The organism is Agrobacterium larrymoorei, assembly GCF_013322225.1.
Classification (GTDB): Bacteria; Pseudomonadota; Alphaproteobacteria; order Rhizobiales; family Rhizobiaceae; genus Agrobacterium; species Agrobacterium larrymoorei_A.
The window spans coordinates 227789-285340 of record NZ_JAAMFB010000019.1 but is presented as its reverse complement, the minus strand read 5'-3'; the positions used below and the strand labels follow the sequence as shown (position 1 = coordinate 285340).

55 protein-coding genes (2 of these 55 only partly in view) are annotated in these 57552 nt (G+C 55.3%); 33 read left to right on the top strand and 22 right to left on the bottom strand.

Features of this window, described 5'->3' with window-relative positions:
- A protein-coding gene (hslV, locus tag G6L28_RS12965) for an ATP-dependent protease subunit HslV (protein WP_174064227.1) crosses the window boundary here: on the bottom strand, positions 1-132 show its start. It extends 393 nt beyond the left edge of the window; 132 of the gene's 525 nt are visible here — the first part of the coding sequence; its start codon is at positions 130-132; the stop codon falls past the left edge of the window.
- Positions 133-353: 221 nt separating this feature from the next.
- On the opposite strand from hslV, the gene hisB reads away from it, so the two are divergent.
- The 7 genes from hisB (at position 354) to coaA (ending at position 5006) form a co-directional block, all read left to right on the top strand.
- Positions 354-950 carry an imidazoleglycerol-phosphate dehydratase HisB gene (hisB, locus tag G6L28_RS12960; RefSeq protein ID WP_027673446.1) on the top strand — a complete coding sequence of 199 codons (597 nt, stop codon included), beginning with the start codon at positions 354-356 and terminating at the stop codon, positions 948-950.
- A gap of 72 nt (positions 951-1022) precedes the next feature.
- Positions 1023-1511 carry a DUF2628 domain-containing protein gene (locus tag G6L28_RS12955; protein ID WP_174064226.1) on the top strand — a complete coding sequence of 163 codons (489 nt, stop codon included), beginning with the start codon at positions 1023-1025 and terminating at the stop codon, positions 1509-1511.
- 1 nt (position 1512) lies between these two features.
- Entirely contained in the window at positions 1513-2163 is a 651-nt protein-coding gene (gene hisH, locus G6L28_RS12950) for an imidazole glycerol phosphate synthase subunit HisH (protein WP_174064225.1), read from the top strand.
- A 1-nt stretch (position 2164) separates the two neighbouring features.
- Entirely contained in the window at positions 2165-2899 is a 735-nt protein-coding gene (hisA, locus tag G6L28_RS12945; RefSeq protein WP_174064224.1) for a 1-(5-phosphoribosyl)-5-[(5-phosphoribosylamino)methylideneamino]imidazole-4-carboxamide isomerase, read from the top strand.
- Positions 2896-3672, top strand: a complete 777-nt coding sequence (gene hisF, locus G6L28_RS12940; RefSeq protein ID WP_174064223.1) for an imidazole glycerol phosphate synthase subunit HisF — start codon at positions 2896-2898, stop codon at positions 3670-3672. Before hisA ends, hisF begins: the two co-directional genes overlap by 4 nt.
- Positions 3673-3684: 12 nt before the next feature.
- Positions 3685-4008, top strand: a complete 324-nt coding sequence (locus G6L28_RS12935; protein ID WP_174064222.1) for a phosphoribosyl-ATP diphosphatase — start codon at positions 3685-3687, stop codon at positions 4006-4008.
- A gap of 5 nt (positions 4009-4013) precedes the next feature.
- The gene (gene coaA, locus G6L28_RS12930) at positions 4014-5006 is read left to right on the top strand and encodes a type I pantothenate kinase (RefSeq protein ID WP_174064253.1); all 993 of its coding nucleotides are present in this window, start codon (positions 4014-4016) and stop codon (positions 5004-5006) included.
- A gap of 32 nt (positions 5007-5038) precedes the next feature.
- Here coaA and arfB read toward each other — a convergent pair whose 3' ends face one another.
- Positions 5039-5473, bottom strand: a complete 435-nt coding sequence (arfB, locus tag G6L28_RS12925; protein WP_174064221.1) for an alternative ribosome rescue aminoacyl-tRNA hydrolase ArfB — start codon at positions 5471-5473, stop codon at positions 5039-5041.
- A 112-nt stretch (positions 5474-5585) separates the two neighbouring features.
- Positions 5586-7196, bottom strand: coding sequence for a phosphoenolpyruvate carboxykinase (locus tag G6L28_RS12920; protein WP_174064220.1), 1611 nt, complete (start codon positions 7194-7196; stop codon positions 5586-5588).
- A gap of 339 nt (positions 7197-7535) precedes the next feature.
- Between G6L28_RS12920 and chvI the strand changes: the two genes are divergently transcribed.
- The 12 genes from chvI (at position 7536) to trxA (ending at position 25076) form a co-directional block, all read left to right on the top strand.
- Entirely contained in the window at positions 7536-8261 is a 726-nt protein-coding gene (gene chvI, locus G6L28_RS12915; RefSeq protein WP_202033612.1) for a two-component system response regulator ChvI, read from the top strand.
- A gap of 46 nt (positions 8262-8307) precedes the next feature.
- On the top strand, positions 8308-10095 hold the full coding sequence (locus G6L28_RS12910; RefSeq protein WP_425292674.1) for a stimulus-sensing domain-containing protein: 1788 nt from the start codon (positions 8308-8310) through the stop codon (positions 10093-10095).
- Complete coding sequence (locus G6L28_RS12905; RefSeq protein ID WP_174064217.1) at positions 10085-10549, top strand: HPr kinase/phosphorylase; 465 nt, start codon at positions 10085-10087, stop codon at positions 10547-10549. The genes G6L28_RS12910 and G6L28_RS12905 overlap by 11 nt, the downstream gene beginning before the upstream one ends.
- Positions 10550-10674: 125 nt before the next feature.
- Positions 10675-11076, top strand: coding sequence for a PTS sugar transporter subunit IIA (locus G6L28_RS12900; protein WP_174064216.1), 402 nt, complete (start codon positions 10675-10677; stop codon positions 11074-11076).
- A gap of 15 nt (positions 11077-11091) precedes the next feature.
- Entirely contained in the window at positions 11092-11367 is a 276-nt protein-coding gene (locus G6L28_RS12895) for an HPr family phosphocarrier protein (protein ID WP_174064215.1), read from the top strand.
- Positions 11368-11493: 126 nt separating this feature from the next.
- A complete protein-coding gene (gene ahcY / locus G6L28_RS12890; RefSeq protein ID WP_174064214.1) occupies positions 11494-12894 on the top strand; it encodes an adenosylhomocysteinase in 1401 nt (466 codons plus the stop codon).
- A 288-nt stretch (positions 12895-13182) separates the two neighbouring features.
- Positions 13183-15684, top strand: a complete 2502-nt coding sequence (locus G6L28_RS12885) for a PAS domain-containing sensor histidine kinase (RefSeq protein ID WP_234902554.1) — start codon at positions 13183-13185, stop codon at positions 15682-15684.
- The gene (tsaE, locus tag G6L28_RS12880) at positions 15681-17195 is read left to right on the top strand and encodes a tRNA (adenosine(37)-N6)-threonylcarbamoyltransferase complex ATPase subunit type 1 TsaE (protein ID WP_174064212.1); all 1515 of its coding nucleotides are present in this window, start codon (positions 15681-15683) and stop codon (positions 17193-17195) included. The genes G6L28_RS12885 and tsaE overlap by 4 nt, the downstream gene beginning before the upstream one ends.
- A 10-nt stretch (positions 17196-17205) precedes the next feature.
- On the top strand, positions 17206-17925 hold the full coding sequence (locus tag G6L28_RS12875) for a nucleotidyltransferase family protein (protein ID WP_174064211.1): 720 nt from the start codon (positions 17206-17208) through the stop codon (positions 17923-17925).
- On the top strand, positions 17897-21124 hold the full coding sequence (gene addB / locus G6L28_RS12870) for a double-strand break repair protein AddB (protein WP_174064210.1): 3228 nt from the start codon (positions 17897-17899) through the stop codon (positions 21122-21124). The genes G6L28_RS12875 and addB overlap by 29 nt, the downstream gene beginning before the upstream one ends.
- 4 nt (positions 21125-21128) lie before the next feature.
- Positions 21129-24680 (top strand): double-strand break repair helicase AddA, encoded by a 3552-nt coding sequence (gene addA / locus G6L28_RS12865; protein ID WP_425292676.1) that lies wholly within the window; start codon positions 21129-21131, stop codon positions 24678-24680.
- A gap of 75 nt (positions 24681-24755) precedes the next feature.
- Positions 24756-25076 carry a thioredoxin gene (gene trxA / locus G6L28_RS12860; protein WP_137393178.1) on the top strand — a complete coding sequence of 107 codons (321 nt, stop codon included), beginning with the start codon at positions 24756-24758 and terminating at the stop codon, positions 25074-25076.
- Positions 25077-25158: 82 nt separating this feature from the next.
- Here trxA and G6L28_RS12855 read toward each other — a convergent pair whose 3' ends face one another.
- The 8 genes from G6L28_RS12855 to G6L28_RS12820 form a co-directional block, all read right to left on the bottom strand.
- Complete coding sequence (locus G6L28_RS12855) at positions 25159-26511, bottom strand: bifunctional folylpolyglutamate synthase/dihydrofolate synthase (RefSeq protein WP_174064209.1); 1353 nt, start codon at positions 26509-26511, stop codon at positions 25159-25161.
- Between the two features lie 30 nt (positions 26512-26541).
- Positions 26542-27438, bottom strand: coding sequence for an acetyl-CoA carboxylase, carboxyltransferase subunit beta (accD, locus tag G6L28_RS12850; protein ID WP_174064208.1), 897 nt, complete (start codon positions 27436-27438; stop codon positions 26542-26544).
- A gap of 35 nt (positions 27439-27473) precedes the next feature.
- Complete coding sequence (gene trpA, locus G6L28_RS12845; protein ID WP_174064207.1) at positions 27474-28313, bottom strand: tryptophan synthase subunit alpha; 840 nt, start codon at positions 28311-28313, stop codon at positions 27474-27476.
- Between the two features lie 4 nt (positions 28314-28317).
- The gene (trpB, locus tag G6L28_RS12840; RefSeq protein WP_174064206.1) at positions 28318-29538 is read right to left on the bottom strand and encodes a tryptophan synthase subunit beta; all 1221 of its coding nucleotides are present in this window, start codon (positions 29536-29538) and stop codon (positions 28318-28320) included.
- 2 nt (positions 29539-29540) lie between these two features.
- The gene (locus G6L28_RS12835) at positions 29541-30197 is read right to left on the bottom strand and encodes a phosphoribosylanthranilate isomerase (RefSeq protein WP_174064205.1); all 657 of its coding nucleotides are present in this window, start codon (positions 30195-30197) and stop codon (positions 29541-29543) included.
- Positions 30198-30338: 141 nt separating this feature from the next.
- Positions 30339-31106, bottom strand: coding sequence for a M48 family metallopeptidase (locus tag G6L28_RS12830; protein WP_174064204.1), 768 nt, complete (start codon positions 31104-31106; stop codon positions 30339-30341).
- Between the two features lie 42 nt (positions 31107-31148).
- Positions 31149-32384 (bottom strand): polyhydroxyalkanoate depolymerase, encoded by a 1236-nt coding sequence (locus tag G6L28_RS12825; RefSeq protein ID WP_174064203.1) that lies wholly within the window; start codon positions 32382-32384, stop codon positions 31149-31151.
- Between the two features lie 123 nt (positions 32385-32507).
- Positions 32508-33350: a fumarylacetoacetate hydrolase family protein gene (locus G6L28_RS12820; RefSeq protein ID WP_174064202.1), complete on the bottom strand. Its 843-nt coding sequence runs from the start codon at positions 33348-33350 to the stop codon at positions 32508-32510.
- Between the two features lie 133 nt (positions 33351-33483).
- Here G6L28_RS12820 and G6L28_RS12815 point away from each other — a divergent pair, with 133 nt between their 5' ends.
- Positions 33484-34083, top strand: a complete 600-nt coding sequence (locus G6L28_RS12815; protein ID WP_174064201.1) for a nitroreductase family protein — start codon at positions 33484-33486, stop codon at positions 34081-34083.
- A gap of 110 nt (positions 34084-34193) precedes the next feature.
- Here G6L28_RS12815 and gyrB read toward each other — a convergent pair whose 3' ends face one another.
- From gyrB to G6L28_RS12790, 5 genes are all read right to left on the bottom strand, one after another.
- Entirely contained in the window at positions 34194-36629 is a 2436-nt protein-coding gene (gene gyrB / locus G6L28_RS12810; protein ID WP_174064200.1) for a DNA topoisomerase (ATP-hydrolyzing) subunit B, read from the bottom strand.
- 159 nt (positions 36630-36788) lie between these two features.
- Entirely contained in the window at positions 36789-37154 is a 366-nt protein-coding gene (locus tag G6L28_RS12805; RefSeq protein ID WP_174064199.1) for a helix-turn-helix domain-containing protein, read from the bottom strand.
- Positions 37151-37735: a Smr/MutS family protein gene (locus G6L28_RS12800; RefSeq protein ID WP_174064198.1), complete on the bottom strand. Its 585-nt coding sequence runs from the start codon at positions 37733-37735 to the stop codon at positions 37151-37153. Before G6L28_RS12800 ends, G6L28_RS12805 begins: the two co-directional genes overlap by 4 nt.
- Positions 37735-38850, bottom strand: a complete 1116-nt coding sequence (gene mltA / locus G6L28_RS12795) for a murein transglycosylase A (protein WP_174064197.1) — start codon at positions 38848-38850, stop codon at positions 37735-37737. Before mltA ends, G6L28_RS12800 begins: the two co-directional genes overlap by 1 nt.
- Complete coding sequence (locus tag G6L28_RS12790) at positions 38847-39542, bottom strand: Tim44/TimA family putative adaptor protein (RefSeq protein ID WP_174064196.1); 696 nt, start codon at positions 39540-39542, stop codon at positions 38847-38849. Before G6L28_RS12790 ends, mltA begins: the two co-directional genes overlap by 4 nt.
- 141 nt (positions 39543-39683) lie before the next feature.
- Between G6L28_RS12790 and G6L28_RS12785 the strand changes: the two genes are divergently transcribed.
- Entirely contained in the window at positions 39684-40193 is a 510-nt protein-coding gene (locus G6L28_RS12785; protein WP_174064251.1) for an FxsA family protein, read from the top strand.
- 88 nt (positions 40194-40281) lie between these two features.
- Positions 40282-40764 carry a protein-export chaperone SecB gene (secB, locus tag G6L28_RS12780; RefSeq protein ID WP_174064195.1) on the top strand — a complete coding sequence of 161 codons (483 nt, stop codon included), beginning with the start codon at positions 40282-40284 and terminating at the stop codon, positions 40762-40764.
- A 68-nt stretch (positions 40765-40832) separates the two neighbouring features.
- On the opposite strand, the gene dnaQ is transcribed toward secB, so the two are convergent.
- From dnaQ to G6L28_RS12755, 5 genes are read right to left on the bottom strand one after another with little or no spacing between them, the layout of a single operon-like run.
- Positions 40833-41531, bottom strand: coding sequence for a DNA polymerase III subunit epsilon (gene dnaQ, locus G6L28_RS12775; protein WP_174064194.1), 699 nt, complete (start codon positions 41529-41531; stop codon positions 40833-40835).
- On the bottom strand, positions 41524-42132 hold the full coding sequence (gene coaE, locus G6L28_RS12770) for a dephospho-CoA kinase (RefSeq protein WP_174064193.1): 609 nt from the start codon (positions 42130-42132) through the stop codon (positions 41524-41526). The genes dnaQ and coaE overlap by 8 nt, the downstream gene beginning before the upstream one ends.
- Entirely contained in the window at positions 42129-42992 is an 864-nt protein-coding gene (locus G6L28_RS12765; protein ID WP_174064192.1) for a shikimate dehydrogenase, read from the bottom strand. Before G6L28_RS12765 ends, coaE begins: the two co-directional genes overlap by 4 nt.
- Positions 42985-43584 (bottom strand): Maf-like protein, encoded by a 600-nt coding sequence (locus G6L28_RS12760; RefSeq protein ID WP_174064191.1) that lies wholly within the window; start codon positions 43582-43584, stop codon positions 42985-42987. The genes G6L28_RS12765 and G6L28_RS12760 overlap by 8 nt, the downstream gene beginning before the upstream one ends.
- Positions 43585-43614: 30 nt before the next feature.
- Positions 43615-44436 (bottom strand): pyruvate, phosphate dikinase/phosphoenolpyruvate synthase regulator, encoded by an 822-nt coding sequence (locus G6L28_RS12755; protein ID WP_174064190.1) that lies wholly within the window; start codon positions 44434-44436, stop codon positions 43615-43617.
- A 409-nt stretch (positions 44437-44845) separates the two neighbouring features.
- Here G6L28_RS12755 and hemE point away from each other — a divergent pair, with 409 nt between their 5' ends.
- The 8 genes from hemE to G6L28_RS12715 all read left to right on the top strand — a co-directional run bounded on the left by hemE (position 44846) and on the right by G6L28_RS12715 (position 53642).
- The gene (hemE, locus tag G6L28_RS12750) at positions 44846-45880 is read left to right on the top strand and encodes a uroporphyrinogen decarboxylase (protein WP_174064189.1); all 1035 of its coding nucleotides are present in this window, start codon (positions 44846-44848) and stop codon (positions 45878-45880) included.
- On the top strand, positions 45877-46422 hold the full coding sequence (gene hemJ / locus G6L28_RS12745; RefSeq protein WP_174064188.1) for a protoporphyrinogen oxidase HemJ: 546 nt from the start codon (positions 45877-45879) through the stop codon (positions 46420-46422). The genes hemE and hemJ overlap by 4 nt, the downstream gene beginning before the upstream one ends.
- A 186-nt stretch (positions 46423-46608) precedes the next feature.
- The gene (gene rho / locus G6L28_RS12740) at positions 46609-47874 is read left to right on the top strand and encodes a transcription termination factor Rho (protein ID WP_027673490.1); all 1266 of its coding nucleotides are present in this window, start codon (positions 46609-46611) and stop codon (positions 47872-47874) included.
- Positions 47875-48039: 165 nt separating this feature from the next.
- Positions 48040-49356: a tRNA uridine-5-carboxymethylaminomethyl(34) synthesis GTPase MnmE gene (gene mnmE / locus G6L28_RS12735; protein ID WP_174064187.1), complete on the top strand. Its 1317-nt coding sequence runs from the start codon at positions 48040-48042 to the stop codon at positions 49354-49356.
- 43 nt (positions 49357-49399) lie between these two features.
- A complete protein-coding gene (gene mnmG, locus G6L28_RS12730; protein WP_174064186.1) occupies positions 49400-51280 on the top strand; it encodes a tRNA uridine-5-carboxymethylaminomethyl(34) synthesis enzyme MnmG in 1881 nt (626 codons plus the stop codon).
- Between the two features lie 11 nt (positions 51281-51291).
- Positions 51292-51912, top strand: a complete 621-nt coding sequence (rsmG, locus tag G6L28_RS12725; RefSeq protein ID WP_174064185.1) for a 16S rRNA (guanine(527)-N(7))-methyltransferase RsmG — start codon at positions 51292-51294, stop codon at positions 51910-51912.
- Positions 51913-51927: 15 nt separating this feature from the next.
- Positions 51928-52722: a ParA family protein gene (locus G6L28_RS12720; RefSeq protein ID WP_174064184.1), complete on the top strand. Its 795-nt coding sequence runs from the start codon at positions 51928-51930 to the stop codon at positions 52720-52722.
- Between the two features lie 35 nt (positions 52723-52757).
- A complete protein-coding gene (locus G6L28_RS12715; RefSeq protein ID WP_174064183.1) occupies positions 52758-53642 on the top strand; it encodes a ParB/RepB/Spo0J family partition protein in 885 nt (294 codons plus the stop codon).
- A 196-nt stretch (positions 53643-53838) separates the two neighbouring features.
- Here the strand turns inward: G6L28_RS12715 and G6L28_RS12710 are convergent, their stop codons facing one another.
- Positions 53839-54039 (bottom strand): DUF1674 domain-containing protein, encoded by a 201-nt coding sequence (locus G6L28_RS12710; RefSeq protein WP_174064182.1) that lies wholly within the window; start codon positions 54037-54039, stop codon positions 53839-53841.
- Positions 54040-54157: 118 nt separating this feature from the next.
- On the opposite strand from G6L28_RS12710, the gene htpX reads away from it, so the two are divergent.
- The 3 genes from htpX to G6L28_RS12695 all read left to right on the top strand — a co-directional run.
- Entirely contained in the window at positions 54158-55117 is a 960-nt protein-coding gene (htpX, locus tag G6L28_RS12705; protein ID WP_174064181.1) for a zinc metalloprotease HtpX, read from the top strand.
- Entirely contained in the window at positions 55108-56505 is a 1398-nt protein-coding gene (locus tag G6L28_RS12700; RefSeq protein WP_174064250.1) for an RsmB/NOP family class I SAM-dependent RNA methyltransferase, read from the top strand. Before htpX ends, G6L28_RS12700 begins: the two co-directional genes overlap by 10 nt.
- Before the next feature lie 137 nt (positions 56506-56642).
- Positions 56643-57552 carry the 5' portion of a heparinase II/III family protein gene (locus tag G6L28_RS12695; protein WP_425292673.1) on the top strand. The gene runs 794 nt beyond the window's last position, so 910 of the gene's 1704 nt are visible here — the first part of the coding sequence; it begins with the start codon at positions 56643-56645; its stop codon lies beyond the right edge, outside the window.

The window sequence follows — 57552 nt, the reverse complement described above, 5'->3', positions numbered from 1 at the left end:
GATCACCTCGCCTTTGCCGATGCGGCGAACCTTGCGGGCATTGCCCTTCATCACGGTCTGGCCGAGGCTGACCTGTCCGTCGCCAGCCACGACGACCTTTCCGCCCTTACGCACAGTAATAATGGTTGTCATCAAACACCTGTCTGCCCTGTCGGGCCTTCCATATGATTGTCTTGCGAGCCTCAAGTGCTGCTCTCTTCGCAATCTATGTAAGTCCGGTTTTGGCGATTGCAATCTCATCGGCCCGACGCCACCACGGGTCACATTCAAGACGATGGCAAGGTGATGGAATGACTGGATATTTGTAAGGGGTGCTGATAAGGAACGGCGATATTTTCCAAGGAGCAGCCGCAATGGCAGAGCGCACAGCCGAGATTTCCCGCAAGACCAACGAGACCTCCGTCTCGGTGCGCGTGAATATCGACGGAACGGGTACGGCAAAGATCTCGACGGGTGTCGGTTTCTTCGACCATATGCTGGACCAGCTGAGCCGCCATTCCCTCATCGACATGGAGATCGATGTGAAGGGCGACCTTCATATCGATGATCACCACACCGTCGAGGACACCGGCATTGCCATCGGCCAGGCCATCGCCAAGGCTCTTGGCGACCGCAAGGGCATTACCCGTTACGCCTCGCTCGATCTTGCCATGGACGAGACGATGACGAAGGCTGCCGTCGATATCTCCGGTCGTCCGTTCCTCGTCTGGAACGTCAATTTCTCCGCGCCAAAGATCGGCACCTTCGATACCGAACTGGTGCGTGAATTCTTTCAGGCGCTGGCGCAGAATGCAGGCATTACCCTGCATATTCTCAACCATTATGGCGCGAACAACCATCATATCGCCGAGACATGCTTCAAGGCGGTTGCCCGCGTGCTGCGCAGCGCCACCGAAATCGACCCCCGGCAGGCAGGCCGCATTCCTTCGACGAAGGGCATGCTGGCCTGATCTGGATGCAATAGTTGGAGCAAGGGGGATGTTAAATCTCCTGCCCTGCTCCTGATGTCGTCAGGAACGCCAATGATATCTTATCTGGTTTTTGAAGCACCGGGCGGCCCTGACAGGGATCACCGCACCACGCGGTTCATTCCGGACAGGTTTTCCTGCCTGGCGCTGTTTTTTCCCTGGCTCTGGTTCGCAATCCATCGAGTCTGGTGGGTAGCAATCGCAATCGTCGTTCTGCAGGTCGCTGCCGGGCAGGTGTCCCGGCTGGAAGGCTTTGGCGTTACGGGTTTGCTCATGGCAGTCGCGATTGGACTGATAGCCGGATTCGAAGGGCGCAATATTTTGCAGAAAAGCCTGACGGCCAAAGGCTGGACCTTGAAGGACGTGGTCGTCGCGCCCAGCTTATCGGCAGCGGAAGAGATGTATTTCTCCAACCTCTCGACAAGCGAACAGCCGAATACTCTGGTCCCTCAGCCCGAGTGGAAGACGCGGGCCACCACGGGTGGTTTCATGACGAACGATCCGGCTGGCTCGTTCCAATTCGATTTGAATGGAAGGCGCTGACATGCGTGTGGCAATTATCGACTATGGCTCCGGCAACCTGCGCTCCGCCACCAAGGCGTTCGAGCGTGCGGCACGTGAAGCCGGTATCGATGCGACGATCGATTTAACCGACAAGCCCGAGCGCGTTGCCTCCGCAGACCGCATCGTTCTGCCGGGTGTCGGCGCTTATGCCGATTGCCGCGCCGGTCTCAGCGCCGTCGATGGCATGCATGAGGCGCTGCTGGATGTGGTGGAAAATAGGGCTCATCCTTTCCTCGGCATCTGCGTCGGCATGCAGCTGATGTCGTCGCGCGGGCTTGAAAAGACCACTAGCGAAGGCCTCGGCTGGATCGAAGGCGATGTCGTTGAGATGACGCCTTCCGACCCTGCCCTCAAAATTCCGCAGATCGGCTGGAATACGCTGGAGCTGCGCCACCCTCACCCGCTCTTCGATGGCATCAAGACCGGTGCCGACGGCCTGCACGCCTATTTCGTCCATTCCTATCATCTGGCGGCAAAGCACGCTCAAGACGTCATCGCCACCACCAGTTATGGCGGCGCGATGACGGCTTTCGTCGGTCGCGACAACAAGGCTGGCGCTCAGTTCCACCCGGAAAAGAGCCAGACGCTCGGCCTCGCCCTCATTTCGAATTTCCTGCGCTGGAAGCCCTGACATGATTCTTTTTCCCGCAATCGACCTCAAAGAGGGCCAGTGCGTTCGCCTGAAACTTGGCGATATGGACCAGCCCACCGTCTACAACACCGATCCCGGCGCGCAGGCCAAAGCCTTTGAAGATCAGGGTTTCGAGTGGCTGCATGTGGTGGATCTGAACGGTGCCTTCGCAGGCCAGACGGTCAATGGCGACGCAGTCGGTGCCATTTTGAAATCCACCAAGAACCCGGTGCAATTGGGTGGCGGCATTCGCACGCTGGATCACATCGAAGCGTGGCTGAGCCGTGGTCTTGCCCGCGTTATTCTCGGCACCGTTGCCGTGCGTGATCCGGTTCTGGTTCTGGAAGCGTGCAAGCGCTTCCCCGGACAGGTCGCCGTCGGCATCGATGCCAAGGGTGGCAAGGTTGCGGTGGAAGGCTGGGCGGAGGCGTCCGAACTCGGCGTTATCGAGTTGGCCAAGCGCTTCGAAGGTGCAGGCGTTGCCGCGATCATCTACACGGATATCGACCGCGACGGCATTCTGGCCGGTATCAACTGGTCGTCCACGCTCGAGCTTGCCGAAGCGGTTTCGATCCCCGTCATCGCCTCCGGTGGCCTTGCCTCCATTGATGACATCAAGCGCATGCTGGAACCGGATGCGGCCAAGCTGGAAGGCGCGATTTCCGGTCGCGCGCTCTATGATGGCCGGATCGATCCGGCTGAGGCACTGGCACTGATCAAGGGAGCGCGCGCATGACGCTGAAAGCCCGAATCATCCCTTGCCTTGATGTGAAAGACGGTCGCGTCGTCAAGGGCGTGAATTTCGTTGACCTGATCGATGCAGGCGATCCCGTTGAGGCGGCCAAAGCCTATGACGCTGCCGGTGCCGATGAGCTTTGCTTTCTCGATATCACCGCGTCTTCCGACAATCGTGACACGATTTTCGATGTGGTTGCCCGCACAGCTGATCACTGCTTCATGCCGGTGACGGTTGGTGGTGGCGTGCGTGCCGTTTCCGATATCCGTAAGCTGCTGCTTTGTGGTGCCGACAAGGTTTCGATCAATTCGGCAGCTGTGAAAGACCCGGATTTCGTGGCGCAGGCTGCTGACAAGTTCGGCAACCAGTGCATCGTCGTTTCCATCGATGCAAAGAAGGTGTCCGGTGCGGGCGAAGCGGATCGCTGGGAAATCTTCACCCATGGCGGTCGTCAGTCCACTGGCATCGATGCGGTGGAATTCGCCGTGAAGATGGTCGAGCGTGGGGCGGGCGAACTGCTCATCACCTCGATGGATCGGGATGGCACCAAGAGCGGTTACGATATCGCCCTGACCCGCACCATCGCCGATCAGGTTCGCGTTCCCGTCATCGCCTCCGGCGGTGTCGGCACGCTGGATGATCTGGTGGCGGGCGTGAAGGACGGTCATGCGACAGCCGTTCTTGCCGCCTCCATCTTCCACTTCGGCACCTATTCCATCGGCGAAGCCAAGGCCTATATGGCCGGTCACGGCATTCCCATGCGGCTCGATTAAAGGATAAAGACCATGAGCGGGTTTTCCCTTTCCGATCTCGAACGCATCGTCGCCGAACGCGCCAGCGCCTCGCCTGACAACTCCTGGACTGCCAAGCTTTTTGCCGCGGGCCAAAGCAAGGCAGCCAAGAAGCTTGGCGAAGAGGCCGTTGAAACCGTCATCGCGGCTGTTACCAATGACCGCAAAAACCTGACCGATGAGGCGGCGGACCTGCTGTACCATCTCCTCGTGGTTCTCAAGATCGCCGACATTCCCCTGACCGAGGTTTTTGCCGAACTGGAGCGCCGCACGGGCCAGTCAGGAATTCAGGAAAAAGCATCAAGGCCCCAGACATGACGACAATGGCACGCACGGGGGGACAAGGCATGCCAAGTACGCTCGATCATTTCCGGCCAGATGAATATTCGCCCTACCACTTCTTTAGTTCTGAGGAATGGTCGAAGTTTCGCGCCGATACGCCGCTGACACTCTCATCCGACGAGGTCAAACGCCTTCGTTCGCTGGACGACCCAATCGATCTCGATGAGGTCCGGCGGATTTATCTCTCACTCTCACGCCTGCTCTCCTCCCACGTGGAAGCCTCACAGCTGTTGTTCAACCAGCGCAACCGCTTCCTCAACATGGCAGACGTGAACAAGACTCCCTTCGTCATCGGCATTGCCGGTTCGGTCGCCGTCGGGAAATCCACCACGGCGCGTATTCTGAAAGAGCTTCTGGCGCGCTGGCCCTCGAGCCCCAAGGTCGATCTCATCACCACGGACGGTTTTCTCTACCCGAACGATGTTCTGCGGCGCGAGAACCTGATGGATCGCAAGGGCTTTCCCGAAAGCTACGATATCGGTGCCTTGCTACGCTTCCTCTCCGCCATCAAGGCCGGACAGCCGGATGTTCAGGCGCCGCGTTACTCGCACCTCGTTTATGACGTGCTACCGAGCGAATTCACCACCATCGACAGGCCCGATATTCTAATCTTCGAAGGCATCAATGTACTTCAGGCGCGTAATCTGCCAGCCGGGGGGCGGATCGTGCCAATCGTGTCGGATTTCTTTGACTTCTCCATCTATATCGATGCTGACGAGAAGATCATTCACAACTGGTATGTGAACCGCTTCATGAACCTGCGGAACACTGCGTTCCGCGACCCCTCCTCCTACTTCAATCGTTATGCGTCGATTTCAGAAGCGGCTGCGCTGGCTATTGCAGAAGGACTTTGGGAAAACATCAACCTGAAGAACCTGCGTGAAAACATCGTGCCGACAAGGCCACGCGCGGACCTCATTCTCCGCAAGGGCGAAAACCATCTGATCGACATGGTGGCGCTGAGAAAGCTGTAGGCGTTACGTGGGCTTGTCTGAGCCCAAGATGGCTAATCGGAACCGGGCTTGCCGCGCATCTTCTTGATGTCGGAGCGACCGGATTTTGCTTTAAGCCGCCTCTCAACCGAACCCTTCGTCGGCTTCGTCGCTTTACGCGGCGGCGGTGGTGGCTCGGCTGCTTTCAGGATCAGCTCTTTCAGTCTCTCCCGCGCGTCTTCGCGGTTTCGCTCCTGCGTGCGAAACTGATTGGCCTCGATCATCAGAACACCCTCTTTCGAGACGCGCCTGCCGCCGAGTTTGATAAGATTGGTCTTGATGCGATCCGATAGGGCTGGAGAGTCCATCACGCTGAAGAACAGCTGCACCGCCGTCGAAACCTTGTTGACATTCTGCCCACCCGGCCCGCCAGCCAGCACGAATTGCTCCGTCAGTTCCCATCCGGCAATCGTAATTCTGCTGCTGATATAAAGAGGGGCGCTGGCCATGTCGTTCTCCGGCAGGCGTGATGCCACATCATGCGCCAAATGAAAACCGCCCCTTCAAATGAAAAACCCGGCACGAAGCCGGGTTTCACGTAAATCCAATATTGGAGTTCTCTTATTCGGCAGCGGCCAGCAGGCCTGGGGCCGCATCGCGCACGGTGCTGTCGACATGATCTTCGAACTTGGTGAAGTTCGTAACGAACATGGAAACCAGCTTTTTCGCCTGCGCGTCGTAGGCTGCGCCATCGGCCCAGGTCGAACGCGGGTCGAGGATGCTGTTGTCGATACCGTCAAGTGATGTCGGAACCGCGAAACCGAAGTTGGCATCGGTGCGGAAATCGGCATTCTTGAGTTCGCCGGTCAGAGCCGCTGTCAGCAAAGCGCGGGTCGCCTTGATCGGCATGCGCTTGCCGATGCCGTATGCACCGCCCGTCCAGCCGGTGTTGACCAGCCAGCAATCGACATTGTGCTTGGCGATCAGGTCCCGCAGCAAATTGCCGTATTCCGTGGGGTGGCGCGGCATGAAGGGTGCGCCGAAGCAGGTGGAGAAGGTTGCTTCCGGCTCGGTCACGCCCTTTTCGGTGCCGGCAACCTTTGCCGTGTAACCGGAGAGGAAGTGGTACATGGCCTGTTCAGGCGTCAGACGGGCGATCGGAGGCAGGACGCCGAAAGCATCAGCCGTCAGCATGATGATGGTCTTCGGATGACCGGCAATGCCGGTTTCCGATGCATTCGGAATGAAGTGCAGTGGATAGGCGCTGCGCGTATTTTCCGTCAGCGAGTTGTCGTTGAAATCCGGCACGCGATTTTCATCGAGAACGACGTTTTCCAGAACCGTGCCGAAACGACGGGTCGCGGCATAAATCTCAGGCTCAGCTTCCGCCGAAAGCTTGATTGCCTTCGCGTAGCAGCCGCCTTCGAAGTTGAAGATACCGTCTTCGCCCCAGCCATGCTCGTCATCGCCGATCAGCGTGCGGGCAGGATCCGCCGAAAGCGTGGTCTTGCCAGTGCCGGAGAGGCCGAAGAAGACAGCCGCATCGCCAGCCGGGCCAACATTGGCCGAGCAGTGCATCGGCATCACGCCCTTGGCAGGCAGCAGGTAGTTCAGAACGGTGAAGACGGACTTCTTGTTTTCACCGGCGTAAGATGTGCCGCCGATCAGGACGAGACCCTTGGTCAGGTCGCAGGCAATCACGGTTTCCGTACGGCAGCCGTGGCGGGCCGGATCGGCCTTGAAGCTTGGCAGATTGATGATCGTCAGCTTCTGGCTGAAGTTGGTAAGCGTCTCGCGCGCCGGGCGGATCAGAAGGTTGCGAATGAACAGGCCGTGCCAGGCAAGCTCAGTCACAACACGGGTCGGAAGAGCGTTCTCTTCGTCCGCGCCGCCGATCAAATCCTGAACGTACAGCGTCTTGCCGGCTGCGTGCGCCAGCATGTCCTTGTGCAGGATTTCGAAATGCTCGGGCGAAAGCGGCTTGTTATTGTCCCACCAGATCTTGTCTTCGGTGTTGCCATCGCGAACGACGAACTTGTCCTTGGGCGAACGGCCCGTGTGCTGGCCAGTGACTGCGCGAAGTGCACCATCCACCGTCACATCTGCTTCGCCGTTGCGGATCGCTGCTTCGTACAACTCAGCCTCGATGAGGTTGTAATGCACAAAAGCTGCCTCGCCCAGACCGAGTTCAGACACTCCATTTTCAGGATTGTGTACTCCGAGTTCCTTCATGGCGCGCTCCCTTTTCTAAAGACAAAGCCGTTGAAATTTTCAAGGAAGCTAAGCGGTCGTTTAAAAAATAGCAAGGCGCAAAACTAAATAATTCAATAATTTCAATATATTAATCGATTTAAAAGATTTTATTCCATTTTAAATCGGTTTAGTTCCCCTTGGCGCACATGGTTCCGCTCCACGCGGAGAAAATACTCCCAAAGTCCATGTGCGAATTGCCACTTGGCCTTTGCCACAATTTGTTCCAGCTTTATACTCATGAGAAAGGCTCACGGCGCACGACCTTGGCTGGGGTGGATGTCGGGAGTAAAAAATATAATGACGATGGAGACCAATTTCATGCAGACAATTGCGCTAGTGGACGATGACCGAAATATTTTGACTTCGGTATCGATCGCGCTCGAAGCGGAAGGCTACAAGGTCGAAACGTACACCGATGGAGCTTCCGCGCTCGATGGATTGATCGCGCGCCCGCCACAGCTTGCGATCTTCGATATCAAGATGCCCCGAATGGACGGGATGGAACTGCTGCGCCGTCTTCGCCAGAAATCGGATCTTCCCGTGATCTTTCTCACCTCCAAGGATGAGGAAATCGACGAACTGTTCGGCCTTAAGATGGGCGCGGACGACTTCATAACAAAGCCTTTTTCCCAAAGACTGCTGGTCGAACGCGTGAAAGCCATCCTTCGCCGTGCCAGCAGCCGCGATGCAGCCGTTCCAGGTGCAAGCCCTCTGAAACCTTCTGCGGATCAGCAGGCGCGCACGCTCGAACGCGGTCAGTTGGCCATGGATCAGGAGCGTCATACCTGCACATGGAAGGGCGAGCCGGTAACTCTGACGGTCACGGAATTCCTCATCCTGCACTCGCTTGCTCAGCGTCCGGGTGTCGTCAAAAGCCGTGATGCGCTGATGGATGCCGCTTACGATGAGCAGGTCTACGTGGACGACCGCACTATCGACAGCCACATCAAACGTCTTCGCAAAAAGTTCAAACTGGTCGATAATGACTTCGACATGATTGAAACGCTCTATGGTGTGGGTTATCGCTTCCGCGAAGCGGCGTAAGCCAAATCAGTGACGCCGCAAAACGTGGCGCTGAGGAACGCAATTGTTGAACAAGGCGCAGGATAGCGTATCGGATACTTCCGATGCCGACGAACGTGAAAGCGGGCGGCGGCACCGGATTCATCCCTTGACGATCATCCGGCGCATCTTCGGTAATGCGGTGTTTTCCAGTCTCACGCGGCGCATCCTGTTCTTCAACGTGGCGGCCACCGTCGTTCTCGTGGGCGGTATTCTCTACCTCAACCAGTTCCGCGAAGGCCTGATCGACGCTCGAGTCGAGAGTCTGCTTACCCAGGGCGAAATCATCGCCGGTGCGATCTCTGCCTCGGCGTCGGTTGATACCAACTCGATCACCATCAACCCGGAAAAGCTGCTTGAACTTCAGGCCGGGCAAAGCATCACCCCTCTGCCGAACGATGAGGACCTGAGCTTTCCGATCAATCCAGAGCGGGTGGCTCCGGTTCTAAGACGCTTGATTTCGCCTACACGCACCCGCGCCCGCTTGTTCGATGCCGATGCGAATATGCTGCTGGACTCACGCCACCTCTATTCGCGCGGTCAGGTGCTCCGGTACGACCTGCCACCTGTCACGCCTGAAACGCAGACATGGGGCGAATGGGTCGCGAGCGTGTTCAACCGCATGCTGCAACCCAGCAGCCTCCCACTTTATAAAGAGACACCAGGGGGCGATGGCTCCATCTATCCCGAGGTGATGAACGCGCTGACCGGCGTGCGGGGCGCAGTCGTGCGTGTGACTGAAAAGGGCGAGCTGATCGTCTCCGTTGCCGTGCCGGTGCAACGTTTCCGCGCTGTGCTTGGCGTTCTTCTTCTTTCAACGCAGGCAGGTGATATCGACAAGATCGTTCACGCCGAACGCCTTGCCATCATGCGCGTGTTCGGCATCGCGACACTCGTCAATATCGTGCTATCGCTGCTCCTGTCCTCCACCATCGCGACACCTTTGCGTCGCCTCTCGGCCGCGGCCATACGTGTCCGTCGGGGTGCGAAAGCGCGAGAGGAAATCCCTGATTTTTCCGCCCGCCAGGACGAGATCGGCAACCTTTCAATCGCATTGCGCGAGATGACCAACGCGCTTTATGACCGCATCGATGCCATCGAGAGCTTCGCAGCGGATGTAAGCCATGAACTCAAGAACCCGCTGACCTCACTGCGTAGCGCCGTCGAGACACTACCTCGAGCAAAAACAGAGGAATCCAAGCAGCGTCTGACGGAGATCATTTTCCACGATGTGCGCCGTCTTGATCGTTTGATTAGTGATATTTCGGATGCGTCGCGTCTGGATGCGGAACTTGCCCGCGCAGATTCTTCACCGGTAGACCTCGAAATGCTCCTTAGCGGTCTCGTCGAGATTTCCCGCCAGATCGGTGCGAAGAAGAAAAGCGTTACGATCGACTATGTTGCTGACCAAAAGCCCGGCGCCAAGACCAGCTATGTCGTGACAGGTCACGATCTTCGCCTTGGCCAGATTGTGACCAATCTCATCGAAAACGCTCGTTCTTTCGTATCGCAGGACGGTGGACGCATCTTCGTTCATCTTCTGCGTCAGAAAGATCGCTGCCTCGTTCGTGTCGAAGACAACGGTCCAGGCATTCAGGCTGAAGACATCGACCGTATTTTCGAACGCTTCTACACAGACCGCCCGGCCAGCGAAGGCTTTGGCCAGAACTCTGGCCTTGGTCTGTCGATCAGCCGACAGATCGCGGAAGCCCATGGTGGAACGCTTAGGGCAGAAAACCTAATCGACAAGTATGGCGTGATTTCCGGTGCCCGGTTCACCCTATCGCTTCCGGCAGCACACGCGCATGAGCGCTGATCGCGTCAACTTCCACGGCACAGCGATCATCATTGGCGAAACGGGTCTTTTGTTCGTTGGCCCTTCCGGTAGCGGCAAGAGCGAACTCGCTTTCAGCTTTCTAACGGAAGGTGAACGTTGCGGTCTACGATCGGCCCTCATTGCCGACGACCAGGTTTTCATTTCACTGCTTGATGAAAAAATCCTTGCTGAGAGACCAGATTCTATTTCAGGGATGATCGAGCTTAGAGGAAGCGGCATCGTGTCCATGAAAAGTGTTCCATCGGCTATTCTTCATTATGCGATTACGCCAACACTTCATGCGAGCAGCCCGCGTCTCCCACCGGATGAGGAATGGCTGGAGCTACCGTTTGGCCAGAGACTGCCATTGATAAGAATCCCGCTTTCCAGCATCACACCCTATGGAAAATTTGCTGCACTTGCGAAAAATCTCTTTCGAGCAAAGGAAATGTGAACGAAATTACGGCATTTTGGGGCTTGCGCTTCGTCTTTTCCTCATCAAGATGCGACCCCACCGATAGACAGGATTGCGGCGTTGCGATAGTCGGCAATCATTATGCGTGTGCAAGGGAGCATTTCATGATCGGACTGGTGCTTGTCACCCATGGCAAGCTGGCTGAGGAGTTTAAACATGCGGTAGAGCATGTTGTCGGCCCCCAGAAATTGATCGAGACGGTTTGTATCGGTCCCGAAGATGACATGGATCAGCGCCGACAGGACATTCTCGACGCCGTAACGCGTGCCAATGACGGAAACGGCGTGATTATTCTGACCGATATGTTCGGTGGAACGCCATCCAATTTGGCAATCTCCGTCATGAGTTCCGGCAGCGTAGAAGTTATCGCTGGCGTTAATCTACCGATGCTGATCAAACTTGCGGGCATCCGCACCGAAGATAACATGGAGAAGGCCTTGCAGGAGGCCTCGGATGCTGGCAGGAAATATATCAACGTCGCCAGCCGCGTTCTTAGCGGCAAATAAAAAGAAGACCATCCGATGTCGCCTCTTTCGCGGGAACTGCTGATCGTCAACAAACGCGGCCTCCATGCCCGTGCCTCCGCAAAATTCGTGCAAATGGTTGAAGGCTTCGATGCCTCTATCTCCGTCTCCAAAGATGGCATGACCGTCGGTGGCACCTCTATCATGGGGCTGATGATGCTGGCGGCAAGTCCCGGCTGCACCGTTCTGGTGGAGGCGAGCGGCAATCAGGCTGAAGAAGCATTGTCCGCGTTGGAAGCGCTCGTTGCGGACCGCTTCGGCGAAGAACATTAATAACGATCATATAAAGACATAAAGACTTCTTTATATCATTATTGCCAGATTGCCCTCATCCTGCTAAACCGCAACCTGAATTTTCAGGCAGCGGTGCGCCCTGCCTTATCAAAGCAGGAGCTATTTATGAGCGTTGAGAAAGACTACGTCGTCGCCGACATCAACCTTGCTGCCTATGGCCGCAAGGAACTCGACATCGCCGAAACTGAAATGCCGGGCCTTATGTCCTGCCGCTCCGAATTCGGCACAAGCAAGCCGCTCAAGGGTGCACGCATCTCCGGTTCGCTTCATATGACGATCCAGACCGCTGTTCTGATCGAAACCCTCAAAGAACTCGGCGCCGACATTCGCTGGGCATCTTGCAACATCTTCTCTACGCAGGACCACGCCGCTGCCGCTATCGCTGCGGCCGGTATCCCTGTCTTCGCGGTTAAGGGTGAGAGCCTGACGGAATATTGGGAATATACCGACAAGATCTTTCAGTGGACCGACGGCGGCGTCTCCAACATGATCCTCGACGATGGCGGCGATGCGACCATGTACATCCTGCTTGGCGCACGCGCTGAAGCCGGTGAAGACGTTCTCTCCAACCCCGGCTCGGAAGAAGAAGAAATCCTCGTCGCGCAGATCAAGAAGCGCCTTGCTGCTTCCCCCGGCTGGTTCACAAAGCAGCGCGATGCCATCAAGGGCGTTACCGAAGAAACCACCACAGGCGTTCATCGCCTCTACGACCTCAGCAAGAAGGGTCTTCTCCCCTTCCCGGCCATCAACGTCAACGACAGCGTCACCAAGTCGAAGTTCGACAACAAATATGGCTGCAAGGAATCGCTGGTCGACGGTATCCGTCGCGCCACCGACGTGATGATGGCTGGCAAGGTTGCCGTCGTCTGCGGTTATGGCGATGTGGGCAAGGGTTCTGCAGCTTCGCTTCAGGGTGCTGGCGCACGCGTCAAGGTTACCGAAATCGACCCGATCTGCGCGCTTCAGGCTGCCATGGATGGTTTTGAAGTCGTTCGTCTGGAAGATGTCGTCGCGTCCGCCGACATCTTCATCACCACCACCGGCAATAAAGACGTCATCCGCATCGAGCATATGCGCGAGATGAAGGACATGGCGATCGTCGGCAACATCGGCCATTTCGATAACGAAATTCAGGTCGCTGCGCTGAAGAACCTCAAGTGGACCAACATCAAGCCACAGGTCGACATGATCGAGTTTGCCAAGGGCAACCGCATGATCCTGTTGTCTGAAGGCCGCCTGCTCAACCTCGGCAACGCCACCGGTCACCCATCCTTCGTGATGTCAGCCTCCTTCACCAACCAGGTTCTCGGCCAGATCGAGCTTTACACCAAGCAGGGCGAGTACAAGAACGACGTTTACGTACTGCCGAAACACCTCGACGAGAAGGTTGCACGCCTCCACCTTGAGAAACTCGGCGTGAAGCTGACAGAACTTTCCGATGTTCAGGCAGATTATATCGGCGTCGACAAGCAGGGTCCGTTCAAGGCTGAACACTACAGATATTGATATTATAGTTAATATCCACACTTAAAGCACTAGATATAGGCATCGCGGACTTGACAAAGTCCGCGATTTCTTTTTGGGCGCTGCCCTTCCCGGAAATTTCTGAAGGCGGTATTGTCACAGGACTTGATTCGTATGCGAGAAAAGCATGCGGAATGGGATGTCTTGTCGAAGATGCGGCACATATAGGACGGAGACATACCGGGGATGTCGGTAACGAAAACAAACTCGCGTCAGCGAGTCCGAAAACACGTGGAAGCAGGCAGCGACGCGGCGCCCGTTCGAGAGCGAATGCGGCTGACGCTTGCCAATGCGGTACGCGGCTTGGGTCGCAAGGCCTGCTCTTTTTCGGCTCTTACGGCTGGCACTGCACTGAGCGGATTTTCCGCATACGCACAAGCTCAGCAAACGGTCGTATTTCAGACGGGCGAGCGACTGTTTTCCTCCAGCGAAACCATCGCCTATTCACTGGTGATCGGCCTAGTGTCGGCAACGCTGTTTTCCGTTGTCTGGTTGGTGCGGCAGCGTGGAAATATCGAGGCCGAAGCCAATGAATATCGGGCGGCTCTTTCCGAAGCCAACAGCAAGATTTCCAAGTACGAAGCGCTGATTTCCGATAAATCTCGCCGCATCGTGGTGTGGGACAGCTCCGGCGAACGCCCAGAATTCATAGGTCAGCTTCCGCCTGAAACCGGCGTACCTGCGTTGGACGCCGATTTTCTGGCCTTCGGTCGCTGGCTTCGTCCGGCATCTGCTTCCCCACTCGAAAAGGCAATCGAGAAACTGCGAAGCCACGCGCAGAGCTTCGACCTGACGATTGAGACACAGCGCGGCGAAGTTATCGAGGTTCAGGGTCGCGTTTCCGGGGGGAAAGCTTTTGCCCGCTTCATCGCGCTTAATAACGTTCGCGCTGAACTCGCAGAGCTCAAGGTCGAGCGGGAGCGCCTGCTTTCCTCCATGTCCACATTTCAGGAACTTCTCGATTCCATCGAGCAGCCGGTCTGGCGCAGGAATGGTGACGGAGAGCTGATCTGGGTCAATTATGCCTATGCGCAGGCCGTCGATGCCTCGACGCCACAGCAGACGATTGAAGAACAGCGAGAACTGCTCAACACTGTCACACGACAAAAAATCCGCGCTACGGCTACGCCTGAATCGCCATACCATGATCGTATTTCGACGGTCGTTTCAGGCAACAGAACGTTCTTCGACGTGGTCGATATCAAGACGCCGAGCGGGTCTGCTGGAATTGCCATCGATGCTTCGGATGCGGAGACCATCAGTGAAGAATTGAAGCGAACACTTAAGAGCCATGCCGAGACGCTGGATCACCTGGGAACTCCGGTTGCGATCTTCGACGGGCAGCAGCGTTTGCAGTTCTACAACCAGGCTTTTGTCAGCCTGTGGGGGCTGGATCTCGTTCTTCTGGAGTCCAAGCCAGACAATTCCGAACTGCTGGATCGCCTTCGCTCCGCAGGCAAGCTGCCGGAGCAGTTGAGCTGGAAAAGCTGGAAAGAAACCGCCCTTTCCGTTTACCGCTCACTGGACACGAAAACCGACCTTTGGCACTTGCCGAACGGGCAAACGTTGCGCGTCATTGCCACGGCACACCCGCAGGGCGGAGCGACTTGGGTGTTCGAAAATCTGACCGAACAGGTCGATTTGCAAACCCGCTACAACATGCTGGTCAAGGTGCAGGGCGAAACCATCGACCATCTGGCCGAAGGCGTAGCGGTGTTTGGCGCGGATGGACGCATACGTCTGTCCAATCCCGCTTTCCGTGCGCTATGGGCAATCACCGCAGACGATGCCGAGGCTGGCAAGCATATCCGCTCCATCGAAGCGGCCTGCACGCAATCCTATGATGGGCCGGATGGCTGGCGGGCATTCAGCCAGTTCATCACCAGCTTCGATGATGAGCGGCTTTCCAAGCAGGGCACTCTGGAACTTCTTTCTGGTCTTGTGCTGGATTACGCAGTCATCCCGCTACCCGACGCCCAGACTATGCTGACCTTCGTCAACATGACCGACAGCGTCCGCGCCGAGCGCGCGCTGAAGGAAAAGAACGAGGCGCTGCGCAAGGCCGACGAGTTGAAGAACGACTTTGTTCAGCACGTTTCTTACGAACTTCGCTCGCCGCTGACCAATATCATCGGCTTTACCGATCTTTTGAAAACGCCTGGGATGGGCGACCTCAGCGAGCGGCAGGCGGAATATCTCGACCATATCTCGACCTCCTCTTCCGTATTGCTGACCATCGTCAACGATATCCTCGATCTGGCGACGGTTGATGCCGGTATCATGCATCTCAATTACACGGAGAACGATCTGAACGAGCTTCTGGACGATGTTTCGGTTCAGATCACCGACCGTTTGCAGGAAAGCAGTGTTGCGCTGGAGATCGTCGCGCCCGCGCATCTTGGCAGCATCGTTGCCGATCATCAGCGCCTCAAGCAAATCCTGCTCAAGCTTTTGACGAATGCTGCGAATTTCGCACCGGAAGGCTCGGCTATCCAGCTGACCTGCCAGCGCAGCGAAGGAGACTTCGTCTTTTCCGTTGCCGACAAAGGCCCGGGCATTCCCGAGGACATGCTGAAAAGCGTATTTGACCGCTTCTCGACCCATGGCAATGGTGGCAGACGCACCGGTGCAGGCCTTGGCCTTTCCATCGTGGAAAGCTTTGTCAGCCTGCATAACGGTAATGTCACCATAGAAAGCCGCCCCGGTGAAGGCACTATCGTCAGCTGCCGCATCCCATCCGGCACCTGTCCGCAGTCCATTGCCGCCGAATGAGTGAAGACAGCACGCCTCTTTCCATCTTCCTCGCCGACGAGGCAGAAACGACCCGTTTAGGTGAAGAACTGGCGCTTGTCGTCAAGCCCGGTAATGCAATCGCGCTGGTTGGTGATCTCGGTGCGGGGAAGTCCACGCTGGCCCGCGCCCTGATCCGCGCCATTGCCGATCATTCGGAGCTTGAAGTTCCAAGTCCGACCTTCACCATCGTCCAGTCCTACGCTCTGCGATTCCCTGTAGCGCATCTCGATCTCTACCGTCTTTCCGACGTCTCTGAACTGGATGAGCTCGGTATCGATGAAATGCTGTCGGATGGTGTTTGCCTCATCGAATGGCCCGAGATGGCGGCGGATGTCCTTCCAAAGGACTCCACGATCGTTCTACGCCTCACTCATCGAGGCGACGGTCGTCTCGTGACAATCGAAGCACCACCACGCCATATGTCGAGATTGCAACGCGTTCTGGCAATCCGGAAATTTTTGGAAAAAAGCGGCAAAGGAAATGCTTCCCGTCGTTACTTTAGCGGTGACGCAGCTTATCGTACCTACGAGTTGATCAGCGATGAAAACAGCCAATATCTGTTGATGGATTGGCAGCCACCACCACGAGGACCGATCCTCAAGGACGGCAAGACCTATGCGGAAATAGTGCACCTCGCCCGCGACGTAACGCCCTTCGTCGCGATTGACGGCTTTCTCGCAGCAAGCGGTTTTACCGTTCCAACCATTCTGGGGCAGGATCTCGACCAGGGCATTTTGCTTTTGGACGATCTTGGCCGCGACGGTGTTCTGGACCCTAACGGTGATCCCATCGAAGAGCGCTATTTGCAAAGTGCGGCCTGTCTTGCCGCTTTGCACGAGCTTGAAGCTCCAGATGAACTAGTGTTATCAAACGGCGCGACCTACCATATCGCGAGTTTTGATCCTGACGCCATGAAGATCGAGACCTCGCTGCTCCTCGACTGGTATCTTCCGCATATTCATGGTCATCAACTGGATGACAGTGAAAAGCAGAGCTTCTTTGCCGTGTGGGACGAACTGATCGCTAAGCTTTCCGATGTCGAGACCGGACTTCTGCTACGTGATTTCCACTCGCCTAACATCATCTGGCAACACGATAAATCAGGCATTAAACAGGTTGGCATCATAGACTTTCAAGATGCGATGATCGGCCCAACGGCCTATGATCTTGCATCGCTGGTACAGGACGCACGCGTGACGATCCCGCCTGATTTGCAGGGGAAGATGATGCAGTGCTATCTTGATATCCGTCGAAATAAACCGTCTTTCAACGAAGAGGCTTTTCTCAAGGCCTTCTCTATTATGTCGGCGCAGCGCAATTGTAAGCTTGTCGGCATCTGGGTTCGGTTGATGAAGCGCGACGGTAAGCCGGGTTATATGAAGCATATGCCGCGCACATTTACCTATCTGCGCGAAGCCCTCGCCCACCCGGAACTCAGGTCCTTGAGTGACTGGTTCAGTCATGCGGGCATAGACCTCAACTCCCAATGAAGCGCTCGATATGACGATCAAACAAGCGATGGTTCTGGCAGCGGGTCTTGGTACGAGGATGCGTCCGATCACCGACACGATACCCAAGCCGCTGGTGAAAATCGCTGGCAAGCCGATGATCGACTACGTGCTCGATCTTCTGGTCGCGGCAGGTGTCGAAACCGTTGCCATAAATGTTCATCATCATGCGGACCAGATGGTTTCGCATCTGAGCCACCGCAAGGACGTCGAGATTTTGATTTCGGACGAGCGCGCGGAACTCATGAATTCCGGCGGCGGCCTCGCCAAGGGATTGAAGCTGCTGCCACCCGGACCGGTACTGGTAATGAATGCCGATCTCTTCTGGGCTGGTGAAGAGCCGGGGCAGCGCTCCAATCTTCAAAAGCTTGCACAATTTTTCGAGCCCAACCGCATGGACATGGCGCTGCTCTGCGTCGACATGGACCGAACCACTGGCCATAATGGCAAGAAGGATTTCAACCTCGCGGATGATGGTCTTCTCGCCCGCTATCAACAGGGTGGGCCACACCCGGTTGTCTATGCCGGTGCTATAGCGATGGACACGCGACTGCTGGATGACGCGCCCACCGACGCCTTCAATCTCAACATCTATTTCGACCGTGCCATTGCGAAAAATCGGCTTTTTGGCGTTTCACTGGATGGTCAGTGGATTACGGTCGGCACGCCGGATGCTATAGAGGATGCGGAGCAAACAATCGCTTCCATCTGAAAGCAGCAAGAAAGTCGAGCCATTGGCGCATGCCAAACGCATCCTGACCATCGCGCCGGGAACCCCGTTTCTAAAAACTTTGGCAAAGAGCCTGTGCGACGGCTCGCTTGCGCGTGGTTACGCCTATGATCCCGCCGATCCGCTGTCGCTCGCCAAGGTTACGATCTATGTGCCGACACGGCGCTCCGCACGTGTGCTTCGCTCGGAATTCGTCGATATTCTGGGCGGTCGCTCCGCCATTCTGCCGGTCATCCGTCCGCTTGGCGAAACGGATGATGACAGTGGTTATTTCGATATCGAGACGCCCACAACAATCGATCTCGCACCGCCGATTTCCAATACGGCCCGATTGGTGGAATTGGCACGGCTGATCCTCGCCTGGCGAAACAGCCTCCCCGATGCAATCCGCGCTGTTCATTCGGACTCGCCGCTTGTCGCTCCTGCCAGCCCCGCCGACGCCATCTGGCTTGCGCGTGCGCTGGCCGAGGTCATCGATGCGATGGACACCGAGGACAAGGATTGGGAGGCTTTGGCAGACCTGGATACAGCCGACCATGCTCAATGGTGGCAGCTGACGGCGGATTTTCTCAAGATCGCCAGCGTCTTCTGGCCAGCCCGCCTTGCCGAACTCAACAAATCCTCGGCTGGGCGGCACCGCAATGCGGTCCTGCGCGCCGAGGCTGAGCGTTTGATGCGGATCGGCTCGACTGACCCGATCATCGTTGCCGGTTCTACTGGCTCCATTCCCGCTGCCGCCGATCTCATTGCAGCCGTCGCCTCGCTCAGTCAGGGCACTGTCGTACTTCCGGGCCTCGATCTCGACATGCCGGAAGAGCACTGGCAGGCGATCAATGAAGCGCCGGATGACGCATCCAGCCGCACGCATTCGCAATACGGTCTTTTCGTTCTGTTGCAGAAGCTCGGCGTGCTGCGCGACGATGTCGAACGCATCGGCGAACTTGATTCCGACCTCCAGAACCGCGCGGAGATTTTCTCGACAGCGCTCGCTCCCGCCAAAGCCACGGCGGAGTGGAATGCATGGCGCGCTGAAAAGCAGTCCGCGTTTTTTGAAGGCGCCTTCTCCGCCGCTGCCATAATCGAAGCAGCAAATGAGCGTGAGGAAGCGACCGCGATCGCCATCGCACTACGCCTTGCGCTTGAAGAGCCGGGCCAGAATGGCCCTTCGCAAGCCGCGCTGATCACACCGGACCGCGGCCTCGGACGTCGCGTCGCCACGGAACTGGCACGCTTCGGCATCGAGGCCGATCATTCCGCTGGTACCCCGCTTTCCGTAACACCGCAGGCAGGGCTGCTGCAGCTTGCGCTCGAAGCCATCCTCCGCCCGGGTGATCCGGTAGCGATCATATCCTTCCTGAAACATCCGCTCAGCCGCTTCGGTCTTTCTGAAGAGGAGATTGGAAACGCCGTTGCCGCGTTGGAACTTCTGGCTTTGCGCGGCGGACGGGAAGAGACGACGCTTGGTACTCTGGGTGAACTTCTTTCACATCAACTGACACTGTACGCCGACGACCGGCATCCACCGAAATGGCGCATCGCACTTCCTGAAGAGGCGCCTGTCGCTGCCGCCGATCTCGCCGCGCGTATCAAGCTTGCCATCGAACCACTGGAATCAGCCTTCATCCATCGCGATCCGATCAAAGGCCGCCTCACCTCACGTTTGACGCTGGCAGACTGGGCCGAACGCACGGGCCGCGTTATCGAAGCTATCTGCATGGATGAGGCGAATGATCTCACCAGCCTCTGGTCAGGCGAAGCGGGCGAAAAGCTCTCGAGCCTCCTTGCGGAACTGATGGATTGCGGACAGGTGCTGGAGGCAGACGGTCCGCAGTGGGTCGATATCATCGCGGCTTTCGTATCTGGAGAATCGATCAAGCCACGCGCCATGCGTCATCCGCGCGTCTTCATCTTCGGTGCGCTGGAAGCCCGTCTTCAGAGCGTGGATACCGTTATCATCGGTGGTTTGAATGAAGGTATCTGGCCCGGCCAAACCGCAAACAACCCTTTTCTCTCCCGAAACATGAAGACGGCAATCGGCCTCGAGCCGCCTGAACGGCGGGTCGGGCAGCTTGCGCATGATTTTGAGATGGCAAACGGTATCCGGCACATTTTTTACAGCCGCGCGCTGCGCCAGGGCTCGACACCCGCTGTAGCGTCCCGTTGGCTGCAACGCCTTCTGGCGCTCGGCGGCGAAGATTTCGCGGAAACGCTAAAACTCCGTGGCGAAAGCTATCGGCATTGGGCGAATATGCTGGACGACGGCGAGATACAGGATGCGGCCAAACGCCCTGCCCCGACACCGCCTGCCGAGCTTCAGCCGAAAAGCTATTCTTTCAGCGAAGTAAGCCGCCTGCGCCGCGATCCCTATTCGATCTACGCCCGACGCATTCTGAAACTCGATCCGCTGGATGAATTCAACCGCGATCCGGGTGCGGCCGACCGCGGTACGCTTTATCACCGCATCATGGAGCAATATTCCCGTGAGGAGAATGTTGCCGGAACGCCTGCCGCAGAAGAAGCGATTATGCGTGTGCTGAACGACTGTTTCGATGCTGAAAAGCTGCCCAGCCATATTGATGTCGTTTGGCGACCGCGCTTCGTTGCCGTGGCGCGCGCCTTCCTGAATTGGGAAAAGGACCGTCGACAGATCGTTCGCCGCAGCCATATCGAAGTGCGGGCAGGTCAGGAGATACCGGAAGCGGGCGTCCGGCTCACCGGCGTTGCAGACCGGATCGATATCAAAACCTCAGGCAAGGCGGATATTATCGACTACAAGACCGGCCTCTCCCCATCCGTCAAACAGGCGCGTTCGCTGCTCGATCCACAGCTGGCTCTTGAGGCCGCAGCGCTGATGCGCGGCGCGTTTCGTGATACGGGATCGCCAACGCCCGAAGACCTGATCTATGTGCGACTACGGCCCGGTGAACGCTTCGGGTCTGATACCGTCAATAACGAGAACGCCAAAGCCACCGCAAAAACGGTACCGAAGAGCGCTGTAGAACTCGCGACCGACTCCATCGACCAGTTGAGCAAGTTCATCATTTCGCTACGCGAAGGAAAGAACGGTTTCGTTTCCCGCCTGATACCCGAGGAACAGCAGAGCTATGGCGGGGAATATGACCACCTCGCCCGCGTTTCCGAATGGTCCACGGCAGAACCGGGAGATGGCGATGTGGAATGAGCCAATGCACCCCGTGGACGACCACGGCCCCGAAATCGACGATCCGAAAAACTGGATAGACTGGACGACACGGCAGCAGACCCGCGCTTCGGACCCCAAAAGTTCCGCATGGGTGTCGGCCAATGCCGGTTCCGGCAAGACGCATGTGCTGACGCAACGCGTTATCCGGCTGCTGCTTGCCGGTTGTCGCCCTTCGGCCATTCTCTGCCTCACCTATACAAAGGCGGCAGCGTCCGAAATGTCGAGCCGCGTCTTCGACAGGCTGGCCGACTGGGCGACCTTGACCGACGCCGATCTGAGGGATCGCATCACCGCCATCGAAGGGCGTGTGCCGGATGCCATCAAGCTGAAGGAAGCGCGCCGTCTCTTCGCCAAAGCGCTGGAAACGCCTGGTGGCCTGAAAATCCAGACCATTCACGCTTTTTGCGAAGCGCTGCTGCATCAGTTTCCGCTGGAAGCGAATGTCGCAGGCCATTTCTCCGTTCTGGACGACCGCGCCGCAAGCAGCCTTCTGGCCGAAGCGCGCCGCAGCCTGCTGACAGCCGTTTCGCTGGAACATGATACACCACTGGCACACGCGCTCGCCTATGTACTCGATCTTGCTGATGAGACGGGTTTGGAAGCGCTGCTGAGCGCCATCATTGCCAACCGCAATTTGCTACGCGGCTTCCTTGAAGCGGCATCGCGCACAGGCGGAATAGACGCTACCCTGCGAAAACGTGCTGACATCGGCCCGGAGGAAACGCAGGAAACGGCGGCGGCTGCCTTCTGGCCCCTGCCCGGCCTATCCGGCCTTTCGCTGGATACCTATCTTACGCTGTCGGACGAAATCGGCGGTTCACGCACCCACGATGTATCCTACGCATTGCGCGAAGCAGCCCGCGAACGCGATATCTTCAAGCGCATCGACTTCATCGAAGCAGCGCTTCTGACAGCCAAGGGCGAGAAAAAGTCCGACGCATACGTCATCAACAAGGCGATGCAGGGCGCGGCACCGGGTCTGCTGGATGATCTGACGCTGGCCCGAGACCATGTCGTTGCCTGCCGTGATCGTTATCGCAGCCTGCGGATGCTCGAAGCGACGAAGCATGCGCTGACCTTGGCTGATCGCCTGATTGGCGATTTCGAAGACCTGAAGAAACAGAGAAGCCAGCTGGATTTCGAGGATCTGATCGAGCGCGCGGCAACGCTGCTCAACAGGGACACGGCAGGCGCGTGGGTTCACTACAAGCTGGATCAGGGTATCGATCACATTCTGGTCGATGAGGCGCAGGATACCAGCCCGGTGCAGTGGTCGATCATTCAGTCGCTGGCCGCCGATTTCTTCCATGGGGAAACGGCCCGCCTTGGCCTGCGCACCATCTTTGCCGTGGGCGATGAAAAGCAGTCGATCTACTCCTTTCAGGGAGCGCGACCGGAGCGTTTTTCGCAGGAGCGCGAGGAAACGGCGCGGCGCGTGACTGCTGTCGAGCAGGTGTTTCATCCCGTGCGACTGCCACTGTCTTTTCGCTCCACGGCAGATGTTCTCGCGGCGGTGGATCAGGTCTTCTCAACGCCGGAAAATGCCGAGGGACTGAGCGCCCAGAACGAACCCGTCGAGCATCGCTCCAACCGCCTTGGCCACGCAGGCACGGTGGAAGTCTGGGGCATGGTTGCCGCCGAGCCGGTGGAAGACGAAGAGGATTGGACGGCACCCTTCGATGCTCTGCGTGAAAGCGCGCCGCCTGCCATCGTCGCTCGGCGGATTGCGGCCCGCATCGCGGAGATGATCGGCAAGGAGACCGTGGTCGAGAAAGGCGTGGAGCGCTTTATCGAGCCCGGCGATATTCTGGTTCTGGTGCGCAAGCGCCACGCTTTCGTCAATGCGCTGACCCGCGAACTGAAGCAGCGCAAGAATATTCCCGTTGCCGGTGCCGACCGTCTTCGCTTGACGGACCACATCGCCATTCAGGATTTGCTCGCGCTTGGCCGATTCGTGCTCTTGCCGCAGGATGATCTATCGCTTTGCGCGCTGCTGAAAAGCCCGCTGTTCAATCACGATGAAGACGATATTTTCGACCTTGCCGCGAAGCGCCCGGAGGAGACCAGCGTCTGGGAGTACTTGCAGCATCTTGGCCGCGAAGATGGCAGCCGTTTTGCACATACCCACAGGCTGCTCTCCACCCTCATCGCGCTTTCGAAAACCGCAACGATCCATGATTTCTATGCCGCCGTCCTGACCATCCACGAGGGCCGCAAGAAGTTCCTCGGTCGGCTCGGCAATGAAGCCAGCGACGTTCTGGACGAGTTTCTCTCCTTCGCACTCGATCATGAAAAGACCGGCCTTCCCGGCCTGCAATCCTTCATTTCAGTGCTGGAAACCGATGCGCCTGAGATCAAGCGTGAGCAGGACAAGGAGCGCGGCGAAGTCCGCATCATGACGGTTCACGCCTCCAAGGGTCTTGAAGCGCCCGTGGTTTTTCTGGTCGATGGCGGCTCTAAAGCCTTCATACCAAGTCACGTGTCGAAGCTTCGTTTTCTCGAGGCTTCCGCAACGTCCTTCCCGATCTGGCTTCCGGGCAAGAGCTTTGACAACGCGCTGATCGACCGCGATGACAGGCGGCTGAAAGACTCTGCCGAGCAGGAGTATCGTCGTCTGCTCTATGTTGCCATGACACGTGCAGCCGACCACCTGATCGTCTGCGGTTATCGAGGTCCGCGGGAAAACCCGGATTCCTGGCACGCGATGATTAGGCGCTCACTTGGAGCCGATGAGAACCGCAGCAGCGCCCACCAATTTACGGCAGGCGGCGAGGAATGGGACGGCTTGCTCTGGCATTCCAGCACCCGTTCCTCACGGCTGATCGAAAAGACGGAGCAAGCGCATCAATCGGCTCCCGCTCCCCTACCCGCGTCTCTCATGCAACCGCTGCCGCCAGCGCCCGCCCTTCCGCGACCTTTGAGCCCTTCCGGTGCTGGCACGATTATCGATGACGGTGCCGAGGATTTACTGGTCACATCACCGCTCTTTGCGAAGCCGGAAACGTCATCCGGTCTTGCGCTTCAGCGCGGGCGTCTCGTCCACCGCATGCTGCAAACTCTGCCGGATTATCCCGAAAACGAACGCGAAGCGGCGGCTCATCGCTATGCCGAGCGCGCGGCGAAGTTCTGGCCGGAGAAGGAACGCCAAAGCCTGATCCACTCAACGCTCGCCGTTCTCTACGAACCCGCTATCCAACCTGCATTCTCCGCAAATAGCAGGGCTGAAGTTTCGATCATCGGGACGCTTCGTCTCGGTCGTCAGGAATTCGCCGTGTCCGGGCGCATCGACAGGCTTGCGGTCGAGGGTGATCGGGTCATTCTGGTGGACTATAAGACCAATCGCGTGCCGCCAGAAGACGAGCGGCGCATTCCTTTTGCCCATACGGCGCAGCTTGCCATCTACAGGGAAATCCTCAAACCGCTCTATCCGGATAAGACGTTTGTCTGCGCGCTGGTTTATACGGAAAATGCGTCCTTCATGACGCTCGGTGAGGAAGCCCTGTCACAAGCTCTTGCCGCAATCTCGACAAAGTGAGATACCGGACATTGAAAATGCGCGTTCCCCGCATCACATAAATGCCGAACAGATTCACTGAAAGGAGAGCCACTTATGGCTACCGTGAAAGTAGATACCTCCAACTTCCAGTCCGAAGTTCTCGAGTCCGCCGAACCCGTCGTCGTCGATTTCTGGGCTGAGTGGTGCGGCCCTTGCAAGATGATCGCTCCGAGCCTTGAAGAAATCTCGTCCGAGCTTGCTGGCAAGGTCAAGGTCGTTAAGCTCAACATCGATGAGAACCCGGAACTTGCAGCCCAGTTCGGCGTCCGTTCCATTCCCACGCTCGCCATGTTCAAGGGCGGCGAAGTTGCTGACATCAAGGTTGGCGCTGCTCCCAAGACAGCACTTTCCGCCTGGATTTCCAGTGCGGCCTGATTTTTCGATCAGCGAATAAGAATGCGAAAAGCCCGGTCGTGCCGGGCTTTTTCTTCGTTCGTCATTTGAAAAGAGGCTGGAGTTACTTCGGCGGGGTGCCGTTTAGCGCCAGCGCGTTCCCGGCCAGATAAAGCGATCCGCCAATCAAAATACGCGGTGGCGGTTTATCAGGATCAAGCCGCTTGGAGAGTTCTTCCAACGCCTCTTCGATGGAAGATGTTGGCGCTGCCGTCAGGCCAGCGTCGAACACGGCATGCGCCAAGACGACCGGATCGATTGCTGCATCAGATCCATGGATCGGCACTGTGAAGACATATTCCGCTATGTCGGCAAAAGCCTTGAAATATCCAACCTGATCCTTGGTGTTTATCATACCTGCGATCAGGAACAAGGGACGTCCGCGCTTTTCCTCGAAACCAGCCATGGCTTCGGCAATGACTTCGCCAGCGCCAGGATTGTGGCCGCCATCGACCCAGATTTCACTTCCTTTAGGCGCAAGATCGAAGATGCGGCCTTCGGTAATACGCTGGAGGCGGCCGGGCCACTCGACCGATGTCATGGCCTTGTCGATCATGCGCTCGGTGACTTCGAAGCCAGCGGCTTTGATTGCCCGGATTGCAGCTGCTGCGTTCGCTAACTGATGGCGACCCGGAAGGCGCGGCAGTGGCGCATCGACTAAGCTGAATTCATCTTGATAGACAAGCCGCCCATATTCTTCATGGGCCGAGAAATCCTGTCCATAGACCGCTGTCGGACATTTCAGGCGCTCGGCGGTCGCGATCAAAACGTCAAGCGCCGCATCATATTCCTGATGGCCAATGACGACAGGCGAGCCGCTCTTCATGATACCGGCCTTCTCCGCCGCAATCAGTTCGACCCGGTCTCCGAGATAGGCCTGATGGTCGAGCGAGATCGGCATGATGATGGAGACGGCGGGATTGGCAATGACGTTCGTCGCATCGAAACGCCCGCCGAGACCAACTTCCAGAATAACGACATCCGCTGGCTGTTCGGCGAAAAGCACGAAGGTAACCGCGGTCAGGATTTCGAAAACGGTGATATGCTGCCCGTTATTGGCTGCCTCGACCCGCGCCAGCGCATCGGCAAACATCGCATCTTCTACGAGATGCCCCTGCCCGCCCGGCACACCGATGCGGTACCGTTCGTTCCAGTTGACCAGGTGCGGCGATGTGTGGACATGGACGGCAAGGCCTGCCGCTTCCATAAGCGCGCGGCTGAACGCCGTAACAGAACCCTTGCCATTGGTACCTGCGACATGGATCACCGGCGGCAGCCGCTTGTGCGGATTGCCGAGCTTTTCGAGAAGCCGTGTGATCCTGTCGAGCGACAGATCGAAGCCCTTGGGATGCAGCTGCATCAATCTTTCGATGATGCGTTCTGCCTCGGTCATTTCGGGCTTCGTCCTATCCGTCATCTGCTCCTCCGGAGCATTTCGTCGCCCTGTTCAGGCCGTGGCAGCCAGAGGCGCGACGTCCTTTACGGACGTATTGGCAGGCGCCTTCGTCATGATCTTCAAAAGATTGGCCAGCGTGTCGGGAATCTCGTGGCGGTCGATAACCATATCCACCATGCCGTGATCCAACAGGTATTCCGAGGTCTGGAAGCCTTCCGGCAGCTTTTCGCGAATGGTCTGCTCGATAACGCGCTTACCGGCAAAGCAGATTTCCGCGCCCGGCTCGGCAATATGAACATCGCCCAGCATTGCGTAAGAGGCCGTTACACCGCCCGTCGTCGGGTTGGTGAGAACGACGATGTACGGCATGCCAGCTTCCTTGAGCATGTTGACGGCAACGGTTGTGCGCGGCAGCTGCATCAGCGAAAGAATGCCTTCCTGCATGCGCGCGCCGCCGGAGGCCGGGAACATGACCAGCGGGCAACGCTCGGAAATGGCGCGCTCGAAAGCCTTTACGATGGCTTCGCCCGCAGCAATGCCAAGTGAACCGCCCATAAACTGGAATTCGTGAACGACTGCAACGATCTTCAGACCCTTGAGCTTTCCAACGCCCGCAAGGATCGTATCTTCCTGCTCTGTCTTGGTGCGGCTATCACGCAGTCGATCTGAATACTTCTTGGAATCGCGGAATTTTAGCGGATCCTGAGCCACCTTCGGCTGCGGCAACGCTTCGTAAATGCCATCGTCAAATAGATCGGCCATGCGTGCCTTTGCAGGCATTTTCATGTGGAAGCCAGAAGCGGGGATGACCCACTTGTTTTCTTCCAGATCCTTATGGAAGACCATTTCGCCCGTTTCCGGGCACTTTATCCAGAGGTTTTCCGGCGTGTCACGGCGGCCCAGCATGGAATTGATCCGCGGGCGTACGTAATTGGTGATCCAGTTCACGTCTAATACTCCTGACTGTCTGCGCTAACCCGAGCTTATTCGGCAGCAGCAAGGCGCGATGCAAGCACGCCCGTTGAAAGTCCCTTTACCAGCGTTGTTACCGCTGGAACAGTGTCATTCGTCGCCTTGCCATCCTTGGTGAGGCTCAAGGCTATCTGGTTGACGATTGCGGTTCCGACCACAACGCCATCTGCCACGGCACCGATCGCCTTCGCATGATCTGCCGTCTTGACGCCAAATCCGACGCAGACCGGAAGGTCCGTATGCGATTTGATGCGTCCGACCGCGCCCGCAAACTGCGAAGGATCAGGCAAAGCAGAGCCCGTGATGCCATTCATGGAAACGTAATAAACGAAACCTGAGGTATTTTTAAGGACGGTCGGCAGGCGCTTTTCATCGGTCGTCGGCGTTGCGAGACGAATGAAGTTGATACCGTGCTTGAGCGCCGGGATGCAAAGCTCGTCATCCATTTCCGGAGGCAGATCGACGACGATCAGGCCATCGATACCAGCGGCAAGTGCTGTCTCAAGAAACTTTTCGACGCCGTAAATATAGATCGGATTGTAATAGCCCATCAAAACGATCGGCGTCGCATCATCCTGCTTGCGGAATTCCCGCGCCAGATCGAGCGTCGTTTCCAGCGTCTGACCGCCCTTTAGGGCACGCTGGCCTGCGAGCTGAATAGCTGGACCATCTGCCATCGGATCGGAAAACGGCATGCCAAGCTCGATAACATCGGCACCGGCTTCCGGCAACGCCTTCATGATACCGAGCGAGGTCTCGAAATCCGGGTCGCCGCCCATGAAATAGGTGATCAAAGCCGGGCGATTTTGCGCGCGCAGATCGGCAAAGCGCTTGTCCATACGTGCAGTCATGTTCTTACAGATCCATTCCAAGATGTTGGCTGACGGTGTGGACATCCTTGTCGCCGCGACCGGAGAGGTTCATCAGGATGATTTCGTCCTTGCCCATTTTCGGCGCGCGCTTGATGACCTCGGCCAGAGCGTGGCTTGGCTCGAGCGCCGGGATGATGCCCTCGAGGCGGGTCAGCATCTGGAATGCTTCCAGTGCTTCATGGTCCATGATCGGCACATATTCCACGCGGCCCGTATCGTTCAGCCAGGAATGCTCAGGCCCGATACCGGGGTAATCGAGACCGGCGGAGATCGAGTGACCTTCCTTGATCTGGCCGTCCTTGTCCTGCAGCAGGTAGGTACGGTTGCCGTGCAGCACGCCGGGTGAACCGGCGGTGATCGACGCGCAATGTTCTTCGCCCTGAAGGCCACGACCGCCGGCTTCGACGCCGACGATTTTCACGCCAGCATCGTCAAGGAACGGATGGAAGATTCCGATGGCATTGGAGCCACCGCCGACGGCAGCAATGACGAGATCCGGCAGACGGCCTTCCGCTTCCAGCATCTGCGCCTTGGCTTCCGTACCGATCACGGCCTGGAAATCACGCACCATTTCCGGATAGGGATGAGGACCGGCAGCAGTGCCGATCAGGTAATAGGTGTCTTCGACATTGGTGACCCAGTCGCGAAGCGCTTCGTTCATTGCATCTTTCAGCGTACCGTGACCAGCCGTGACTGGCTTTACCTCAGCACCGAGAAGCTTCATGCGAAACACGTTCGGAGCCTGACGGGCGACGTCGGTCGCGCCCATGTAGACGACGCAAGGGAAGCCGAAGCGGGCAGCGACCGTCGCCGAAGCCACGCCGTGCTGTCCGGCACCGGTTTCGGCAATGATGCGGGTCTTGCCCATGCGCTTTGCCAGAAGAATCTGGCCAATGCAGTTGTTGATCTTGTGTGAACCGGTGTGGTTCAACTCTTCGCGCTTGAAGTAGATCTTCGCGCCACCAAGTTCGGCAGTCAGGCGTTCGGCGAAATAAAGCGGGCTCGGGCGTCCGATATAATGCGTGCCGAGGTTCTTCAGCTCCGCCTGAAATTCCGGATCGTCCTTCGCCTTGTCCCACTCGGCCTGCAGATCGAGGATCAGCGGCATCAGCGTTTCGGCAACGAAGCGGCCTCCGTAGATACCGAAGCGGCCGTCCTCATCGGGACCGGCGCGGAACGAGTTGGGTTTCAGCGTTTCGTTCACTTTCAAACTCCCTGCGACCTTGAAGACCTGACAGCATCGAAGAATGCATCGATCTTGGCCAAATCCTTCACACCCGGCGCGCTTTCCACGCCTGACGATACATCCAGTCCCCTCGCCCCGGTTTCTGCCAGAGCTTCGACAACGTTATCCTTGTTTAGCCCACCGGAAAGCATGTAACTCACGCCTTCGTCAATAGAGCGGAGCAGCGTCCAGTCGAAGGACACGCCGTTTCCGCCGGGCAATTGCGATCCGGCTGGCGCTTTCGCATCGAACAGGAAACTGTCGGCGATACCGATATAGGGATCAATTTTGGCAAGATCATCGGTATCGCGGATGGAAAATGCTTTTATGACAGGCAATCCATAAAGCGTCTTCACGCTCAACACACGCTCCGGGGTTTCACTGCCATGCAGTTGAAGAACATCCGGTTTCAGCAGATCAACGATTTCGTCCAGCTCATCATTATCCGCATTGACCGTGACCGCCACGATCTTGACGCTGCCCCGGACGGCATCTGCCAGCTTGCCAGCAAGGTCTGGCTCGATATTGCGTGGGCTCTTTTCAAAGAAGATGAAGCCGATGTGGCTTGCTCCACGCCTGACGGCACGTCCCACCGCCTCCGGCGTCTTCAATCCGCAAATCTTGATATCAGGTTTCATAAGGTGGAGGTGCCACGAAATGGGCCTTGAGTCGAGCCAAATCGCGAACGGTTCAGAGGCTCAGGAAAATGTTTCACGTGAATCCAAACCTGTGATTGCAGCGTTAAACAATTCCGCGCTCTGTTGAAAATCTGAAATGATCTAATCAAAGTTGATTGCATGGAGTTGAGAGCCGTTTTGCTTGAGCCATGCTTTAGCAGCGTCCATCTCGGGACATAGCTTTTTGCAAAGAGCCCAGAATTTTGGACCGTGATTCATCTCTCTCAGATGGGCCACTTCATGCGCCGCCAAATAGTCGATGACGCTTTCCGGCGCCATGACGATCCGCCAGGAGAAGCTGAGATTTCCCTCATGCGAACACGAGCCCCAGCGACTGCGCGTATCTTTCAAAGCAATGGAGCGGACAGGTCTTCCAACCGACTTAGCATGCGCGGCGACCAACCTTTCAAGATCGGCCCTCGCTTCTTTTTTCAGGAACGTTGCGACGCGTCTTCCCGTGTGCTCCGGCAGCCCACTAACCTGAAGGACAGCTTCGCCGTCCGCATCTTTGGCGATACGGGTCACTCCGCGAAGCGAAGCCGTGTGCAGAATACGGTGAGGAATGCCGCGGATATTGATGGTCGCGCCGTCAGTCATTCCGTCTTGCGTCGAAAACTTCGAAAGCTTGGCTTCCAGCCAGCCCTGATGCCGATCGAGAAATTCGTCCACCTGCGCATGATGCAGGCCATAAGGGATCGTCAGCTTCAAGGCATTTCCACCGGGTTCGATACGCAAGGTGATGCGCGTTGCCCGCTGGTTTTCCTTGATGGTGATCGGCACGTTGCGACCGCTGACTTCGACCGTGCGCTGCGTGAGCGCCGGTTTACGAGAAGACGTAGATTTCAGGGACTTTCGGAGCAGCGAAAACATGGCCCTTTCATAGCGATTCGCAGTTCAAAAAGCTATCGATCCTTATGCCTGGCTGCCATGTGCATGAAAGAATGCCACCATCTGCGGAACGATATCGCGGCGGAAACGCGAGCCATTGAAGACACCGTAATGGCCGACGTCGGGCTGCATATAGTGCCTGCGCATTTCTTGCGGCAGGTTGGAGCAGAGATCATGTGCCGCCTTGGTTTGCCCCACGCCTGAAATGTCGTCGTTTTCACCCTCGACCGTAAAAAGCGCCACATTGCGGATAGCAGCAGGTTCAACTGTCCTACCCCGATGCGTCATTTTACCCCTAGGCAGAGCATGTTCGATGAAAACAGTCTCGACGGTTTGAAGATAGAATTCTGAGGTCAAATCCATCACGGCGAGATATTCGTCGTAGAATTCCCGATGCTTTTCTGCGGAGTCTCCATCGTTCTTGACGAGGTTCAAATAGAAATCCTTATGTGCAGTCATGTGACGGTCGAGGTTCATCGACATGAAGCCGGAAAGCTGCAGGAAGCCGGGGTATACCGAGCGCCCGACACCAGCCTGCGGCCACGGCACCTGCATCACTACGTTGTCTCGAAACCACTCAATGGGTTTTGCCGTTGCAAGTTGATTGACAGCGGTGGGATTAACCCGAGTGTCGATAGGCCCGCCCATTAGCGTCATGGACGCAGGTGCAAACTCATCATTATCGGCCTCCATGATCGAAACGGCTGCCAAAACCGGCACAGACGGTTGGCACACGGCAACTATGTGCGCTCCTTTTCCAACATGATGCAGCATCGCGATAATGTAGGAAATGTAATCGTCCAGATCGAAACCGCCCTCGCTTAGTGAAACCGTGCGGGCATCGATCCAGTCAGTGATGTAGATGTCAGCATGAGGAAGCAACGCTTCGACCGTGCCCCTGAGCAGAGTAGCGTAATGACCGGACATGGGTGCGACAAGAAGAACCTTGGGATCGTCGGCACGTTCCGCCGGTAGATCCCGCTTGAAATGAATCAGCTTGCAGAAAGGCTTTGACCAGACGGCTTCCTCAGCAACGTTGACAGCTGCGCCATCGATCTCCGTCTGTGTAAGCCCGAATTCCGGCTTGCAATACCGTCGCGTCAGGCGCTCGAAAACTTCAAAGCCTGCATCGAGACTGCGTCCGAACGCGGTGTTGGAAATTGGGTTGAGAGGGTTGTTGCACGCCTGTCGCATCAGGTCAGCGCTTGCGCGCAATGGTGCCATTGCAGCGTGGTTCATTTCATAAATTTGGTAAAACACGAAAAAACGCCTCCCGTCGTCATCGTCTTCTTTTCGCGATAGTAGCATCTTTTCGCAGTTGCACAAAATAAGAAGCGCCAGCGATTTCCCGCCAGCGCTCTCAAAAACCGATGTGGACGATGCTTAGTTGTCAGCAACAAATGTCTGCTTCTGCGAGCCAAGTCCCTCAATGCCAAGCTCCACAACATCTCCGACCTTCAGGAAGCGCGGCGGCTTCATGCCGAGACCCACTCCAGGAGGAGTGCCGGTGGAGATGACGTCGCCGGGGTGAAGCGACATGAACTGGCTGAGGTAAGACACAACATGCGCAACGCCATAAACCATCGTCTGGCTGGAGCCGTTCTGCATCGTTTCACCATTCACCTTCAGCCACATGCCAAGGTTCTGCGGATCGGAAACCTCATCCTTTGTCACGAGCCATGGTCCAATCGGGCCAAAGGTGTCGCAGGATTTGCCCTTGGTCCACTGGCCCTGACGCTCTGCCTGAAAGGCGCGCTCGGACACGTCATGCGAGACGCAGTAGCCGACGACGTAATCAAGCGCCTCTGCTTCGGAGACGTATTTCGCCGTCTTGCCGATGACCACGCCGAGCTCAACTTCCCAGTCGGTCTTTTCTGAGCCGCGTGGAATGATCACGTTGTCATTCGGACCGACAATGGCAGAGGTCGCCTTCATGAAGATAACGGGTTCTGGTGGAACCTTGGCACCCGTTTCTGCCGCGTGATCCGAGAAGTTAAGGCCAATGCAGATGAACTTTCCGGTTCCTGCCACGCATGCCCCGATACGATCCTCGTGGATGACCCGCAGGGTCGAGAGATCGAGCGCCGCAATCTTTTTCAGGCCTTCAGGCGAGATCGCTTCGCCGCCAATATCTTTCACGTGGCCGGAGAGATCGCGAATTTTCCCTTCGCTATCAACAATGGCTGGCTTTTCGTGGCCGGGTTGACCGACGCGCATCAGTTTCATGGAACTCTCCCAGTTGTCAGACAAGATGATGCATATATGAACGAACTATTTATCCCTGTCACCCCTTGACCATCCGAACGCTGGAAAAATACGATCCGCCAATTAGCTGCCAATGCCCTTTCAAGGAGACATCATGACGACCAGCAATTCCCGTCAGTCCGAATATCCGGTCGATCCTCTGTTTCTTGATCGCTGGTCGCCGCGCGCTTTCGATGGCAAGCCGATGCCGAAGGATCATCTCCTCACGATCCTCGACGCTGCACATTGGGCTCCTTCGGCGTCCAACCAGCAGCCGTGGCGGTTTGTCTTTGCGCTGAATCGATCAGTAGAATGGGACATGTTCGTGGGCCTTTTGATGGAAGGCAACCAGCGCTGGGCGAAAAATGCATCCGCCCTGCTCTTCATTCTTTCACGCAGCTATAACCTTCGCGACGGAGAAAAGAAACCGGCACCGACTCATTCCTTCGATGCCGGTGCAGCGTGGTTTTCGCTGGCGACGCAGGCCCAGATGTTGGGCTATCATGCTCACGGTATGGCCGGGATTTTTAAAGACAAGATCATCGAACACCTGAAGGTGCCGGAGGGATACGTGGTCGAGGCGGCTGTTGCCATCGGTACTATAGCCCACAAGGGTACCTTGCCCGATGATCTTTCGGAACGTGAAGTGCCGAGCAAGAGATTGCCGCTTGCGGATGTTGCGTTTGAGGGAAGCTTCTCCGGTAAGGCCGATTGAGGCGCGCGGGATCGAACGTTTTGTAGATACGAAAAAGCCCAGCATCGCCTGCTGGGCTTTTATTAACAAATTGTTTCACGTGAATCCCGCCCGAGGACGATCCACACAAATCAGATATCGAGGTTGGCAACGCTCAGTGCGTTTTCCTGGATAAAGTCGCGGCGCGGCTCGACTTCATCACCCATCAGACGGGCAAAGAGGCCATCGGCATCCGTTGCATCATTGACCTTGACCTGAAGCAGCGAGCGAACATTGGCGTCGAGCGTCGTTTCCCAGAGCTGCTCGGCGTTCATTTCGCCAAGACCCTTGTAGCGCTGCATGGAAAGACCCTTACGACCGGCTGCAAAGATAGCCTCCAGAAGTGCGCGTGGACCAGCGATCTGCAGGCTTCCGTCCTTTCGCTGAAGAACGGGAGCGGTGGCATAGACATCGCGCGTGCGAGCAGCGAGCTGGTCGATGTGGCGCGCATCGGCGGAACCGAGCAGCCCCATATCGATGGTGGAGATTTCCTTTACGCCGCGCACCATACGTTGGAAGCGCAGACCACCATCGGGCAGCACTTCGCCGGACCAGCCACGTTCGGTTTCTTCAGCAATCATATCCAGACGGCGCGCAACCTCGGCGACGGCACCTTCTGCCTTATCTGGATCGGCAGACAGTTCCGGGTTTAGCGTGCCTGCAATTGCTGCCTGCTCCACGACAGAGCGATTGTAACGGGAATGCAGTCCATCGATCAGCGAACGCATGCGAACCGCATCGCCGATCACTTCGCGTAAATCTTCACCGACGCGAACTTCACCAGAACCGAGTGTCAGCGATGCTTCCTCGATACCCATGGAGATGAGATAGTCTTCCAGTGCTTTCTCATCCTTGAGGTACTGGATCGATTTTCCGCGTGTCACCTTATAAAGCGGCGGCTGGGCGATGTAGAGATGACCGCGTTCGATTAGTTCCGGCATCTGGCGGAAGAAGAAAGTGAGCAGCAGGGTGCGAATATGTGCGCCATCCACGTCAGCATCCGTCATGATGATGATCTTGTGGTAGCGCAACTTGTCGGCGTTGAACTCATCCTTACCGATGGACGTGCCAAGCGCGGTAATCAAAGTGCCGATTTCCTGGCTGGACAACATCTTGTCGAAGCGAGCGCGTTCTACATTGAGGATTTTACCGCGTAGGGGCAGAATGGCCTGCGTTTCGCGCGAGCGGCCCTGCTTGGCGGAACCGCCAGCGGAGTCACCCTCCACGAGGAACAATTCGGATTTGGATGGATCGCGCTCCGAGCAGTCGGCCAACTTGCCGGGCAGAGACGCGATATCGAGTGCGCCCTTGCGGCGTGTGAGTTCACGCGCCTTGCGGGCCGCTTCACGCGCAACGGCTGCCTCGACCACCTTGCCGACGAGGATCTTGGCTTCCGTCGGGTGTTCTTCGAACCATGTGCTGAGCGCTTCGTTGACGAGATTTTCAACGACGGGACGCACTTCGGACGAGACCAGTTTGTCCTTCGTCTGCGACGAGAACTTTGGGTCGGGGACCTTTACGGAGAGAACAGCGGTCAAACCTTCCCGGCAATCTTCGCCTTGAAGGGAGACCTTTTCCTTCTTTGTAATGCCGGAGCTATCGGCATAGGACGTGACCTGACGCGTCAGTGCGCCGCGGAAGCCAGCCATGTGCGTGCCGCCATCGCGCTGCGGGATGTTGTTGGTGAAGCAGAGTACGTTTTCGTGGTAGCTGTCATTCCACCACATGGCCACTTCGACGGTGATACCGTCCTTTTCACCACGGATAGCGACAGGCTTGTCGACAAGTGGCTTCTTGGCGCGGTCGAGATAACGCACGAAGGCTTCGAGGCCCCCATCATAGACCATCTCTTCCTGCTTGATGTCGGAATGCCGCTTGTCGGTCAGCAGGATGCGAACGCCCGAATTCAGAAACGCGAGCTCGCGAAGACGATGCTCGAGCGTCGCATAATTATATTCCGTCATGGTGAAGGTGTCGGAGCTGGCAAGGAAGGTGACTTCCGTACCTGAACGACCTTCATATTCTCCGATCACTTCCAGCGGCTTATCCGCCACGCCATGCGTGAAGCCGATTTCGTGAACCTTGCCATTTCGACGAATGCGAAGCTTCAGCCAGACCGAGAGCGCGTTCACAACAGAGACGCCTACACCGTGCAGACCGCCAGAGACCTTGTAGGAGTTCTGGTCGAACTTGCCGCCCGCATGCAGCTGGGTCATGATGACTTCGGCAGCGGATACGCCTTCGCCAGTATGAATGTCAGTCGGAATGCCACGACCGTTATCGGTTACGCTTACCGAGCCATCGGCGTTCAATGTCACCGTCACAAGGTCGGCGTGACCGGCCAGCGCTTCGTCGATGGCGTTATCCACCACCTCATAGACCATGTGGTGCAGACCCGAACCATCGTCGGTATCACCGATATACATGCCGGGACGCTTGCGCACAGCATCAAGGCCCTTGAGAACCTTGATCGAATCGGCTCCATATTCCGTATTCACGCTGTTTTCGCTCGACGATGTTTCAGTCATAAGCACTCTTTCCAAATCGTTCTGCCAATGCGCGCCTTATGATGGCGGCAATGCCAGCGAATCACTTTTAATCCAGTCGTCCGACTATAGGAATTCCGCTCCGATATCCAAAGTCCGCACAGGCTCAAACCCCGTACAAATCAGGGGATAGCGCGGGTTTCAATCGCAGATACGGCTTTTTTGTAGCACGGCTGTTAATTCATCTATCACAGTTGGCGGCAGCTTGCGAATATCTCTCGCAAGCTCATTGGCTAGAGCGGTGTATTGCTGAGGGAGACCAGCGGTATCGATAGTCACGCGTGGATCAGACGTCCCTGCGAGATGAAACAGTTCTTCCGCCTCGTCCCAGATAATATTGAAATAGCCAGCGATCCGCTGAAGCAAATTGAAGCTTGGCGTGCCCCGTTTTCCATGCTCCAAGGCTGATAGATAGGCAGGCGAGACCCCAATTGCCAGCGCCATGTCCTTCTGCGTGACACCCTTTTTCTCCCGAAGAACCCGCACCGCTTCGGCAAAGGGCGTCATGATTTATCGCTCCGTCTGCGCGCGAGCCTCACATACAGCGCGCCCTCTCCGCCGTGGTTCATCGAAGCATCTTCATAGGACGAAATCAGATGGCGGTATTCCGGTTTGGAAAACCACATCGGTACCGCCCGTTTCAAGGCTCCGTCGCTACCCATCGACCGCCCCTTGCCGGTGATGACCAGCACATGGCGTAATCCACGTTCGTGCGCCCTAATCAGAAAGTCCAACAGTACCGCGTGGGCTTCGCTCTGAAACATACCGTGCAGATCGATACGCGCCTCAAGCGCCAGTCTGCCACGTGTCAACTTACGCTTAACTGGCTTTTCCATCGGGTAGTGGACACGGTCCTTCGTCGAACCAGCCGTTTGGGCCGCGGACACGGTTTCGATGATCATTTGCGGGAATGGCGGTATCGCCTTTTTCTGCTCGGATGCTGTCGCCTCCACCTTCGCTTCAGCTTCCGCTTCTACGCCGTCAAAACCAAGCAGTTCTTGCAGCCGTCCAGATATCGGGCGCGCCGTGCGGGCTACCTTGCCCCATAAAATGCGCTCGTCGTTACCGAGTTTACGGCCGCCCTTCATTACCGATACCTTTCCGCCGCCTCACGAGGTATCAGTATATGGAAGTCCGCATCGTTGCGCACGGTACCTGCCAGCTCTCCCGCGTCATAACCGGAACCCGTGAAAATATCGCCTCGTGCCGGACCAACGATAGCAGAGCCGGTGTCCAGCGCCAGCATCAGTCTCGCGAACGGCTTGCCATTATCCAGATGCTTCAGGCTAGGCGCGCTGATAAAAAACGGAAATCCAAAAGTGTGGATCAAGCGGTCGACGGCAAGCGAGCGCCCAGCGATCAGCGGAACCTTCGCTGCTGCAATCGGCCCGAGTTCCAGCCCCTCTACCTCCGCTTCGCGGAAGAAGATGTAGGAGCGATTGTGCCACAGCACCTCATCGACCCGTTCGGGATGGTCTGCCAGCCACGCCCGGATCGTCTGCATGGAAATGGTCTTTGGATCTAGCTCTCCGCGATCCAGCAGCAAACGCCCGATCGGAGAAAAGCGATGTCCGGCTTTTGCGGCATAGGTAATCCGTTTCACCGATCCATCTGGAAAGCGCAGCCTCGCTGCGCCCTGCACATGAACGAAAAACAAATCGATCTTTGATTTCGCCCATGCGATCTCCAGGCCCTGGCCATCAAGATAACCCTCATCGATCTGTCGACGATCCGGATAGATCGAAATAGTCTGGCCTTGCTTGAGGCCGAAAGCGTAATACGGATCGATGTCAGTGGGTCTGTTGCTGTCGTCCAGATCGACGAGATCAGCGGGGCGTCTATAGATCGGATATTTCCAGACATTATCCGGCGCTGCCGAAACGTATAGCTCTGGTTCGTAGAAAGCCGTAACAAAGCCACGCTTTTCTTCCGGTAGCAAAATTTTAAAAGGCAGGCAGTGCGTTTCGAAAAAGGACCTAGCGTCTGATGCGCCATCAAACTGTTCAGCTTCCGCCTTTTGCAATAGCAGAGCGAGATCATCTACCTTTAGTCCAAGAGCGCCGGTGCGATAAGGCTTGCCCTTCTGCAGATGTCCCAGAATTTGCTTCATACCAGCAAAAAGAGCTGACGGGTCATCATCCCGCCAGCCTGGCAGATCATCGAAAGACGTTTCCTTTAGATAAAACTCGTCCGTCGCGCTCATTGTTCGGATTCAGTCGCAATCAGCTTCCAGTTCGGATCACGTGAGCGAACGTCACGCGAGAATGTCCAGATGTCATCAACCTCGGAGACATTTTCGGCATCCCCATCCACCAGCTTGCCGTCCTTGTCATAGGTAGCGGAAATCAGCTGGCTGATGATACGAAGCGTAATCTGCTCTTCCGAGCCGCGAATGGCGGCTTGGGTGATGTCGATTTTTTCGATGCCGACAAAGGTAGACTTTACCACCTCACCACGGCTTTCACGCTCAGAAATCGCCGCATCGAAACCGTCGTAAACTTCTTTCGACAAAAGGTTCTTGAGTGTCTGCCTGTCGCCATCGGCGAAGGCCACAACGATCATTTCGTAAGCCATGCGAGCGCCGTTGAGGAACTCCTTCGGCTGGAAGGACGCATCCTTCTTTACAAGTTCCCGGAGCGAGTCGTTAATCTGCGTTCCCGCAGGTGCGACCGCATCGACAGCTGCAAAACGGTTTTCTTCGTCTTCCTCGCGCTTGGGCAAGGTAACGACCTTGTTATCGTCCTGAGATGGTACCCGCGCCGTATCGCGTGCGCTGTAAGGGTCGAAAGGCGGCTTCTCATTACCGGTGCGGCGGCCGAGAACACTACGCAGCTGGAGGAAGATCAGCACTGCCGCCACAAGGAAAAACAATGTTATGAAGTCGCTTGAGCCCATCTTTTACCGAAACCACCATTTAAATCTATTGATCTTACCATCATATAGTCTGCATCTGCTCAATCTTCAAACATGCAGATTCAATCGGCGGTGATCGCCGATGGGAATTTGCGCGACGCAACAACACGCAAGGCTAGAATTATGCGCTTCTCCTTCCTCCCGGTCATCGGTCTTCTGATGCCCATTCTGGAAATCGCCGGCTTCATCGTCGTCGGAAAAGCGATTGGTTTGTGGTTGACGCTGGCGCTGATAATTCTGACCTCAATGTTGGGGCTGATCGTTCTGCGCAATGGTGGGCTTGGAATGGTGCGCAATCTTCAGGATGCGGGCCGAAAGGGCGGTGAACCAACGCAGGCGATCCTTAACGGTGGCATGCGGGTCATTGCGGGCATTCTTCTTTTCGTGCCCGGATTTATCACCGACATCATCGGCCTTCTCCTTCTTGTGCCCGCAGCGCGCACATTCTTCTGGAAAGCCTTCAGCCCGCGCATCGTGGTGGCAGGAGATTTCAGAAATAAGGGTTTTCGCGGAACTCCTTATGAGAGCCCCTCCTCAAAAGTGGTCGATTTGGATGAAGACGACTTTCGTCGCGATGGCCCCAGAAACTCTCCGTGGTCGAGAGACGAGGATGATCGGGATTTGCCGAAGTAGTAGGCGCACCAAAAAGATCGAAGGGTTGTAACCCCCCGACCTAGGTGATAGACGGCATCTAAGGCATTCACTCCGCGAGGACTTAACCATGACCACTGAAAACGGTGCGCAGAACGGCGCAAGCCCGTCTCTGAATATTCTGACCCAGTATACGAAGGATCTCTCCTTTGAAAATCCCGGTGCTCCTCGCTCATTGCAGGCCCGTGAGGGCGCGCCCGCCATCAACATCAATGTGAACGTCAATGCGAACCCAATTTCCGGTTCCGACTTCGACGTTGTTCTGACGCTGAATGCGGAAGCAAAGGATGGCGACAAGGTTCTGTTCGTTGCCGAACTAACCTATGGCGGCGTATTCCGCATCACCGGTTTCCCACAGGAACACATGCTTCCGGTTCTCTTCATCGAGTGCCCGCGGCTTCTCTTCCCATTTGCACGCCAGATCATTGCTGACGTAACCCGCAACGGTGGCTTCCCGCCGCTGATGATCGATCCTATCGATTTCGCGCAGATGTTCGCACAGCGCGTTGCCGAAGAGCAGGCTCGCGCTCAGGTTCAAGCCGTTCCGAACTGATCGCATCAAGCGATACCAAATCAAAACCCGGGTTTGCGCCCGGGTTTTTTATTGCCCCCATTCGATGATTACTGGCGGTACTTGTTCCAGATCGCCTTATCGCCCATGGACTCGACAAGCTTTTCGTGTGCGGCGATTGCCTCTACATCCAGCCGCGGTGGAAGTGGGTTGGACCTTTGCAACGGCGTGAGCGGACCTTCATCCTCGATGACGATGACTTCGTTTCGCGCAGTCGATCCAAACCCCAACGCGGTCTGACGACCACCGATCATTTCAATATAGACTTCAGCAAGAAGTTCGGAGTCGAGCAGCGCGCCGTGCTTTGTTCGGTGCGAGTTATCGATGCCGTAACGCCGGCAAAGTGCATCCAACGAATTCGGGCCCATCGGATGCTTGCGCCTTGCAAGCGAAAGAGTATCCGTCACCCATTCCGGCGATACCGGTTCTATACCGAGCCTGGCGAACTCCGCGTTGATAAAACCCATATCGAAAGTGGCATTGTGGGCAACCCATCGCGCACCTTCAAAAAACTCACGAATCTGATCAACGACTTCTGCGAATTTCGGTTTGTCCTGAAGCGACTCGTCGGTAATTCCGTGGACGGCGAGCGCATCCGGGTGAACCTTTCGATCTTCCGGGTTGATGTAAAGGTGGATAGTCCGACCGGTGGGAAAATGGTTGATCAACTCCACACCGCCGATTTCGATGATGCGGTCAAATTTCGATTCCAGACCAGTCGTTTCCGTATCGAATATGATCTCACGCATCGAAGTGCATTCCCTTATTGCCAGTCCTCAGTTTCGTAAGCACGTCACGAACCTGTAAGCGCGCTTCTTCGATACCATGACCCGTATCGATCACGAAATCCGCTTTTTTTCTCTTTTCAATATCCGGCATCTGGCGGGTAAGGATCATAGCGAATTTTTCCTCCGTCATGCCTGGGCGGGACAAAACCCTCCGCCTTTGAATATCCTCATCGCAACTGACGACTACCACGACGTCAACCCGGCTCTCTGCGCCGGTCTCAAACAGCAGGGGAATATCGAGCAGAGCAAATTCCCGCTTAGCCTGTCGCTCTTCGTCCAGAAACTGCTGCTGCTTTTTCAAGACGAGCGGATGAACGATTTTTTCCAATATCGAAAAATTAGCCGGATTCTCTCTAAGCCTGTCACTTAAGGCCGATCGGTCAACGCTGCCATTTAATGTCGTGCCCGAGAAAGCGCTCTCGATCAGACGTACCGCTTCATTTTCATAAAGTGAATGCACAATAGCGTCGGAATCACAGATGGCTACGCCTTCGTCGGCAAACAGGTGAGTCGTGGTCGACTTCCCCATGCCGATAGATCCGGTAAGCCCTATAACGATCATGCATGCTTTTCCATGTCGGCAATGATGATCGATCTTAATGTCTCATCAACCTCAGGCTTCACTCCAAAAAGTTTCTCGAAACCAGGTTTCGCCTGATGAAGCAGCATTCCCAAGCCATCAACCGTCGCAAAGCCCTGTTTTTCGGCCGCTTCCAAGAAGGGCGTTTTCAGCGGAATATAGATGACATCGGAAACAACCGCATTGCTGCTCAACACCGAAAAGTCAATCACTGGCACTGGGCTACCGTCCATTCCCAATGACGTCGTATTGACGAACAGGCCGCATCCGCGTGAAACTTCGGTGAGATCGCCCATGGCGTGAGCATGGACCTTTTCTCCGAAACGATCCGCCAGTTCCTGTGCCCGTTCTACAGTCCTGTTCACCACGTGGATCTCGGAAAAACCCCGATTTCGCAATGCCTGAATGATAGCTCGACTTGCGCCGCCCGCTCCAAGAACCACTGCCCTATCGGTTTTGTCCCAGTTCGGCTGTTGCGCATCCAGATTAGATAGGAAGCCGTAGCCATCGGTGTTCGTCGCGTGAATCAAGTCACCCTCGCGCCAGATCGTATTCGCCGCGCCCAGTTCCTCTGCGAGCTCATCAGGTCTGTCAGCAAATAGATAGGCGGATTCTTTATGGGGAATCGTCACGTTCCCGCCAATATAGCCAGCGCCTTTTCCAGTTCTCAATTCAGCAATGAATTGCTCGAAGTTTTCAGGTGCAACCTCGACAGTCTGGTAGGAACCGTCGATTGCGAAATTTTTCAGCCAGTAACCGTGTATCAAGGGTGAACGAGAGTGCCTGATTGGATAGCCGGCAACGAAAGCTTTTCTGGTTAATGTTTCACGTGAATCAACCATCGATGAGCCCCAATCGTCTTAGTTCTGTTAAAAGAGGCAAAAGTGGCAGCCCGAGTATGGTGAAATAATCACCTTCGATGGCAGAGAATAACTGAATTCCTTCGCCCTCCAACTGATATGCTCCAACACTGGAGAGAACCGATGGTCCGACACGTTTGAGATGTCTCGCTAGAAACTCTTCATCCAGTTCGCGAACCGTCATATCCGCAAAGCTAACGATCTCCCAAATTATTCGCCCGCCCTTTGCTATGGCTGCCCCGCAGTTCAACCGGTGGGTTTTGCCCGAAAGAGATTGCAGGCTGGCGTGAGCCTCTCCCATATCCTTAGGCTTGTGATAAATCCGCGTTCCTAGCGACATTGTCTGATCGCAACCGATAACAAACGCGTCCGGTTTCAAGGTACTGACGGCAAGTGCCTTGGCTTTTGCAAGTTCGAGAGCAATTGCCTCTGGCGATGCCCCGTTACGTTTGAGCGTCGCATCTATAGCTCGCTCATCGACATCGGCCGGTTGAGCAGAGAATGTTAGCCCCGCATTTCGCAACAGAAGCTGCCGTGAAGCACTAGAGGATGCGAGAACAAGCCCGGATGTCATGAATATCGTCTCCGATGGAATAACGTCGGATTAACGCGTCCGTTGCCTAAGGGCAAGGATTGCTGCCGCGGTCTCTTCAATGGAGCGCCTTGTCACATCGATGAGTGGCCAGTTGTTGCGCGAACAGAGCGCCCTCGCATATTTCAGTTCTTCCATGATCGTGGCACGATCAATGTATCGCCCTCTATCAAAACCGCCCGTCGAACCCAATTCGCGGTTTTCACGAACCTGAGAAATTCGATCTGATGTAGCAACAAGCCCGACGATCAACGGCTTGCTCGTCTTATAGAGGCTGTCAGGAAGCGGTACATTTGGGACAACGGGAATATTTGCCGTCTTCACGCCGCGATTTGCGAGGTAAATGCTTGTTGGGGTCTTTGAGGTTCGGCTGATCCCGATAATCACCACATCGGCCTCGTCATAGCTTTCGGGCATCTGCCCGTCGTCATGATCCATGGCAAAGTTGAGGGCCTCGATCCGCGCAAAATATTCGGCATTCATAGCATGCTGTGCGCCGGACCGCCGTCGCGATGTCGTACCGAGATAGGTCTGAAAAATATCGTTGATCGGCTCAAGAATGTTCACGCATGGAACGCCAAGAGCGTGGCACTGCAAATCCAGAAACGCTGCAAGCTGCTGATCAACAATCGTATAAAGAACGATGCCCGGTTTCTGGTCTATAGCCTGTAACACGGCCTGCAACTGTTTCTGATTTCGGACCATCGGATAGACGTGCTCTATCGGCAGAGAGGTCTGAAACTGCGCGGAGACTGCCCTGCCCGCCGACATCAGAGTCTCCCCGGTCGAGTCAGAAATCAGGTGAAGATGGAAGAAGCTTTTTTTGATCTCCACGCTATTTTCATCTCCCTGTTGATAAGGCTGGACAACCCTCCGGCGTCCCACCGTCCGCGATCGGGGCGTTGGAAAACTGTCGGTTTTTCCACAATTCGGAAAGTGGTGTAGCAAGCAAATGCCGGCTTGTGAATTATGTGGACGAAGACAGCGGTTTAAAAATTATCCGTCACTTATCCACAGCGTCCGGCAGTTTCACTATTTAACTAAGTAATTGATTAAAATCGCTATTTTCTGATAACGCACAATGTTCGCGAGTACCTGCGATTTTCGATGCTCAAGACAAGGGGTGAGATGAAGCGTGCGGCATATCCGCCGGATAATTTTTAATCCTTGCTACTCACCGACTCTAAGAAATAGAAAATCTTTTAAATCTCTTTGATTTTATTTTTAGGAAGAGCTGGGTACGATGATTGAACGCGATGTTTTGAAGGTTCTTGATGGGGAGACGCTCAGCCCCCCTCCTATTTGGCTTATGAGGCAGGCGGGCAGATATCTTCCCGAGTACCGGGAAACGCGCAAGCAGGCCGGAAGTTTCCTGGACCTCTGTTACAATCCCGAGCTTGCAACGGAAGTGACGCTTCAGCCGATCCGCCGTTTCGACCTCGATGCTGCAATTCTTTTTTCCGATATTCTTGTCATTCCAGATGCGCTGGACCGCAACGTCAGTTTCTCCGAAGGCAAGGGTCCTCAAATGGATCCTATCGATGCTGCCACCATTCACACGCTTAAGGCTAAAGGCGTTCTTGCTCACCTGAAACCTGTATTTGAAACCGTATCAAAACTTCGCGAAGAGCTGCCGTCAAAGACCACGCTGTTGGGTTTCTGTGGCGCTCCGTGGACGGTCGCGACTTATATGATTGCGGGTCATGGTACGCCTGACCAGGCCCCTGCCCGGTTGTTTGGCTATCAGGAACCGGAAGCGTTCAAAAAGCTTCTCGCAGTTTTGGCGGAGGTTTCTGCAGATTATCTCGTCGCTCAACTGGACGCGGGTGCGGATGCGGTTCAGATATTCGACTCTTGGGCGGGTGTTCTCGGTGAGAGAGAGTTCGAGGAATACGCAGTCAAGCCGGTGGCGAGGATCATCGAATCCGTCCGTTCGCGTAGACCGAATGCGAAGATTATTGCATTCGCAAAGGGCGTGGGAATTCTGCTCAAGGACTACCGCCAGAAAACAAAGGCAGATGCCATAGGCCTCGATTGGAGCGTGCCTCTGTCCTTCGCTCGTGATTTGCAGAAGGAAGGTCCAGTCCAGGGTAATCTTGATCCTATGCTGATGATCGCTGGTGGAAAGCCGCTTCAGGATGGCATCGACGCCGTTCTGGACTATCTGGGCAATGGCCCTTTGATATTTAATCTGGGCCATGGGATCACACCGCAAGCTGATCCTGAAAATGTCACGCGGCTTGTTTCGCGCGTGCGTCGTTTTGGTGCAGCGAAATGAGCGAGAACCGGGAAACGACATCAGTCCGATCAGGACGCCAGGCGCGCTTGCGAGCAGGAATGGCGCTTACCGTCTTCATTGGCTTGATTGCGCTCGTCTTGCATGTGGATCCGGCGGCGGCCTATCTCTGGATCAAGGCTCTACATATCATCGCCGTCATTTCTTGGATGGCTGGACTGCTGTACCTGCCGCGGCTGTTCATCTATCACACCGATGCACCAAAGGGCTCACAGCAGTCGGAAACCTTCAAGGTCATGGAAAAGCGGCTTATTCGCTTTATCATGAACCCGGCTATGATGATCAGTTGGATGCTGGGCCTATATCTGGCGTGGTCGGTCTACGGCTTTTCCGGCGGATGGTTGCACACAAAAATCAGTCTGGTGTTCCTACTGACGGCGGCGCATGTCTATTTCAGCAGAAGTGCCAAGAAATTTGCGCGCGACGAAAACACCCGGCCGGCCCGTCACTGGCGGTTGATGAATGAAATTCCGACCGTGCTGATGATCGCTATAGTCATACTTGTGGTTGTTAAACCGTTTTGATAACGGACGTTCACGATAAATTTCCCGGAATTGGTGCTTCCCTCTTGCAGGATTAGGATGGAGCCGCTATTTTCAGCGCACTCATCTCCATGGCATGTGAATTATTCAGACGTCTGCGGGCCATCCACAGTACCTGATTCGCGAGCACGCCCCTCCCCAAACATTTTTAAAACGGTCTTTCTCTTCATGGCTGAAATGAAGCTTCAGGAACTCAAGAGCAAATCACCAACCGATTTGCTAACTTTTGCCGAATCCCTGGAAGTTGAAAACGCGAGCACCATGCGTAAGCAGGAGCTCATGTTCGCTATTCTCAAGATGCTGGCCAGCCAGGACATCGAGATAATCGGCGAAGGCGTGGTCGAAGTTCTTCAGGATGGCTTTGGCTTCCTGCGCTCCGCCAATGCGAATTATCTCCCAGGCCCGGACGATATCTATATCTCGCCTTCTCAAATTCGGCGTTTTTCGTTGAAAACCGGAGACACGGTCGAAGGCCCGATCCGTGGACCGAAAGAAGGCGAACGCTACTTTGCGCTCTTAAAGGTCAACACGATCAATTTCGACGATCCGGAAAAGATCCGTCATAAGGTTCATTTCGATAACCTGACGCCGCTCTATCCGAACGAGCGCTTCAAGATGGAACTGGATGTTCCAACATCCAAGGACTTGTCCTCTCGTGTGATCGATCTGGTCGCGCCGCTCGGCAAGGGTCAACGCGGTCTGATCGTTGCTCCACCCCGGACCGGTAAGACCGTTCTGTTGCAGAACATTGCGCATTCGATCACTGCAAATCATCCAGAATGTTACCTGATCGTTCTTCTGATCGACGAGCGTCCGGAAGAAGTGACCGATATGCAGCGTTCCGTGAAGGGCGAAGTCGTGTCTTCAACCTTCGATGAACCAGCCGTTCGCCATGTGCAGGTCGCGGAAATGGTTATTGAAAAAGCCAAGCGCCTTGTTGAACATGGTCGCGATGTCGTCATTCTGCTTGACTCGATCACCCGTCTTGGCCGCGCCTACAACACCGTGGTTCCATCTTCTGGTAAGGTTCTGACCGGTGGTGTTGACGCTAATGCTCTGCAGCGCCCTAAGCGTTTCTTCGGTGCTGCGCGTAACATCGAAGAAGGCGGCTCGCTGACGATTATCGCGACTGCGTTGATCGATACGGGCAGCCGTATGGATGAAGTTATCTTTGAAGAGTTCAAGGGTACCGGTAACTCCGAAATTGTTCTGGACCGCAAGGTTGCGGACAAGCGTATCTTCCCAGCCATGGATATCCTCAAGTCCGGCACCCGTAAGGAAGATTTGCTCGTACCGCGGCAAGATTTGCAGAAAATCTTCGTTCTGCGGCGTATTCTCGCCCCGATGGGGACCACGGATGCAATCGAGTTCCTTATCGATAAGTTGAAGCAGACCAAAAACAATGGTGACTTCTTCGATTCGATGAACACCTAACGTTTAGCCGGATTCATCGTTGAAGGTTGATGGCCGCGTCTGTTCACAGGCGCGGTTTGTCGTTTAAAGCGAGGAATTGGATGCAATCTGGAAAATGCTTGTGTCTTGCCTTTGTCGTTTAGCGACGCGGCTGCGTGATTACGCTACATGGTTTAGGAGAATTACTTGTCTGCGTCATCGGATACCATATACGCTCTTTCCAGCGGTTCTCTCCCAGCAGGAGTGGCAGTAATCCGTATAAGCGGCGCTGGGGCTTTCGATGCGCTGCGGACTTTGTCGGGCCTAGCAAGCCTCACGCCTCGCGTTGCGACGTTAAGGACAATCCGTAGCACGGATGGCGAACCGATTGACCAATCGCTCTTAATCAGCTTTCCTGCACCGAACTCGTTTACAGGCGAGGATTGCCTGGAAATCCATGTCCACGGCGGTCGTGCCGTCGTTAATGCCATATTTGGCATCCTCGAAAGGATACCGGCTTTCCGACCTGCTGAAGCTGGGGAGTTTTCCCAAAGGGCTTTTAACAATGGAAAGATGGATCTCCTTGAAATCGAAGGTCTTGCTGATCTGCTTAAAGCAGAAACTGAGATGCAACGACGCCTAGCGGTCGAGCAAACGAGCGGTCGACTTTCTCAGCTTTACGACGATTGGGCAACGCAGCTAACAAAATGCCGTGCTTTTATAGAGGCGGAACTCGATTTCTCTGACGAGGATGACGTACCCGATTCAGTTGCTTCGCAGGTCTGGAAGAATGTTCACGCGTTGAAAAACGAACTGGTAGCGCACATAGGCCATAGTAATGCCTCTGAAATCATTCGCGATGGCTTCAAGGTCGCATTGATTGGCCCACCCAACGTCGGTAAATCCAGCCTTATGAATGTCCTGGCGGGTCGAGATATAGCTATTGTCACGGATGTTGCCGGCACGACGAGAGACGTGCTTAGCGTCGATCTTAATATTGATGGCTATCTCGTTACACTGCTCGATACAGCCGGTCTTAGAGAGACCAGTGATGTAATAGAACAGGAAGGCGTGAGAAGAGCTCGCAATATCGCGCGTGCCGCCGATCTTGTACTAAATCTCAGCGACATTGATTCGCCTCCGGAACAACTCCCCACGACAGATGGGGTGGTCCAGGTATTTACAAAGTCAGATCTTTCTAAAAAGCACAGCGAAGCAGATCATATCGCGATTTCATCAAAAACCGGTGATGGAATTGCAGAATTGCAATCTCAAATAAAAAAAGCAATCGAGAAGAAAGTTGGTGCGTCATCGACGCTCATCCCTGCGAGAGAGCGACATAAGAAACGCCTTGAAGAGACGCTGAACTATGTTACTGAAGCGCTTAACTTTGAAGGACGCGATCTGGCAGTCAGATCCGAGTACCTACGTCTAGCAGCTACGTCCCTTGGGCGCATTACCGGTCGTGTCGACGTCGAGGAGTTGTTAGGTGTTATTTTCTCCGAGTTTTGCATCGGTAAATGATTCACGTGAAACACTGAATTGCTCCTGAGCAACGGGATATGTCATGATGAAGTTTGATGTCGTCGTAATAGGTGGTGGTCACGCGGGGAGTGAAGCAGCTGCCGTCTCTGCCAGATATGGCGCCAGGACCGCTCTGGTCACGCATAACGCTAGAACGATAGGTGTTATGTCGTGCAATCCTGCGATTGGCGGATTAGGAAAAGGCCATCTGGTGCGCGAGATCGATGCGCTTGACGGCCTAATGGGGCGTGTGGCTGATTCAGGCGGCATCCAGTTCAGAATGCTGAACAGGAAAAAAGGCCCCGCCGTCCGCGGTCCCCGCACACAAGCTGATCGCCGACTTTACCGCGAAGCGATGCAAGGAGAAATCGCGTCTATTGATAATCTCATGGTTATCGAAGGCGATGCCCACGATCTTAAGGTGACAGACGATCAAGTGACCGGCGTCATTATGTCGGATGGTCGGGAAATCGCGTGCGGAGCCGTTGTCTTAACAAGCGGCACATTTCTACGCGGCTTGATTCATATTGGCTCCGAAAAGCTTCCTGCAGGACGAATGGGCGAACAGCCAAGTGTCGGTTTGTCAAATACGCTTCAGCGCATTGGTTTGCGAATGGGCAGGTTAAAAACCGGAACCCCCGCGCGTCTTGACGGGAAAACCATCGACTGGGATAGTGTCGATCGTCAAGGCCCTGACGATGATCCTGTACCATTTTCCTTCATGACAGACGCAATCCGAAATCCCCAAATTGATTGTGGAGTTACGCGGACCACGCCTGAGGGCCATAAGGTCATTCAGGAGAACATACATCTCTCTGCGATGTATTCCGGCCAGATCGAGGGCGTGGGTCCTCGTTATTGTCCCTCAATTGAAGACAAGATAGTACGCTTCGGAGAGCGTGACGGACACCAGATTTTTCTGGAGCCAGAGGGGTTGGACGACGACACCATCTACCCAAATGGTATTTCCACTTCTCTGCCAGCTGCGGTTCAAGAACAATTTATAAAGACCATCCCGGGTCTGGAGCAGGTAAAAATTCTCCAGCCAGGATATGCCATCGAATATGATTATATTGATCCACGCGAGCTGAAACCGTCACTGGAATGTAAAAAACTCTCGGGACTATTTTTGGCTGGTCAAATAAATGGAACGACGGGTTACGAAGAAGCAGCCGCTCAAGGCCTCGTGGCAGGCATCAATGCTGCCCGTAATGCGGGCGACAAGCAGCCACTTCACTTCAGTCGGACTGAATCATATATCGGAGTCATGATTGACGACCTCACGTCTAAGGGGGTCAGCGAACCTTACCGGATGTTTACGTCACGCGCTGAATACCGTTTGTCTCTTCGTGTGGACAATGCAGATCTTCGGCTTACGCCGATAGGATTCGAAAATGGAATAGTCCAATCAGCGCGTGCGGAAAAATTTGCTAAGTTCAAGGAAGAGCTGGATCGTTGCCGTGAAGTGCTGAAGAGTTGTTCAGTGACTCCAACTGAAGCATCTAAACGTGGTCTAAAGCTAAATCAGGATGGGCAAAGGCGAACCGCCTATGAACTCCTGGCATATCCTGAGATATCGATGTCGGCCCTTTTCGATCAATGGCCGCATCTCAAGGACATAGCGGCACCAGTCTCTGAAGTATTGGAAATAGAGGCAGGATACGCTGTCTATATGCGTCGGCAGAGCGCCGATATTATAGACATTCAGAAGGATGAAAGCCGAGCAATTCCCGACGATTTTAATTTTATGGATTTGTCCGGACTGTCCAATGAGCTCAAACAAAAGCTACAAACCGCTCGTCCGACCAATATTGCTCAGGCACTTCGCATTGATGGTATGACGCCTGCGGCGGCATCGCTGATCCTTGCTTTGATCCGTAAGGCACCCTATAGATCGGAGGAAAAGTTGCATGCACAGCCATAACGAGTCTCACCATGAAGATAAACGGCCAAAGTGTTTCACGTGAAACACAGCAACGGCTTGAGCATTTTATCGAGCTGTTTAAAAAGTGGAACGCTACTACAAATCTAGTCGCGCCTTCCACTCTCAATGAAATTTGGACGCGTCATATCGCTGATAGCGCGCAGATTTTCCAGCTTTCTCCATTACCAAAAAAATGGATAGATCTGGGAAGCGGCGGTGGGTTTCCAGGCGTCATAACTGCTATTTTTCTCGCAGAGCATAATGACGGATGGGTCGATCTCGTTGAAAGCAATAATAAAAAGGCTGCTTTCCTGCGTACTGCGCTGAAAGAAACAGACGCAAGAGGTACGATTCACCCGATAAGAATCGAAGCGGCTCATCGGCAGATAAGCAATGTTGGAGCTATCTCTGCGCGAGCTTTGGCAGATCTTGACCTACTGTTTGACTTTATCCATCCTTGGTCGATACAGAACGCGCAACTTCGCGCCTACCTTAATAAAGGCCGGGATTACCAGTCAGAGATAGAAAAAGCCCGTGGTCGTTGGAACTTCGATTTGATAGAACATCAAAGTGCTGTGGAGCCAAGTTCAGTCGTGCTCGAAATCAGCAATCTTGCGTCAAAGAACGTTTGACCAGCTAGGTGCGGCATGATGTTTGAAAAAAACAGAATTATCACTATCGCGAACCAAAAAGGCGGCGTCGGCAAAACCACGACGGCTATCAACCTCGCAACTGCTCTCGCTGCGATCGGTGAACGCGTTCTCGTTGTGGATTTGGACCCGCAAGGAAACGCTAGTACAGGGCTTGGAATTGATCGAAGAGCCCGTCGATTATCTTCCTATGATCTTCTGATAGGTGAAAACTCAGTCGACGAAGTTGCTGTCCCGACAGCGGTTCCTAATCTCGATATCGTGGCGTCTACCATGGATCTGCTAGGCTTCGAGATGGAGGTCGCAAATGCTGCGAATCGTGTTTTCCTCTTGAAAAAAGCGCTACAAACGCCTGACGCGCTGAATTATTCCTACATATTGCTGGACTGCCCTCCCTCATTCAATTTGCTGACCATGAACGCAATGGCCGCAGCCCACTCTGTTCTTGTGCCTTTGCAGTGCGAATTCTTTGCCTTGGAAGGATTGAGCCAGCTCCTCGATACGGTCAATCAAATCCGTGGAACGGTTAATCCAGGTTTGGACATCCAAGGAATTGTCCTCACGATGTTTGATTCCCGCAACAATCTCGCGCAACAGGTTGTGAGCGATGTTCGTACTCATCTGGGAGAGAAGGTGTATCACACGCTGATCCCGCGGAATGTTCGTGTGTCTGAAGCACCATCCTATGGTAAGCCTGCCATTCTATATGACCTGAAATGTGCTGGTAGTCAGGCATATTTGCAGTTGGCTTCTGAGGTCATTCAACGCGAGCGTTTGCGTAAGGCTGCCTGAGCACTGCGGTCTAAAGATTTTGGAGTAAATTCGGTATGAGTGACGATCTTTCAAAACGTAGATTGGGCCGTGGTCTAGCTGCATTGATCGGCGAAATGGATCAACCTGTGCCGGTCGGAGAGCCTGTGCGCGCGATCAGCCCTGATCGGATGGTACCGATTGAGTTTATTTCACGCAGTGCCCGCAATCCCCGCCGACACTTCGATGAGAGTGAATTGCAAGATCTCGCTGCCTCCATTCGGCAACATGGGATTGTTCAGCCGGTAGTGGTCCGGACAGTAGAGCAAAACCGTTTTGAGATTATCGCAGGAGAACGCCGCTGGCGTGCTGCGCAGCTGGCGGGGTTTACTGAAATCCCGGTGATAGTGCGCGATGTTGACGACCGAACGGCCTTAGAGTTGGCTATCGTCGAAAACGTCCAAAGGTCCGACCTCAACCCACTCGAAGAAGCGCTGGGGTATGATCAGCTCATCGCTGAGCATGGTTACACACAGAATGATCTTGGAGAGATCATAGGTAAAAGCCGAAGTCATGTCGCAAACAGCCTGCGCCTCCTGAAACTACCCGATCCTGTCAGGAACATGTTGTCCGAGGGCACACTGTCGGCCGGTCACGCTCGCGCTTTGGTACCTACTTCTGATCCGGTTCATCTTGCCCGCATGATCGTGTCCAAGGGTATGTCAGTAAGAGACGCTGAACGCCTCGCACAAAGTGACATTCGCGCTCAACTCGATCCCGCTCATACGCGAAAACCCGATAATCAAAAGGATTCCGACACAGTCGCTTTGGAGCGCACCCTATCTGACGCCTTGGGGCTGGATGTAAAAATCAATCACAAGGGTGCCGGTGGTTCCATGAAAATCAGCTACCGGACACTGGAGCAATTGGAAGCGATTTGTCGCTTGCTTGAGCAAAAATAGGCGTTCGCGACAACGGATTCCTCAGGAAGTCACTGTCATCGCGTGAGCTAACTAATTGTAATTATAACCTTATTTCTCAGGAAGCGCGTTTTAGTTGCTGCGGCTGCAGGGTTTACGAAGCCCAGCTTCATCATCAGCTTGCCGCCGGAAAGCAATCTGGATCGGATAAGTCATTGCAAAGGATAGGATGTGCCGATCAAAAATCGATCGCACGGCCTTTGATTTCGTAGTCTCCATATCTAACCGGTTCAGGCCCATCGCGACCTCCGGTTTCGGGCGGAAGTTGCAACTCCCCGCTCGCTTTGCGGCGCTGTTCGGCCTCTTGAAGCGCTCTCTGAGCTGCGGGGGAAATCGTTCTGACGCCAGCACCGGCGTTGTCGTTGTCCGCGTTCTGCATGTTATCAAGCCCTTGTGACGGGATATTGAAATTCCATTGATTGCGACCAGATTATAGGAACTATCGGGACTTGGTAAGTCTGGACGAAGGATCTGGCGTTTCAAATGGAGATTTTTGAATGAACCTGATGCGTACTGCCATGCTGCTGGCGTTCATGACAGCATTGTTCATGGGTGTCGGCTTCCTGATCGGCGGCCAGAGCGGCATGTTCATCGCTCTCATGATCGCGGCAGGCATGAATCTGTTTTCCTACTGGAATTCAGACAAGATGGTACTACAGGCCTATCATGCTCAGGAAGTCGATGAACGCAATGCGCCTGAGTTCTTTTCAATGATTCGGGATTTGTCACACAATGCCGGTTTGCCGATGCCAAAAGTCTATGTCTACGAGAGCCCCCAGCCGAATGCATTTGCAACGGGGCGAAATCCTGAAAATGCAGCGGTTGCTGCTTCGACCGGTTTGATGGAGCGATTGACGCCACAGGAAGTAGCCGGCGTCATGGCGCACGAACTCGCACATATTCAGAAACGTGACACGTTAACGATGACGATTACTGCGACGCTTGCCGGTGCGATCTCCATGCTTGGTAATTTTGCTTTCTTCTTCGGCGGCAACCGTGAAAACAATAATCCTCTCGGCTTCATCGGCGTCCTGGTTGCAATGATCGTCGCGCCACTCGCGGCGATGCTTGTCCAAATGGCTATCAGCAGAACCCGCGAATACTCGGCTGACAGACGTGGTGCCGAGATTTGTGGAAATCCGGTCTGGCTCGCGTCCGCTTTGCAGAAGATATCCGGTGCCGCGCAACAGATTCATAACGACGACGCCGAGCGTAACCCTGCGACTGCGCATATGTTCATTATCAATCCTCTTTCTGGTGAAAGAATGGATAATCTGTTTTCGACACATCCAAACACGGAAAACCGTATTGCTGCCTTGCATGCCATGGCTCACGAATTTGCACAGCCATCGACCTACCGCGAAACAAGTGCTAAGCCGGCCCACAAATCGCGATCGGTTCCAAACATAGGCACAACTCGCAATTCCGATAATGAGCGCAAGGGACCCTGGTCTTGACATCACAGACATCCGCCAAGCCGACACACCGAAACAAAAAGCGACAGGGTGGAGAAGGCGGATCACGTGACGCAGATCAGCGTGAGTTCAAACCCGGCTTGGCGGCGCGACTGGCTGCGGCGAAAATCCTTGCAGCCGTCCTCGATAAGAAAACCTCGCTGGACGGTATGATGGATTCCGAACACGGTAATCCTGCTTATCGTGCCCTCAGTCATGCTGACCGTGCCCTTGTTCGGGCTATCGTCAACAGTGCGCTTAGACATCTGCCGCGGATTGAGGCGGCTCTTTCAATCCTGCTGGATGATCCCCTCCCCCAGGGCGCGCGTTCTTTGCATCACGTTCTTGTGGTCGCCGTAGCGCAGATGCTTCACCTCGATGTGCCTGATCATTCCGCCGTTGACCTAGCCGTGGAACAGGCTCATCGCGACCCGCGAAATCGGCGGTTTGTCAAACTGGTCAATGCCGTCTTGAGACGCCTCGGACGCGAAAAAGACGGTGTGATCGATAGCATTTCGAACGTACCGGTCATCCCCGAGTGGTTCTTCCAGCGCCTGAAGGACACCTATGGCGAAGCGGCGGCTATGCAGATGGCTGAAGCGCAGCTTATCCCGTCTTCCATCGATATCACCGTAAAGTCGGACGCAGACGGCTGGGCGAGCAAGCTGAATGGTGTTGTGATGCCGAATGGCAGCGTACGGCTGGGGGCCTTCGATGGTGCCGTATCTTCGCTTGAAGGATTCGATGATGGGGAGTGGTGGGTACAGGATTTTTCCGCAAGCATGCCCGTCAAACTTATGGGTGACATTAAGGGCAAACGGGTTGCGGACCTTTGTGCCGCACCCGGTGGAAAGACCGCGCAGTTGGTGTTGGCAGGGGCGGATGTGACCGCGCTCGATCAATCGGGCAATCGCCTGAAGCGCTTGCGGGAAAACCTCGGCAGGCTTCGGTTTTATGCGCAGACGATCGAATGCAATATGATGAAGTTCCAACCTGATGAATTATTCGATGCGGTGCTGTTGGATGCGCCCTGCTCTTCAACCGGCACCTTGCGCAAGCATCCCGACGTCGTTTGGACAAAGGATGAAGGCGATATTAAAAAGCTTGCTTCTCTTCAGGAACAAATGCTGCGGCATGCCGCGACCCTGGTGAAGGCTGGTGGCCTTTTGGTGTTTTCCAACTGTTCTCTCGATCCGTCGGAGGGTGAGGACATGGTCGCTCGTGTGCTTGAAACAGACGCGTCACTTGAGCGGGTGGCTGTAAGGCCTGAAATACTTCCAGGCATGGAGAGCGCCATCAATCAGAGTGGAGATTTACGAACTACGCCTGATATGTTTGGCGGTGTAGACGGTTTCTATGCTGCTATATTACAGAAGCGTGAAGCCATCTAGTTTCGGTTTTCCCACCATTTAGCGCCGTAACGGAAGCACAATTCGTTTACAGAATATGAAGTTTTTCGTGAAATGTTGAATGACCTATTCGACTTGGGTTTGTGCATGCGCATCCGCTAGAAAACAAAAAACGCCCAATGGGCAGGAAACACGGTTTGGCGAGTTCTCTGAACAATCGTTTCAGTGTCGCGGGTTTTTTCATCCGGACGATGTGGAGCCGCGCCATGATTATGGCGATCCCTCTGCGCCTGCGTCTGTCCGGCCTGTCGAACCGTGTGCCGTCGGGGTTGGTCGCAGCGCCCACGGATTTGCGCGCCGTTGATCCCTATGTTGCGCAGGAGCTTGTCCTTGGAAGAATAGCGCTTGCTGGCAGAGTGCTTGAGACGGGCGGTCTCTCCCCGTTCAAGATGGAGATGCCTTCGAGTGCCTTTGAGGAAAGGCTTCATGTTTTCGGCTGGTTACGCCATGTCCGGGCGAGCAGGTCTGACGATGCCTATAACGTCGCCCGGATGCTGGTAAACGATTGGATAGGCCTTTATGGGCGAACCCCGAAGGGGCTGGCCTGGCTTCCCGACACCGCTGCGCAGAGGCTTATCTCATGGCTTTCGCATTCACCCGTGGTTCTGCAAAAAGCGGATTCAGGATTTTATCGACGCTTCCTTAGATGCATAAATCTGCATGTCCGCTATTTGAGGCTTGTCGCTAAATATGCGCCTGATGGAGAGGTGCGCCTGAAAGTCAGGATTGCACTGGCCATGGCCTCCATTTCTATGCCGAACCGTGCCTCGAAGATCAGCCGTTGTGGCGCTCAGCTGGATCGGGAGGTGGAGCGCCAAATTTTCCCTGATGGTGGCCATGTTTCGCGTAATCCAAGAGTCATTCTGGAACTCCTGCTGGACCTGTTGCCTCTCCGGCAGAGCTATATCAATTTAGGGCATGATGTTCCGCCTGGTCTCGTACCAGCTATTGATCGGATGTTTCCTGCAATCCGTTTCTTTCGTCATCAGGACGGGGATTTGGCCTTGTTCAACGGGGCCACCGCTACAC

Excerpts from the sequence above, each read along its gene's own strand:
- hisB (WP_027673446.1), top strand. The coding sequence starts at position 354 with ATGGCAGAGCGCACAGCCGAGATTTCCCGCAAGACCAACGAGACCTCC.
- G6L28_RS12955 (WP_174064226.1), top strand. The coding sequence starts at position 1,023 with ATGATATCTTATCTGGTTTTTGAAGCACCGGGCGGCCCTGACAGGGAT.
- hisH (WP_174064225.1), top strand. The coding sequence starts at position 1,513 with ATGCGTGTGGCAATTATCGACTATGGCTCCGGCAACCTGCGCTCCGCC.
- hisA (WP_174064224.1), top strand. The coding sequence starts at position 2,165 with ATGATTCTTTTTCCCGCAATCGACCTCAAAGAGGGCCAGTGCGTTCGC.
- hisF (WP_174064223.1), top strand. The coding sequence starts at position 2,896 with ATGACGCTGAAAGCCCGAATCATCCCTTGCCTTGATGTGAAAGACGGT.
- G6L28_RS12935 (WP_174064222.1), top strand. The coding sequence starts at position 3,685 with ATGAGCGGGTTTTCCCTTTCCGATCTCGAACGCATCGTCGCCGAACGC.
- coaA (WP_174064253.1), top strand. The coding sequence starts at position 4,014 with ATGGCACGCACGGGGGGACAAGGCATGCCAAGTACGCTCGATCATTTC.
- arfB (WP_174064221.1), bottom strand. The coding sequence starts at position 5,473 with ATGGCCAGCGCCCCTCTTTATATCAGCAGCAGAATTACGATTGCCGGA.
- G6L28_RS12920 (WP_174064220.1), bottom strand. The coding sequence starts at position 7,196 with ATGAAGGAACTCGGAGTACACAATCCTGAAAATGGAGTGTCTGAACTC.
- chvI (WP_202033612.1), top strand. The coding sequence starts at position 7,536 with ATGCAGACAATTGCGCTAGTGGACGATGACCGAAATATTTTGACTTCG.
- G6L28_RS12905 (WP_174064217.1), top strand. The coding sequence starts at position 10,085 with ATGAGCGCTGATCGCGTCAACTTCCACGGCACAGCGATCATCATTGGC.
- G6L28_RS12900 (WP_174064216.1), top strand. The coding sequence starts at position 10,675 with ATGATCGGACTGGTGCTTGTCACCCATGGCAAGCTGGCTGAGGAGTTT.
- G6L28_RS12895 (WP_174064215.1), top strand. The coding sequence starts at position 11,092 with ATGTCGCCTCTTTCGCGGGAACTGCTGATCGTCAACAAACGCGGCCTC.
- ahcY (WP_174064214.1), top strand. The coding sequence starts at position 11,494 with ATGAGCGTTGAGAAAGACTACGTCGTCGCCGACATCAACCTTGCTGCC.
- G6L28_RS12885 (WP_234902554.1), top strand. The coding sequence starts at position 13,183 with ATGCGGCTGACGCTTGCCAATGCGGTACGCGGCTTGGGTCGCAAGGCC.
- tsaE (WP_174064212.1), top strand. The coding sequence starts at position 15,681 with ATGAGTGAAGACAGCACGCCTCTTTCCATCTTCCTCGCCGACGAGGCA.
- G6L28_RS12875 (WP_174064211.1), top strand. The coding sequence starts at position 17,206 with ATGACGATCAAACAAGCGATGGTTCTGGCAGCGGGTCTTGGTACGAGG.
- addB (WP_174064210.1), top strand. The coding sequence starts at position 17,897 with ATGCGGAGCAAACAATCGCTTCCATCTGAAAGCAGCAAGAAAGTCGAG.
- addA (WP_425292676.1), top strand. The coding sequence starts at position 21,129 with ATGCACCCCGTGGACGACCACGGCCCCGAAATCGACGATCCGAAAAAC.
- trxA (WP_137393178.1), top strand. The coding sequence starts at position 24,756 with ATGGCTACCGTGAAAGTAGATACCTCCAACTTCCAGTCCGAAGTTCTC.
- G6L28_RS12855 (WP_174064209.1), bottom strand. The coding sequence starts at position 26,511 with ATGACGGATAGGACGAAGCCCGAAATGACCGAGGCAGAACGCATCATC.
- trpA (WP_174064207.1), bottom strand. The coding sequence starts at position 28,313 with ATGACTGCACGTATGGACAAGCGCTTTGCCGATCTGCGCGCGCAAAAT.
- G6L28_RS12835 (WP_174064205.1), bottom strand. The coding sequence starts at position 30,197 with ATGAAACCTGATATCAAGATTTGCGGATTGAAGACGCCGGAGGCGGTG.
- G6L28_RS12830 (WP_174064204.1), bottom strand. The coding sequence starts at position 31,106 with ATGTTTTCGCTGCTCCGAAAGTCCCTGAAATCTACGTCTTCTCGTAAA.
- G6L28_RS12820 (WP_174064202.1), bottom strand. The coding sequence starts at position 33,350 with ATGAAACTGATGCGCGTCGGTCAACCCGGCCACGAAAAGCCAGCCATT.
- G6L28_RS12815 (WP_174064201.1), top strand. The coding sequence starts at position 33,484 with ATGACGACCAGCAATTCCCGTCAGTCCGAATATCCGGTCGATCCTCTG.
- gyrB (WP_174064200.1), bottom strand. The coding sequence starts at position 36,629 with ATGACTGAAACATCGTCGAGCGAAAACAGCGTGAATACGGAATATGGA.
- G6L28_RS12805 (WP_174064199.1), bottom strand. The coding sequence starts at position 37,154 with ATGACGCCCTTTGCCGAAGCGGTGCGGGTTCTTCGGGAGAAAAAGGGT.
- G6L28_RS12800 (WP_174064198.1), bottom strand. The coding sequence starts at position 37,735 with ATGAAGGGCGGCCGTAAACTCGGTAACGACGAGCGCATTTTATGGGGC.
- mltA (WP_174064197.1), bottom strand. The coding sequence starts at position 38,850 with ATGAGCGCGACGGACGAGTTTTATCTAAAGGAAACGTCTTTCGATGAT.
- G6L28_RS12790 (WP_174064196.1), bottom strand. The coding sequence starts at position 39,542 with ATGGGCTCAAGCGACTTCATAACATTGTTTTTCCTTGTGGCGGCAGTG.
- G6L28_RS12785 (WP_174064251.1), top strand. The coding sequence starts at position 39,684 with ATGCGCTTCTCCTTCCTCCCGGTCATCGGTCTTCTGATGCCCATTCTG.
- secB (WP_174064195.1), top strand. The coding sequence starts at position 40,282 with ATGACCACTGAAAACGGTGCGCAGAACGGCGCAAGCCCGTCTCTGAAT.
- dnaQ (WP_174064194.1), bottom strand. The coding sequence starts at position 41,531 with ATGCGTGAGATCATATTCGATACGGAAACGACTGGTCTGGAATCGAAA.
- coaE (WP_174064193.1), bottom strand. The coding sequence starts at position 42,132 with ATGATCGTTATAGGGCTTACCGGATCTATCGGCATGGGGAAGTCGACC.
- G6L28_RS12765 (WP_174064192.1), bottom strand. The coding sequence starts at position 42,992 with ATGGTTGATTCACGTGAAACATTAACCAGAAAAGCTTTCGTTGCCGGC.
- G6L28_RS12760 (WP_174064191.1), bottom strand. The coding sequence starts at position 43,584 with ATGACATCCGGGCTTGTTCTCGCATCCTCTAGTGCTTCACGGCAGCTT.
- hemE (WP_174064189.1), top strand. The coding sequence starts at position 44,846 with ATGATTGAACGCGATGTTTTGAAGGTTCTTGATGGGGAGACGCTCAGC.
- hemJ (WP_174064188.1), top strand. The coding sequence starts at position 45,877 with ATGAGCGAGAACCGGGAAACGACATCAGTCCGATCAGGACGCCAGGCG.
- rho (WP_027673490.1), top strand. The coding sequence starts at position 46,609 with ATGGCTGAAATGAAGCTTCAGGAACTCAAGAGCAAATCACCAACCGAT.
- mnmG (WP_174064186.1), top strand. The coding sequence starts at position 49,400 with ATGATGAAGTTTGATGTCGTCGTAATAGGTGGTGGTCACGCGGGGAGT.
- rsmG (WP_174064185.1), top strand. The coding sequence starts at position 51,292 with ATGAAGATAAACGGCCAAAGTGTTTCACGTGAAACACAGCAACGGCTT.
- G6L28_RS12720 (WP_174064184.1), top strand. The coding sequence starts at position 51,928 with ATGATGTTTGAAAAAAACAGAATTATCACTATCGCGAACCAAAAAGGC.
- G6L28_RS12715 (WP_174064183.1), top strand. The coding sequence starts at position 52,758 with ATGAGTGACGATCTTTCAAAACGTAGATTGGGCCGTGGTCTAGCTGCA.
- G6L28_RS12710 (WP_174064182.1), bottom strand. The coding sequence starts at position 54,039 with ATGCAGAACGCGGACAACGACAACGCCGGTGCTGGCGTCAGAACGATT.
- htpX (WP_174064181.1), top strand. The coding sequence starts at position 54,158 with ATGAACCTGATGCGTACTGCCATGCTGCTGGCGTTCATGACAGCATTG.